This window comes from Micromonospora sp. NPDC049048 (assembly GCF_043197615.1).
Classification (GTDB): domain Bacteria; phylum Actinomycetota; class Actinomycetes; order Mycobacteriales; family Micromonosporaceae; genus Micromonospora.
The window spans coordinates 283,628-341,059 of record NZ_JBICTM010000009.1 but is presented as its reverse complement, the minus strand read 5'-3'; the positions used below and the strand labels follow the sequence as shown (position 1 = coordinate 341,059).

Genomic DNA, 57,432 nt, shown 5'->3' with positions numbered 1-57,432 from the left:
ACCGCTGTCCGACGGGCCCGGGGCGACACCTCACCGGTGCGCCCCGGCCCGCAGCCGCCGGTCAGGGGGTGCACCCGAATGCTGTCGCCGCCTCCGCCTCCGCGGCCCGGTCGCCCCACCCGGTGGGCCGGCCCCGGCCCGAGCGCGCCCCGGCCGCGATGAACCGCGTCCGGAACCTGCGCGTACGCCCGGACCTGCTCTACGTGGCGAGCGGCTGGAGCACCCTGGTCACCGACGTCCGTGGCCGGATCACCGGCGCCGACCCGCAGGGCTTCTTCGCCCGCAACACCCGGGTACTGAGCACGGAACGCCTCAGCGTGGACGGTCGCGAGCCGGTCGCGTTCAGCACGGCCAACGTGGCGGGGCACGCCCAGCTCTCGTACGCCGCCCTCGGCGAGGGTGAGACGCTGCCCTCCCGCGCGTCCTACCTGCTGGTGGAGCGCTTCGTCGGCGCGGGGCTGCGTACCCGGCTCACCGTGGTCAGCTACGCGGCCGTGCCGCTGGACCTGCGGCTGCGCATCCACCTCGCCGCCGACTTCGCCGACACCAGCGAGGCCGAGACCGGCCGCCGGGTGCAGTCCGGCACGGTCGACGCGAGCTGGGACGACCGGGAGCGGGAACTGCGGCTCACCTACCGCTGCGACGGCCTCGACCGGGCGGTGGCGATCGGCGTCCGCGCCGACCTGCCCGTCTCGTACGCCGACGGCACCCTGACGGTCGACGTCGCGGTGCCGCCCCGGGGATCCGGCCGGGTGGAACTGCTCGTCGAACCGGTCTTCGACGGGCAGCGCCTCGCCGCCCCGCCGCCCACCTTCACCGACCCGGACGACGCCGCCGCGCGCGCCCGCGGCACCCTGGCCCGCGAACTCACCCGGCTCGCCAGCAGCAACTTCGACGTCACCGCCGCCTGGCGGTGCGCGGTCGACGACCTGTCCGTGCTGCCGCTCGGGGAACCGGAGGGGCCGACGGCGCCGATGGCCGGCCTGCCGATCTACCAGGAGATCTTCGGCCGCGACACGATGACCGCCTCGTGGCAGGCGCTGCTCGCCGGCTCGACGATGCTGGCGGACAGCCTGCGGCTCAACGCCCACCATCTCGGGCGGCGCATCGACGACTGGCGGGACGAGGAACCCGGCAAGCCGCTGCACGAGGCCCGGCGGGGCCCTTTGTCCCTGCTCGGGCTCGACCCGTTCGCCGGCTACTACGGCGACTGGTCGACCGCGCCGGACTTCCTGGTCTTCCTCGGCCAGTACCTGGCCTGGACCGGGGACCGTGACACGGTGCGGGAGCTGCTGCCGACCGCGCGGCGCGTCCTGGGCTGGATCGACCGGTACGGCGACCTCGACCGGGACGGCTTCCTGGAGTACCACCGCCGGTCCCCGCGCGGCCTGAAGAACCAGGGGTGGAAGGACTCGGACACCGCCATCGTCGACGAGCACGGCGAGGTGGTGCCGAACCCCATCGCGACCAGCGAGTTGCAGGCGTACTGGTACGCCGCGTTGCGGCACGCCGCGGTGGTGTTCGCCACGGCCGGGCACCCCGCGTTCGGCGCCGCGCTGCTCCGCCGGGCCGCCGCCCTGCGGCGCCGCTTCCACCGCGCCTACTGGATGCCGGAGCGCAACTGCTACGCGCTGGCGCTCGGGCCGGACAAGCGGCAGGTACGCTCGGTCAACTCCAACGACGGCCACCTGCTGGCCACCGGGATCGTGCCCGCCCGCCTCGCGCCCCTGGTCGCCGACCGGCTGCTCGCCCCCGACATGTTCAGCGGCTGGGGCGTGCGCACCCTGTCCTCGGCGCACCCGGCCTACAACCCGTTCAGCTACCACCGGGGCAGCGTCTGGCCGGTCGAGGCGGGCACCATCGGCCTGGGGCTGGCCCGGTACGGCTGCTGGGAGCACCTGCACCGGCTCGCGGAGGGGATGTTCTCGGCGGCGGCGCTCTTCACCGAACACCGCCTGCCCGAGGTGCTCAGCGGACTGCCCCGCGACGGAGCCCACCCGCATCCGGGCGTCTACCCCGACTCCTGTTCCCCGCAGGCCTGGTCCGCCAGCGCGGTCGTCGCGCTGATCCAGGCGCTGCTGGCCCTGCGCCCGGCCGCGCCGCTGCGGACGATCTTCGTCGACCCGCACCTGCCGGAGTGGCTGCCGGATCTCGTGCTGGAGGGCGTACGGGTCGGCGGTCGCACGGTCGACCTGACCGTACGACGCGGGCGCGGCGGGCGCACGTCGCTGCGCGCCCGCGGCGACCGGATCGCGGTGATCCGTCGGCCCACTCTCCAGGCCTCGGCGATCCGGCACCGGTCCTGACCGGCCGCCGGAGCCGGGCCGGCCGGCGCAGCGCGGAAGGCGGCGGACCCGGCCGACGGGGCTAGGATCCTGTCGTGGCCGATCAGGGGCTGATCCAGGACGACGAACGGTTGCGCCGCATCGAGGCCGTGACCGACGCGACGCTGTCCCGCCTCGACGCGGCCGACCTCTTCGACGAGCTCCTCGACCGCGTCCGGGACCTGCTCGACGTCGACACGGCGGCCATCCTCCTGCTGGACACGCACGCGCAGCAGCTCGTGGCCACCGCGGCCAAGGGGCTGGAGGAGGAGGTCCGGCAGGGCTTCCGCGTCGCCGTGGGACGCGGGTTCGCCGGCCGGATCGCCCTGACCCGGCAGCCGGTGATCGTCGAGGACGTCACCTCCGGGGTCGTGGTCAACCCGGTCCTGCTGGCGATGGGGCTGCGGTCGCTGCTCGGCGTGCCCATGTTCGCCCGGGGCGAGCTGATCGGCGTGCTGCACGTCGGCACGCTGGGCCAACGCCGGTTCACCGCCGACGACGTACGGCTGTTGGAGCTGGTCGCCGACCGGGCCAGCCTGGCCAACCTCGCCCGGTCCAACAACCTCGACCAGAACGCCGCCCTCGCCCTGCAACGCAGCCTGCTGCCCACCCAGCTGCCCCACGTGCCGGGCCTCGACATGGCCGCCCGGTACGTGCCCGGGCACGTCGCCGGCATCGGCGGCGACTGGTACGACGTGTTCGTCCTGCCCTCGGGTTGGCTCGGCCTGGTCATCGGCGACGTGTCGGGCCACGGCCTGCAGTCGGCGGTGATCATGGGTCGCGTCCGCAGCGCGCTGCGCGCGTACGCGCTGGTGTGCGACGACCCCGCGGAGGCGTTGACGCTCCTCGACCGCAAGGTCAGCCACTTCGAGGCCGGCAACCTCACCACCGCGCTCTACGCCATGATCTCCCCGGACCGGACCCGCATCCGGCTCTCCTCCGCCGGGCACCTGCGCCCCGTGCTCGCCGTGCCGGGCCGGCGGGGCGCACCCGTCGAGGTGCACGCCGATCCCCCGCTCGGCACGGGTCGCCGGCCGCCGCCCCGGCAGAGCGCGGAGGCAGACCTCCCGCCGGGCGCCGTGCTGGTCTGCTTCAGCGACGGCCTGGTGGAACGCCGCCACGAGGTCATCGACGTCGGCCTCGAACAGCTCGCCGGCGTGGTACGGACGGCACCGGCCGAGGAGGTCTGCGCCACGGTCATGCGCACCCTCGGCGCCGAGCAGCCGACCGACGACATAGCCGTGCTGGTCGTCCACCGCCTCCCGACGCCGACCTGATCCGCTCGCCGACCGTCGCCGGCGCCGGTCGGCTGGCCCCGGCCCGTTTGACGGGCGACGATCGCGGAAAGAGTGGCGGGCATGAAGTGGGCAAGCCGTGCCGTACCCGCCGCCGTCGCCGCCGTCGCGGCCCTCGCCGCGCGTGACCTGATCCAGCGCGACCACGCGTTGCTGCGTACCTTCCCGGTCCTCGGCCGGGCCCGGTACCTGCTCGAGTCCATCGGGCCGGAGCTGCGCCAGTACATCGTCGCGGGCAACAACGAGGAGCGGCCGTTCACCCGTGACCAGCGCCGCTGGGTGTACGCCTCGGCGAAGCAGCAGAACAACTACTTCGGCTTCGGCACCGACAACGACATCGAGTTCACGCCCGGATATCCGATCGTCAAGCACCGCACCTTCGGTCGGGCCGTCCCGCCGTCGGCGCCCGGCGCCGGGCACGACGTGCGGCTGCCGTGCGCGAAGGTGCTCGGCGCCGCCCGGGGGCGCGCCCGCGCCTTCCGGCCCGAGTCGGTGGTGAACATCTCCGCGATGAGCTTCGGGTCGCTGTCCGGCAACGCCGTGGAGGCGCTCAACCGGGGCGCGGCCCTGGCCGGCTGCCTGCACAACACCGGCGAGGGCGGGCTGTCGCCGTACCACCGCAAGGGTGGTGACCTGGTCTTCCAGATCGGCACCGCGTACTTCGGCTGCCGCGACGAACACGGCCGGTTCAGCCTGGAGCGGCTCAAGGACCTCGTCGCCGGGGCGCCGGTACGGGCGCTGGAGATCAAACTCAGCCAGGGCGCGAAGCCCAGCCTCGGGGGCCTGCTACCGGCGGCCAAGGTCTCCGCCGAGATCGCCGCGACCCGGGGCATCCCGCAGGGCCGCGACTGCGTCAGCCCGTCCCGGCACGCCGAGTTCTCCGACTGCGACAGCCTGCTCGACTGGGTGGAGCTGCTCGCCGCCGAGACCGGCCTGCCGGTCGGCATCAAGTCCGCGGTCGGCGACCTCGGCTTCTGGGAGGAGCTGACCACCCTGATGCGCGACACCGGGCGCGGGGTCGACTTCGTCACCGTCGACGGCGGCGAGGGCGGCACCGGAGCCGCGCCGCTGATCTTCACGGACTCCGTGTCCCTGCCGTTCCAGCAGGGCTTCGCCCGGGTCTACAAGGTGTTCGCCGAGCGCGACCTGCACGAGCAGGTGGTCTTCGTCGGCGCCGGCAAGCTCGGCCTGCCCGACAACGCGGTGGTGGCGTTCGCGCTCGGCTGCGACATGGTCAACGTCGGCCGGGAGGCGATGCTGGCGATCGGCTGCATCCAGGCCCAGAAGTGCCACACCGACACCTGCCCCACCGGCGTCGCCACCCAGAACCCGTGGCTCGCCCGGGGCGTGGACCCGGGCTCGAAGTCGGTCCGGGCGGCCAACTACATCCGGACGCTGCGCCGGGACCTCGTCAAGGTCGCCGAGGCGTGCGGCGTCGAGCACCCCGGCCTCATCGACACCGACGCGATCGAGATCCTCGACGGCCGCACCGCCTCCCACCCCCTGCACGAGGTGTACGGCTACCGCCCCGAGTGGGGCCTGCCGTCGGCCGCCGACCGGGCGGAGATCGTCCGGCTCATGACGGCGGAGGCCCCGCAGGGCGGCACCGCCCCGCCCTCGGCGACCGCGACGTCCTGAGCCGGCCCCGCGCGACGCCACAAAGGTGGGTGCGCGGTGGAGGTCTAGCGGTGCGCGTCGGCGCTGCCGCGCAACAGCCGCAGCTTGGCGCGTACGCCGTCGGCGTCGGGGTGTCCGAGGTCCAGCAGGATCTCCAGCGCCGCCCGCCAGGCCGTACGGGCGGCGGTGGCCGCACCGCCGGCGAGGTGGCTGTCGCCCAGGTGGACGAGCACCTCGGCCTCGTGGTGCCGATCGCCGGTCTCCCGCAGCAGGTCGACGGCCGCCTGGTAGCAGTCCGCGGCCCGGGCGAAGCACCCGAGGTGGTGGTGGGCGTAGCCGAGGCTGTCCAGGGTGGCCGCCTCGCTGTACCGGTCGCCGAGTTCGCGCAGCAGCGTGAGGGCCTCACCGCAGCAGATCAGGGTGCCCTGGCAGTCGCCGAGCAGCCCCCGGTACCAGCCGACGGCGTTGAGGCTGTCCGCCTGCCCGGCCCGGTGGTCGGCGGCCTGGAAGAGTTCCAGGGCGCGCTCGGAGTTGCGCAGCGCGTCGGTGAGCCGTCCCGCTCCCTCATCCATCCAGCTCAGCCCGCGGTAGGTGTGGGCCTGGCCCACCGGATCGCGGAGGTCGGCGTACACCCTGAGGGCGCCTCGGAGGTGACGTTCCGCCTGGCCGTGGTCGCCGAGTCGGGTGAACGCCCGGCCCAGGTAGCGGTGCACGTACGCCTCCTGCCGTGACCCGTCGGGCAGGCGACGGGCAGCTTGCAGGGCGGCGCGCTGGGTCGCGACAAGGTCGTGCCAGTGGCCCTGCCGGTCGAAGAACGTCACCAGCACCCACGCCAACGACCAGGTACGGGCGTGCGCCCCGGCCGCCACGGCTTGGCGGAGGGCGGCGAGTATCGCGGGCCGCTCCGCCTCGAACCAGGCGAGTGCGCCAGCGGAGTCGGCGGGGGCGTCGATCGTCACCCCCGGTCGGCAGGGGTCGAGGGCGACGTTGTCCCGGTGCGGATCCAGCACCTGGTCCATGGCGTGGGCGCTGTGCAGGTAGTGGTCGAGCGTCCGGTGCACCGCCGCGGCGCGTTCGGCGCCCGGCTCCTCGGCGTGCGCCTGCTCGCAGGCGTAGACGCGCAGCAGGTCGTGCAGGGCGTACCGGCCCGGGGAGTGTTCGGCGAGCATGTGCGCGCGGGTCAGGTCGGCCAGCAGGGTCCGCGCCCGCGGTGCCGGGACGGCCGCGAGGCTGGCTGCGGCGGACGCGGTGACGTCTGGACCGGGGTGCACCCCGAGCAGCCGGAAGAGCCGGGCCGCCGCCGGCGGGAGCGCCCGGTACGACCAGGAGAAGACGGCCCGGACACGGCTCGCCGGATCACCCGTGTCGAGGACGTCCAGCCGGTGGTCGGCCTGCTCGAGTTCGTCGGCGATGACCCCGAGCGCGAAGCCGGTCTCGTCGGCGCGGGCGGCGGCGACGGCCAGGGCGAGCGGCAGCCGCGCGCAGGCCGTGACGAGCCGCTCGACGGCTTCGGGCTCGGCCGCGATCCGCTCCGGCCCGAGTCGTCGGGTGAGCAACCGGGCGGCGTCCGTCGCGGACAGCAGCTCGACGGTGAGGGGATGGGCGCCGTCGGTGGCGACCAGGCCGGTGAGCTGTCTGCGGCTGGTGACCACGACCATGGCGGTCGAGGTGCCGGGCAACAGGGGCCGTACGTGGTCGGCGTCGCGGGCGTTGTCCAGCACGACCAGGACCCGTTTCTGCGCCAGCAGGGTGCGGTAGAGGGCGGCCTGCGCGTGCAGGTCCGGCGGGATCCGGTCGGGCGGTACGCCGAGGGCGTCGAGGAATCCACGGACCGCCTCGGCGGGGCCCAGCAATCCGCCCGGGGCGAATCCCCGCAGGTTCACGAAGAGCTGGCCGTCGGGGAACCGGTCGGCCACGCGGTGCGCCCACCGTACGGCCAGCGTGGTCTTGCCGACCCCCGCGGTGCCGGAGACGGCGACGACGACACCGGACGTCACCTGGCGCCCGGCCGTGTGCAGGATCCGGTCGAGCTGGTCGATCTCGTCGCCCCGGCCGCTGAAGCCGCGCACGTCGGCCGGCAGTTGGGCGGGCACCGCCCGGTCGCGTGGTTCGGCCGGGAGCGTCGTCTGATCGGGCTCGCCGGGCGGGGCCGCCTGATCGGGGTCGGTCTGCGGGCCGGCCTGGTCGAGGTCGCCGTGCAGGGCCGCCTGGTGCAACTGCCGCAGCTCCGGCCCGGGATCGACGCCGAACTGCTCGGCCAGCCGCTGCCGCAGCGTCGCGTAGCAGTCGAACACCTCGGACAGGCGGCCGGCCCGCGCGAGTGCCCGCATCAGCACCGCCGCCAGCGGCTCGGCGACCGGATAGTCGTCCAGCAGGGCCCGCACCCGGCTGATCATCCGGGCATGGTGGCCCAACCTGAGGGCGGTCCGCGCCCAGTCCACCGCGGCGTCCAGCCGTTCCAGACCCCAACCGTCGCGCATCCGTGCCGGCCACTCGCCGGAGAGGTCCGCCAGGGCCGGGCCCCGCCACAGCTCCAGGGCCTCCCCCAGCAGCGCGGCCCGCTCGGCGTCCGGGCGGCGCCGGGCCGCGCCGACCAGTGCGCGGAACCGCAACAGGTCCACCTGCTGGAGATCGGCCCGCAACACGTAGCCGTTGCCGCGGTGCACCAGGGTCACGGGCGGCTGTTTCTCCTCGGCGGCGTGGGCCGCCTGGAGCAGGCGCCGGATCATGGCGATGTGGGCGTGGATCGCCGCACGCGGTTGGGCGGGCGGCCGTTCGCCCCAGATCCGCTCGATCAGGGTCTCGGTCAACACCGGACGGCCCGCGTCGAGCGCCAGGGCGGCGAGGGCGACACGTCGCTGCGGTGGCCCGATGTCCAGCCCGTGCGTGCCGGCCCAGACCTCCACCGGCCCGAGCAGCCGAATGTCCATCAACGCCCCCGTCGACAACGCATTCACCGGGCTCTATGACAACACAGGCCGCGCCAAGAACGCACCAAGCCCGGCACCAAGGACCCGGCCACATCATCGAGTGGTCAGCAGCCAGCACCGACGCGGACCAGAGCTGGAGCCACCGGACGGGCGTACCGCACCCGGACGGGAACGGTGGCGTCGATGCCAGTCCGAAAGGGAGTGTTTCATGCCACAAAGGACCGAAGGTCCGGCACGACGGGCCGTGCGAGTCGGTTCCTCGCTCGCCGTGCTCGCTTCCGCCGCCGTGCTCGGCACCACGCTCACGGCCACGCCCGCCAGCGCCGACCCCTGCCCCAGCGGCGCGCTGTGCGCGTACACCCAGTACGACTGGGGCGGCGCGCCCGGCACGGTCTACGGCGACAACACCAACCTGTTGCAGTACACGAAGTTCGCCAACGCCGCCTCGCTCTACAACAACGGCGGCTCCTGCAACGTCACCGTCTACTACAACACCGGGTACCGCGCGCCGTCCTACAACCTGAACCGGGGTACCGGCTGGCGGCGGCTGGGCAGCAACCTGTACCACCACGTCGGCTCGAACAGGTGGTGCCTCTACTGAGCGCCCTGAGATGAATCCGCAGCGATGGGCGCGGGTGGTCCTGCTTCCCGTCCTGCTGGGGGTGGTCGGGTGCGGTAGCGCACCCGGCCACACCACCGCCCCGGTGGAACTCCCCCGGCCCCTGGACGGTGTCACGTACTTCACCAGCGCCGAAAGCTCAGCCCTGCACGACGCGCACGAGCAACTCGTCACCCGGTGCATGCGGGACAGGGGGTTCGCGTACCAGCAGGTCCCGCTCTCGCCGGCGACGCGACTGCGCGACCTCAATCCCTACGGGCTGCTCAGCAGGCACCAGGCCAGGACGGACGGATACCGGATCACCAGTTCCCTGGCCGAGGAGGCGAAGGCCGCGACGCGGCCGGCTCCGGGGTCGACGTCGTCGCCGGCGTGGAATGCGGCGCTGCTCGGCACCGACTCCCACCGGGTGACCGTCCAACTCCCGGAAGACCACGAGATGTTCTACAACAGCGACGGGTGCACCCATCAGGCCACCGCCACGCTGTACGGCGCCGACTGGCAACGGTTGTACGACACGTTCCAGGTGCTGGCCAACCGGGTGGTCGAGACGGTGAACCAGGATGCGGAGTTCGTGCACGCCCAGTCCGCCTGGTCGGCATGCATGACACGGGCGGGGCAACCGTCCCGGACGTTCGACGAGGCGCGCGGCCGGATCGACGCCGCCTTCAAGAGGGCAGCCGAGGACCGCGCCGACCTGATGCCGGTCGTCAGGCAGGAACTCGCCACGGCCACGGCCGACGCCGCCTGCCAGGACGAGACCGGCATGGTCGAGGTCGTCCGCGCGGCACAGGGCCGCGCGGAGGCCACGGTCCTGGACACGCCCCGACAGGAGCAACTCGGTGAACTCCGACGGCTGCGGGCGGACGCGCTGCGACGCGTCACGACGCCGCCCGGAGCGACCCCGCGCTGAGGCCGGCGGGCGCAACCGGACCTGCCGAGGTGACCTCGACGAACGGCGACCCGTCGAGGTCACCTCGGCGGTACGACGGGAGCGGTCCTCGGCGGCGGCACGAGTGACAACCACCGCCCGGACCGCTGCCGCCGAGACGCGGACGCGGCGCAGGCGGCCGGCGCGACCACGCCGATAATGGCGCGCACCGGGGAGGCCGCCGCACCTATCGTGGCGCCGTGCTGATCAGACGCGAGACCCCTGCCGACGTCGACGCGATCCGGGCGGTGCACCTGGCCGCCTTCGCCGATCCGGCGAAGCCGGACAGCGTACCTGTCGAGGCGGGGTTGGTGGACGCCCTGCGGACGGACGGCGGGTGGCTGCCGGCCCTCAGCCTCGTCGCGGCCGACGAGGCCGGGCGGGTGGTCGGGCACGTCGTGTGCACCCGGGGCCACGTCGCCGGCGAGCCGGTCGCGCTGGGGTTGGGCCCGCTCGGCGTGCTGCCGGCCTGGCAGCGGCGCGGGGTCGGCTCCGCGCTGATGCACGCGGTGCTCGGTGCCGCCGACGCGCGCGACGAGGCCCTGGTGGTGCTGCTCGGGCATCCCGACTACTACCCGCGCTTCGGGTTCCGCCCCGCGGTCGACCTCGGCGTCACGCCGCCGCAGCCGTGGGGGCCGCAATACTTCATGGCCCGCCCGCTGAGCGCGTGGCGGTCCTCGATCCGCGGCGGGTTCCGCTACGCCCGCCCCTTTGACGAGCTGTAAACCGCCGCGCCCGTCGGTCGCACGGCCACGGGTGCCTCCGGGGACGCTCGCCCGGCTGTGTTCGGGCAGGTCAGTGCCGCAGTCGCGGGTCTGCGTGCGAACATGTGTTCGTGTCGCGCGAGGCCAGCATCCTGCACGCCGACCTGGACGCGTTCTACGCGTCGGTCGAGCAGCGCGACGATCCGCGCCTGCGCGGCCGACCGGTGATCGTCGGCGGCGGCGTGGTCCTCGCGTGCAGCTACGAGGCGAAGGCCCGGGGCGTACGCAGCGCGATGGGTGGCCGGCAGGCCCGGCGACTCTGCCCCGAGGCGATCGTCGTGCCGCCGAGGATGGCGGCCTACACGGCGGCGAGCCGCGCGGTGTTCGAGATCTTCCGGCGGACCACCCCGATCGTCGAGGGGCTCTCCATCGACGAGGCGTTCCTCGACGTGGGCGGCCTGCGGCGGCTGGTCGGTCCGCCCGCCGACATCGCCGCCCGGCTGCGCCGTGAGGTACGCGGACGGGTCGGCCTGCCGATCACCGTGGGCGTGGCCCGCACGAAGTTCCTCGCCAAGGTCGCCAGTGGCGTCGCCAAGCCCGACGGCCTGCTGGTCGTCCCGCCGGACGGTGAACTGGCGTTCCTGCACCCGCTGCCCGTGGAGCGGCTGTGGGGTGTCGGGCCGGTGACCTCGGCGAAGCTGCGCGAGCGGGGGGTGCGTACCGTCGGGCAGGTCGCCCGCCTCGGCGAGGCGACGCTGGTCTCGCTGCTCGGCGCGGGCGCCGGCCGGCACCTGCACGCCCTGGCGCACAACCGCGATCCCCGGCCCGTGCAGGTCGGCCGCCGGCGCGGGTCGATGGGAGCGCAGCACGCCCTCGCCCCCGTTCCGCACTCCTCCGCCGAGTTGGAGGCGATCCTCGCCGGCCTGGTCGATCGGGTGACCCGGCGAATGCGGGCCGCGACGCGGGCCGGCCGGACGGTGACGCTGCGCCTGCGCTTCGGCGACTACACTCGCGCGACCCGCTCGCACACGGTGACCAAGGCGACCGCCGACACGGCCCCGCTACTCGGTGCGGCGCGGGCGCTGCTGCGGGCCGCACTGCCCGAGATCGAACGGCGGGGCGTGACCCTGCTCGGCGTGTCGGTCGGGAACCTCGACGACTCCCCCGTCCAGCCGCCACTGCCGTTCGAACGCGATCCGGGGGCGGACCTGGACGCGGCCGTGGACGCGGTGCGCGACCGGTTCGGGTCGGCGGCGCTCACCCGGGCGGTGCTGCTCGGGCGGGAGCCGGGCCTGGAGATGCCCATGCTGCCGGACTGAGCCGCCGTGCCGTGACCGCAGGCGTGCCGAGCCGTGGGCATCCGCCGGTCACCCACCGTCGGGCGGCGGTGACCGGCGGGGTCGCCGGGGGTCAGCTCCCCGGCGGTACGGCGGTGCCCTTGCGGTAGTTGCGGCCGTTGCCGTCGGGGCGGTAGTTGTTCTCGACGTTGCCCGCCGAGTCCACCGAGAACCAGTGGATCCGCGTCCCCGCCGGGACGGTCAGTGTCTCCCCGCCCTCCCGGATGCCCGCCGAGCCGTACAGCGTCGACGCGTACGTGGGGGCGGCGCGGTCGAGGGTGTAGAAGACGGCGGCCGGTTCGCTGGTGGAGAAGGTCACATCCACCATGCCCGGCGTCGCGCTCGGCGCGACCGTCAGCGTGCTGCGCGGCCGGGTCCGGTCCTTGGCGAAGTCCCGGGCCACCCGCATCAGCTCGACCAGGCCGTTGGCGAACTCCAGCGCCTCCTCGTGCGCCTCGTCCCACTCCGGCTGGAACGAGGTGCCGACCTCGAAGTTCCAGGCGTAGATGCCGTACTTGTACCAGAGCATGTCGCCGGAGTTGCCGGCCGCCGAGTAGAGCACGTCGGAGATCGGGCCGGTACGCGCCGGGGTGACCGCCATGTTGCGGTGCCGCTTGATGGCGGCCAGGATCCGCGACGAGGCGCCCCAGAAGGCCGACTCCTCGGCGAGCGTCGGGCGGGGCGCGGAGACCCGGTCGGGCAGCGCGTACGCGCCCGGCGACCACATGAAGTAGTTGCCCGAGGAGTGCAGGTTCATCGAGAACCGGATGTTGGGGCGGGCGGCCAGCCAGTCGAGGTTGCGGTTCTCCGGCTCGGAGAGCTCGCTCGGGCCGGCGTACGTGCCGCTGGTGCAGCTCGCCGACGCCCCCGAGTAGCCGTCGAAGAGGCTGTACTCGGTGTAATTGCGGTTGTTGTCCACGCCCCAGGAGTTGCGGGCCAGGAAGTCGGCCGCTCCGGTCGTCGGGCAATGGTTGGTCATGTTCTTGCGCTGGGAGTTGAAGTCGTAGAACGAGTAGTGGCCGCCGTCGGGGTTGACCGAGGGGGCGATCCAGATGTCGAGGTTGTCCAGCAGCTGCCGGGTCTGCCCGTCGTGTGCGTAGTTGCGCAGCAGCCGCTCGGCGGTCTCGACGGTGACCAGCGGGGGTACCCACTCGCGAGCATGTTCCTGGGCGTAGGCGAGCACGCCGAGCTTCGAGCCGTCCCGGTGCTTGCCGATCCGGATGGCGTACACCGGATGCGGGTCGCGCGAGACGCTCGCCGGCGCGCTCAGGCCGTCGCTGAGCGGGGTCCACGCGGCCGGCGCGACCACGCCAGTGCCCGGGCTGCCGCGATAGGTGTACGCCCGCACGAGCGTCCCGGCCCCGGCGTTGAGCGCCGCGACGACCTGGGCGGCGGTGCTGCTCACCGCGCCGTCGCCGTCGGTGCCCAAGGTGACCCGTACGGCCGGGCCGGTGACGGTCACCGACAGCGGCACGTCCGCGGCGCCCGGGTCGGCGAGCTCCACGGAGATGCCGTTGCCGCCCTCGTGCCCCCAGGTCAGGGAGTCCACCGCGACGCGGCTGTCGGTGGCGGTGCCCAGCACGGCCTGCGCGTGCCGCCGGTAGCCGTTGGTCCTGTACGGCAGCTCGACGATCTCGGCCAGCCGGGGGAACTCGGCCGCCAGCTGGTGGATCCGCGCGTACAGCTCGGTGGGCGTCAGGTAGCTGGTGACGAAGTCCTTCTGGTAGCCGGGCCCCTCGGGGCCGTCGCCGGGCGTCGGCAGCCACTCCCGCACCTGCGCGACGGCCACGTCGCCGGTCGGGCTGGTGATCCGGATCCGGTCGGGCCGGCTGGTCACCGTCGCGGCACCCCGGTGGTAGAGGTAGACCCCGGCGTCGACGAAGCGCGAGATCGTCTGCGTACCGCCGGAGCCGATCTCGGTGCCCGGCCCGCTGTCCCGCTCGACGGTGAGCGCGTCGGGGGCCGTCTGGCCCTGCGCCCACTTCGCCTCGACGGAGAGGATCTGGCTCGTACCGGAGGTGTAGTAGTCCGCCCGGATGATCCTGACGTCGGACGCGGCGGACGCGGTCGGGCCGGCCGTCGCGGCGGCGAACTGGCGGTTCTGTGCGACGTGCCCGGCGATGGTCGCCTCGCGTTCCGCCATCCGGGCCCGGGCGTCGGCGGGACGGTGCAACACCTTGCCGAGGGTGAAGCCGGCCCTGGTCAGCGCCGTCGCCTCGGTGGCGGTGACGACCGCGTGCGCGACGACGCCGTCCTCGGTGCGGGTGACGTGGTGGTCGAGGTCGACGCCGGTGGCGACGAGGGCGTCCAGTTGGGTGGTGCCGGCGAGCAGCACCTCGACGACGTCGGCCTCCTCGTCGGCGACCCGGACCAGCTCGACCGGGGGCGCGGCGGCGGGCACGACGGCCGAGGCCGGGCTGACCAGCAGCACCGCGGCCGTGACGGCGGCCAACGCGGCCGGGACGGGTAGGCGGCGTCGCCACCGGGGAGCCAGGAGATCACGCATGTGTCCGCCCTTCTGGTCTCGGCAGGGCGGCCGGAACGGGATGGCCGAGGCGCCGCCCGGGTGCGGCTCCGCCCGTCGGTCGCGCGCCACGACGCCATCCTCAACGCCCGGAAACTGGCATGTCAATCCCTGTCGATGTGCCGCGCGTGCTGCCGGCCGAGCCGCGGGCCCGCGCGCGGCGAAGCGGTGAGTAGGCGTGCTCAGGGCCGGCCCGGGGGCCACCCACATACTTACCCGAGCAGCTTGGACAAGATCGCCGGAAGAAGGCACAGGCATGACGACGCAGCACCGACCGACCTTTCCGCTCATCGCGCTCATCCTGGTCCTGTGCACCCCGGTGGCCGCCTGGTGGCTCATCGGTGACCTGACCGGCGACGAGGCCCGGCGACTCGCCGCCGAGGGCGTCGAGTTGGACTACGCGATCCGTCCGGTCAGCCTCGGTACGGCGGGAGACCGTATCGTCGGCGTCCTGGCGTGCGTCGGCGTCGTCCTCGCCCTCGCCTGGCTGCTCCGGGCCACCGCGCGCCGCCGCCTCGACCGCCGGTGGTGGTGGGTGCTGACGCCGCTCGTCGTGGCCGGCGTCCTGCTCGGCCTCGCCTGGCGGGTGCTGACCGCTGGCGGCATCGGCGCCAACATCGGAGCGGGGCTCATGCTCATCGCGGGCGGGCCCGCGCTGGCGATCCTGCTGATCGTCGCCGCGGTCGCGGCGGTACGGATGCGCCGCCGCCCGCACGCCCCCGAGTGACGACCGTACGGCGTTCGCGGGCTCACCGGGCGCCGTCCCCGCGCGCGGTCGGCGTCGGATCGGCTGCGGCGAGCATCCTGGCCGTCGTGTCGGCGAGGCACCTCGCGGCAGCCGGGTCGAGAGTGCTCAGGTCGAGCGGCACCGGCCTGCCACGGTCCACGGCGGTCAGGGGCACCCCGGGGGGCGAGTCGACGAACCCGTGGACCGGTGCGACGGCCCGTTCGACGGGCCGGGCCGCGACCGCGGCGAGCGCCCTGAGGACCGTACGGGTCAACGGGTTCATCTGCTCCATCGCGGACGTCCCGCTGCGGGTGAACCCGGGATGGTAGAGGACGTAGGGAACGCGCTCGCCGAACCGTTCCGCCATCGCGACGCCCAGCAGGTCGTTCGCGCGGCCGGCCTGGAGTTGCGCGGCGATGGTGCGGTAGCGGCGCCGCAGCTGAAGGTCGTCCCAGTGGATCTGCCCGGAACTGAGCCCGACCCCGGCGATGTTGACGATCACCGGGTGCGCGGCGGCGGACAGGGCGGGCATGAGCCCGTGGCCCAGGAGGTGGCGGCTGAGGTAGTAGAGGGCGAAGGTCGACTCAAAGCCGTCGCTCGTCTCGACCCGCCGCGTCAGCTGGCGGTTCGCCGCGAGCACCAGGGCATCGACCGTCTCGTACCTGGCCGTGACGTGCTCGATCACTGCCCGGTTGCCCGCGATCGTGCTCAGGTCGGCGGCCAGGAACTCGATCCGGCCGCCCAGCCCCGAATCCCTGGCGGAGGCCAACAGTCGCTCGCCCTTGGCCGGGTTGCTGCCGACGGCGAGAACTCGGTCGCCGCGTGCCGCTCGGCCGAGGACGAGCGAACGTCCCATGCCGTCGCTGCCGCCGGTGACGACAACGGTCCGATCCGTCTGGTCGGGATCCGTGTCGCCCTGCTGCCCGTTGACCATCAATTCTCCTAGTTACTCTTGGTAAGTACCTCCATCATCAGTAAGTGGTCAGGATCGTGGAAGAAGGCAGTTTGCTGTCAGCAACGAACACCGGTGTGCCCGCCCCGCTCGACACCGTCCTGCCGAGCCCGGTCCCCGCCGACGAGCACGAGCAGTGCCCGGTGACCGACGTCCTGCGTCGGGTCGGCGACAAGTGGACGGTGCTGGTCGTGGTGCTGCTCGGTCAACGACCACATCGGTTCAACGAACTCCACCGAGGCATCGAAGGCATCAGCCAACGCATGCTGACCCGCACGTTGCGCGGACTGGAGGTGGACGGGCTGGTCCACCGGGAGGTCTTCGCGACGATACCGCCCAGCGTGGAGTACAGCCTCACACCTCTCGGCAGGTCGCTGCTGAAGCCGCTCTCGGCCCTCGCCGAGTGGGCGATCGCGAATCAACCCAGCATCGCGGCCAGCAGGCGCGCCAACGACGTCCCGCCCCGCGCCACCTAGCTGCCCCCGGCGCTCAGACGAGACGCTGAACGCGTACGGCGGGCCGCTCGTTCCTCAGGTGGCCCTCCTTGTGCTGACGGACCTGCTCGTCCCAGACCTCCTGGTCGTAGTCGGGATCGGGCGGGATCCACCTGTGCGAGCCGTCGCTGTAGTGGAACTTCTCGTCCCCACGGCGCAGGATGCTCACCGCGCCCACCCGAGGAAACGCCGGTGCAGGTGTTCGGCAGGCAGATCGCCCAGATCATGCATGGCACGCACCAACTGGGCATCCAGGTGGAACGCCAGCGCAACCGGGGAGTCGGCAAACTCCATCCGCAACTCACGCCGTCGCGTCAGGCAGGACCAATCCGAAGCGCACCCACCGCACTCCCAGTCCGGCGGCACCGGCCAGTGCGGCGTCGTCGGACCGAGCTGCGCGGGCGTGCCGCCACCAACCACGCCCGCCGTCCGCTCGCCCATCCCGCTCACCAGGTCTGGTACGGGCCCGAGGGAACCGGCCAAGCCAACGGAACGCTCCCGACCCCAGTCGGTCACTGCTGTTCCTCTCGCGGCCAGTGCCCCCGGTTGATCGGAACCCTGTGCAGTGCCCGGCACGGCAGCTCTCCCCCACATCGACACACGCGCCGCCATCGTCGCCACGACCACACCGGCCGATGCCTGCGGGCGAGAGTCATCGCTACGGCGGCCAGGTACTCGTCGTAAGCGACATGTCGCCACCGTCTTCCCTCGCCACTACGCGCAGGCTGCGGGCTGGGTCGCAAGGCCGTCTCCCTCCGTCGGGCAGCGCGACATGGCCGGACTCGGAGAATCGGGACCGGCTCGAACACGTTCGGTAGCTACGACGCTACGATCCCGACAGCGGCCCCCTGAACCCACTCGCAGTACGCGTGAGCAGGCCAAGCGGCCCGCACCGGCAGTGAGTGGAGACGGAACATCGACCACCGGTCAAGGTAGGGATGTCGGATGGCAGGTCGGGGACGGGCCACGCCCCAGCGCGGCGGGGTGACGGGGTACCTGATCAAGGTGATCCGAGAGTCCATTCCGATGACGCAGGAACAGCTGGCCACCGAGTTGGCCGTCGACCCGGCGACCGTGCAGAGTTGGGAGTCGGGACGGCGCCCTTTCAGCGCCATCGCGCTCGGACAGGCCGTCATGACGCTTAGGAAGCTGCGTAGGCTCGGCGCGGACGGAAGCCTGCTCGCCGCCGTCAACGACGCGGCCGAAGCCGACCTCATCCTCGCCGCGGTGCTCGACGACAGGGTGGAGCGGATGGCTGTCGCCGAGCAGCCTCTCGGCTGGTCGGTACTCAACCAGCGCCTGACCGACCTCATCCTGTGGGCGGCAATCGGCCAGACACCCACATTTCTCAGCGGGCACCGCACCACCCACCGTAGGCGCGGGCCCGTTGCCCCGGGTCCCCTGCTGACTGTTGCTCAACAGCGGCTCTTCTTCGCGAACCTGCACGTGCTCGCCGACCGCGCCGGCAACGGACGCGACCCGGCCGTCCTCCTGCACCGGCAAGCCTGTTTCCTCGCCGGAGCAGACCCGACCGGTGCTGCCGCCGCCTGGCTCACCGAGGGCAGTTACCGAAGGGCCAGTCGAGCGATGTCCTTCCGCACCTGGTCGCCGCTGTGGCCTGACGTCCGCTCGATTGCCACCTCCCTTGCGAACCAGGGCGACTCCGAACCACTGCGGGACTTCATCGCCCGGGCCCACCCGGACGACACCTGCGAGCGCTCCGCCCTCAACTACTCGGCATACTGGGTGGGCGAGATCCCGCATCGGCAAGGCGACGACTCCTTCATGCCGATGTCCCTGACCGATTGGAGAGGATCCCGCCTGCTCCGTCACCTGGTCCGCCGCCTCGACGCCGACCATCCATGCGTCGACCTCAACATCCACAATCTCTGGGCACTGCTCACCGCCCGACGCGGCCTCGCCCTCGACAACCCTGAGACCGGGCGTGCTCTCGTGGAACGCAGCACCCTGCTCCTCGACAGCGACCGGGTCTCCCCGCAGTCCCGGCGGGACCTGACGTCTATCGTCTACAGCCTGCGTACCGACGGACTCAGCGGCACAGGGATGGGCAGATGAGAGACGACCAGGATGCCGCCGGCGCGATGAGCTTCATCTTCGAAGCTGGCGTACTCAAGCGCGCCGCCCGCACCGGCTGGTGGTTCGCCGGCGTGAAACAGCCCGAGTCCATCGCCGAGCATTCCTTCCGCACCGCGCTCATCGGCATGATGCTCGCCGCGATGGAGGGCGCCGACCCCGCCCGGGTGTCGATGCTCTGCGTCCTGCACGACACTCAGGAGACGCGCGTCACCGACATCCCGCACATCGCCAAGCGGTACCTGACGGCCGTACCCAACACCACCGTCACCGCCGACCAGGTCGCCGCCTGCCCGCCGGTCGTCGCCGACACCATCGCGGCCGCCGTCGCCGAGTACGAGGCCGGCGAAACCCTGGAATCCGTCGTCGCCCGCGACGCCGACAAGCTCGAATGTCTCGTTCAAGCCGTCGAATATCGCCACCAGGGCGTCGGCGACGTCCAACGCTGGATCGACAGTTCCCGCGCGGCGTTGAAGACAGGATCCGCCCACCGCCTCGCCGACGCCGCTCTGGCCGGACAACCGCTCGCCTGGCTGAGCCCTCCCAGGCAGCCCGAGTAGGGCAGCTCGTCCGGCGGGAACCGCGGGATCGCGCGGGTGGCACCGGCGGTTGGACGATGCGGATGTGTCTTAGCTCACCCGGCTGCGGGCGTGTCGGCGCCCACTTGCGCAGCATGGGAGGGGTGCCGAGGTTTCACCTGCATGGAAACTGGAGAAGGTGAAGATCGCACCTGCGCTCAAGGGGGATCAACTCGTGTCCGACACCACCGACCGGTCCGACCGTCAGGCCGACCGTCCCGCTGAGGTGACCGACCCGCTGCTGTGGAAGCTCGCCCTGGACGTGGCCGACGCCCACGAGCCGGACGGCGACGGCGGGTGCCGTAACCTGCTCTGCGCGGGCCAGGCCTGGCCCTGCCCGGCGTGGAACAACGCCCAGCGCGCCCTGCACATGGCCCGGGCCGACTCGGGGCAGTCCGCGCCGCGCGCCGTGGCCCCGGCCGGCGGCCAGAGCCGCTCCGACCTGGCCTCCGGCAGGACGGCGCAGCGCACCCAGCCGCACCCGAGGACCGCGTCGGCGGCCTGAGGTCTGCCCCGCGCAAGACGGATGACCGGCTCCGCCGCACCGGCGGGGCATTCCTGCACGCCGCTTCGCTCCGGTCAGGCGTGACGGGCGAAGATCTCCCCGACGGCTGCCATCTCGTCGCCCTCGTCGGCGTCGATGAACCGCCCGTCCGGGAGGAAGTGCCAGACGGTCGACTGCCCGGCGTTGTCGCGCCAGGCGAAGCGCTGCGCGCCGTCGACCGTCGTCGGCGCGTCGAAGGTCAGCTCGCTGACGCCACGGCGCGTCGGCGCACCTCGGGCAGCGCGGTGGCGCGCAACGCGTGCCAGGTCCCGTCCATCGGCAGCCATGCTTGCCACCGCGCGAGCGTGCGCCCGCGAGCGTCGTACGCCCGCCCGCCCGCCCGCCGGCGGCGTCCGTCGCGGCCCGGCGGTGTCCGGCCGGAGGTCCGGTGTCCGGGAATCGGCCGGACAGCGGGGCGTGTCCGCAGCCTGGTCCACACAGGCGTACGCGCGGGGACAGCCCCGTCCGGCCAGAGGAGAGCCATGCTGAGAAAGAGATGGGCGGTAGTAGCCCTCGCCGCCGTGGTCGTCGGTACCGCGGCGCCTCCGGCGGGGCCGGCGGCTGCCGCGACGGCCCGGGACCGGCCCGCCAGTGCCGACGCGGCCCAGTCCGGCCACCGGCCCACGAGCATGACGGCCCAGGTGACCGGCGCCGTCGCCGACGCCACCTCCACGGTCGGCACCAACGCCATCTTCGGTCCCGACACACGGGTGCCGGTCACCCCGACCACCACGTTTCCCGCCAGCGCCACCGTCCGGTTGACGTTCGCGGGAGGCCAGTGCACCGGCTTCATGATCAGCGAGCGTACGGTCGCCACCGCCGGCCACTGCGTGCACTCCGGCGGCACGCTCGGCTCCTGGCGTACGAACGTCGTCGCGTACCCGGGTCACGACGGCACGACGGCACCCTTCGGCTCGTGCGCGGCGGTCCGGCTCTTCGCCCCCTCGGGCTGGACCGGTTCGATCTACGCCCCCACCCCCGCCGACCCGACCTACAACTACGGGGCGGTGCAGCTCAACTGCACGATCGGCGCGCGGACCGGCTGGCTCGGCCTCGGCTACCCGACCCAACCCGCGACCGGGTCCTGCACGACGACCCAGGGATACCCGGTCGACCGGCCCGGACAGTGGGCCAGCAAGGACTTCATCCGCGCCGAGGCCCTGAACCACTTCTACGTGCGGCATCCCTTCGTCGGCGGGCAGGACGGAAGCCCCGTCTTCTACACCCCCGACCCGGACGACTGGTGCCCGACACGGCCGCCGCTGGTGATCCCGTGCCCGTGCCCGCCGCCACCGCCCTGCGTCTGCCCGAACCCGGCGGTGCTGGGGATCCTCGCCAGTGGCCCGTACGGCACGGGACCCGGGGCCACCAACAACGTCGTCACCCGGATCACGACGCCCGTCATCAACAACTTCATGCAATGGCGTTGACCCTCTCCCACCGGGCGCTCCCGGGGCGGATGCCGGCAGGCCCTCGCCCCGGGAGCGCGCCGGTCAGCGGGACCGTACGGGCGCGGCGCCCAGCTTCTCCCGGACCTGCTCGGCGTCGAGGTGGCCGAGCTGCTCCAGGATCTCCAGCGCGTCGCTCCACGCGCGGTACGCGCGCTGGGGCGCACCGGCCGCGCGGTGGCTGTCGCCGAGATGGGTGAGCGTCGTCGCCTCGTAGTAGCGCTCCGCCGCCTCCCGCCACAGCGCGAGCGCGTTGTCGTAGCAGCGGATCGCCTCCCCCTGCTGCTCCAGCCGGTAGTACACGTAGCCGAGACTGTCCCAGGTGTGCGCCTGCCAGTACCGGTTGCCGACCTGCTGTTGCAGGACGAGCGCCCGCGTACAGTGCTCAAGCGCCTGCGGGTAGTTACCGAGCTGGCTGTGGTACCAGCCGATGTTGTTCAGCGCGTTCGCCGTCCCGTTGGTGTTCCCCGCCGCCGTGAACAGGTCGAGTGCCCGCTGCGCGTGGTGCAGGGCCTGCTCGTACCGGCCGAGACGCTCGGCCAGGATGCCGAGGTTGAGGTGGGCCCGAGCGCTGCCGATCGCGTCGCCGAGTTCGGTGTAGAGCCCGAGAGAGCGGCGCAGGTGGGCGTCAGCCTGGTCGTAGTCCTCCAGCCGCAGGCAGGCCACGGCCCGGTTGCGGTGGGCGCGGGCCTCGCCGTCCCGGTCGGCCATCCGCGACGCGGCGAGCAGCGCCCGCTCCTGCACGACCAGCTGCTCCTGCCAGGCCCCGAGCCGATCGAGGTACGTGTTGACGGTCCAGGCGAGCTGCCAGGCGTGCGTGTCGAACCCGGTGTCCGTGGCGAGGCCGACGACGGCCAGGAGCACCCGGTGCTCCGTGGTGAGCCAGCGCCACGCCGCCGCCCGGTCGGTGAGCGGGGTGACCGCCGTGCCCGGCCGGGCGGGGGCGGGGCTGATCGGGTCCCGCTGGTCGTACAGGAGCAGGTCCGCGGCGTGCGCGGCGTGCAGGTAGCAGTCGAGGAGCCGCCCGAGCGCCTCCCGGCGTACGTGCCCGGGCTCGTGCGCGGTGACCAGCTCGGCCGCGTAGGCGCGCAGGAGATCGTGCAGCACGTACCTTCCCGGGGTCGGCTCGCTGACCAGGTTCGCGCGGACGAGCGTCGCCACGCTCCGAGCCGCCTGCGCCACGGGCACGCCGGCGAGGCTCGCGAGCGCCGGCACGGAGACGTCCGGCCCGGGGTGCAGGCCGAGCAGCCGGAACGCCCGTGCCGAGGTCGCGTCCAGGTTGCGGTACGACCACGAGAAGACCGTACGGATGTCGGTGGCCGCGTCGCCGTAGCTGAACCGGTCGAGACTCCCCGGCTCGGTCAGCTCGTCCGCGAGCCGGCCGAGGTCGAGGCCCGGCTGGGCGGCGGCCCGTGCCGCCACGATGGCGAGCGCGAGCGGCAGGCCCGCCGCCGCGCCGACGATCCGGTCCGCCGCGGCCGGCTCCTTCTCCACCCGGTCCGCGCCGAGTCGCCCGGACAGCAGCTCGTACGCCTCCGTCCGCGGCAGCGGGTCGAGCAGCAGCGGGCGTGCCCCTTCGATGGTCACCAGCCCCGGCAGGTGTCCACGGCTGGTGACCAGCACCAGGCATCCCGGCGAGCCGGGCAGCAGCGGGCGGACCTGGTCGGCGTCGCCGGCGTTGTCGAGCAGGACGAGCACGTGCCTGCCCGTGAGCAGGCTACGGAACAGTGCGGCGCGGGCGTCCAGTCCCGTGGGGACGCGTTGCGCCGGCACCCCGAGCGCCTCCAGGAACTCGCGGAGCACCTGTGCCGGGCTCGCCGCCTGCCCGGTCGCGTCGTACCCGCGGAGGTTGACGTAGAGCTGCCCGTCGGGGAAGCGCTCGGCGACCCGGTGCGCCCAGCCGACCGCCAGGGTCGTCTTGCCGACCCCGGCCGTGCCGCTGATCAGGCAGATCGTCGTCGTGCCCGGCGTACCGTGCCGGTGCGGCAGGAGGTCGGCCAGTGCGGCGAGCGCCGTCCGGCGCCCCACGAAGTGGGGTACGGCCGCCGGCAGTTGCCGAGGTGTCACATGGTCGAGGGCGTCCGTCCGTCGCTCGTACGGTGCCGGCGGCTCGGCGCCGCTGGCCGGTTCGGTGCGGTCGCCGGAGCGGCGGGCGAGCTGGGTGCGGGCGGCGCTGCGCAGCCGGTCCTCCGCGCGGGCGGCGTCGGCGGTCCTGAGCAGTCGCCAGTGTGCCGCGTCCCAGTGGCTCATCTGCGCCAGTTCGGCCGGCGGTCGGACCCCGGCCCGGTCGGCGTGCGCGAGACAGGCGTTGACGAAGGCGACGACGAAAGGCCACTCGGGAAGCGACTTGGCGTTGAGCTTGTCGCTCAACGTCGAGCGCGCCAGCGGCTGCCGCAGCGACGCCGAGACGGCGACCAGCGTGTTCAACGACGGGGCCCCGCAGAGCTGCCGGAGACGCCTGAGTTCGCCGACGAACCCGGCCAGCGCCTCCTGCGCCTCCCGGCCCGGTTCGCTCATCCGTCTGCACCTCTCCGCGCCGGACGAGCCTACCAATCCATGGAAGGTTCCCGATGTCCTGCGCGCGCCGCGACGGCTGCCGGGTGGGGCCTGCTCCAAGCCGCCCGTGGACAGGTCGCCCGGGGCCGGGTGGCCGGCCCCGGGCGGGGGCCGGCCACCGGGTGGGTCAGCGCCAGGTGTCGGTGCGGGTCTGGGTGCCGCCCGCCGGGGTGGTGAAGGTCCGGTTGTCGCCGGACTCCCAGATGACGGAGCCGTCGGGGTTCTTCTTCAGGTACTTGTACTCGACGGCGGTGTTCGGCGGCAGGCTGACGGTGGCCCGCCAGACCGGGTAGTCGGCCGGGGAGAGCGCGACGGCGTTCGCCGGGTTCCAGCCGCCGAGGGCGGGCAGGTTGCCGACGACGTACACGTTCTGGCCGAAGGAGGTGGTGGCCGTGGCGTGGAAGGCGGTGGCGACCGGACCGGCGGTGTCGCCGCGGAAGGTCTCGGTGACGGTGTGGCTGCCGCCCGCCGGGGTGGTCAGGCTCCGGTTCGCGCCGGATTCCCAGGTGACGGCCCCGGCGGCGGTCTTCTTGATGAACTTGTACTCCACGGTGGTGGACCGGGGCAGGTCGACCACGCCGCGGAACACCCCGCCGGTGGCGGGCAGCCGCACCGCGTTCGCCGGCGCCCAGTTGCCCAGCGCCGGGACGCTGCCGACCACGTAGACCTCCTGGCCGGCGGTCACGGTCGCGGTGACGGTGAACGTCGTGGCGACGGTGTCACCGACGGGGCCCGGCACGTAGGTGTCGGTCCGGGTGGTCGTCCCGCCGGCCGGGGTGGTGAAGGTACGGCTGGCGGCCTCCTGCTCGACCACCGTCGTTCCGCTCCTGACCAGGTACCGGTAGGAGACGGCGGTGGCGGCCGGCAGGTCCACCGTCGCGGCCCACGTGCCGGTGCCGGTACGCGTGAGCGGCACGGAGGCGCCCGGGTCGCCGTTGCCGAGCGCGGGGGTGTCACCCACGAGGTGCAGCGTCCGGTCGGCGGGCAGCGAGGCGGTGGCGGTGAACGTGGTGGCGACCTTGGCGGCGGGGCCGCCGCGGGCGTTGGCGTGGATGGCGACCGCGCCGTTGGCGGGGATCGTGACGGTGGCCCGGCCACCGGTCACGGTGACCGTGGCGCCGGTGCAGCCGGCGGCGGTGGCGGCGCCGGAGATCACGTCGCAGTACGCGCCGTCGGCGAGGCCGGTGACGAACTGGGCGGTGGCGGCGGAGGCGGAGTCGTTGATGCCGATCCAGCCGCGGTCACCCCGGTGGAAGCCGATCACGTTGCTGTTGACGACCGTGAAGTCCGAGACCGTCTTGACGTTGCGGGCGGTGTTGGCCCAGCCGACCATGCCCTTGATGCCGATGGACCGGGTGAGGCAGGTCCAGGCGGCGCCGCAGACCGTGTCGGTCACGTGGCCGGTGCCGGTGGCCGGCGGCGACTGGTTGCGGTTCGACCAGGTGAAGCTGTCGTAGACCGAGGGCTTGCCGTGCGGGTACGCCAACGCGAAGTAGTTGGCCAGGGTGTAGTCGCTGCCGTTCTTGTAGGACAGCACCACCCCGTCGCGCTCCAGGTCGTGGTTGGTGACCATGGCGAAGACGTTGGCGCTGGGCGCGTCGAGGTTCCAGCTCGCGACGTTGGCGAGGTTCGCGATCGAGCCCTGGAAGCTGGAGCGCAGCCCCTTGGCGTACGCGAAGTCGAGCACGTCGCCGTTGCCGATGAACGCCCGCGCCTTGAGCGCGTCGTTGGAGGCGCCGTCGAAGATCTCCTGGGCGACGTACGGGCGCTTGTTCTCCGCGACGGTGTTGTTCAGCTTGCCGAGGATGGCCGCGAAGTCGTCCTTCTTGACGTGCTTGACCGCGTCGACGCGGAACCCGTCGACGCCCAGGCCGATGAGGTCGTTGAGGTACGCGGCGATCTTGTTGCGGACCTGCTCCTTCTCGGTGTACAGGTCCGACAGGGACAGCAGCTCGCAGCTGGTCACCTGGGACTCGTTGTTCCAGTCGGTGATGCCGCCGGAGGTCGGGCAGTTGTCGCCGGGGTGGTGGAAGTCGCCGTAGCCGTAGGGCACGGCCGGGTAGTCGTAGCCGGTGAAGGTCGTGCCGGCGTAGCCGACGGTGCCGGCGGGGTTGTTGACGCCGGCCATGTGGTTGACGACCGCGTCGACGTAGACGCGCACGCCGGCGGCGTGGCACGCGGTGACCATGGCGGCGAACTGCTGCCGGTTGCCGAAGCGGCTGTCCAGCTTGTAGGACACCGGCTGGTACACCTCGTACCAGGGGTGCACCCCGTCGGCGCTGTTGGGCAGGCTCACCGACTCCTGCGGCGGCGCGACCTGGACCGCGCCGTAGCCCGCGGGGCCGAGGTGGTCGGTGCAGGCCGCGGCGACCGAGTTCCAGTTCCACTCCCACAGGTTGGCCGTCACCTCGCTGTCGTTGAGCGCGGCGGCGGCCTGGGCGGGTGCGGCGGCGGTCGCCACGACCGGGGTGGCGCCGGACGCGACGACGGCGACGGCGAGGAACAGGCGGGAGATGCGGGCGCGCAGGGGCGGTTTCGATCGGGCCATGACAGAAAGACCTACTTCCGGGGACGAAGAGGCACTGACGGGAGGGGACGGCCGTCCGGGTAGCAAAGACAATGCTCGATTGCCGGCAGCCTCTGCAATACCTTGCAGCAAACTTCTCGAAATTTCATGGCAACATTGCCGCTGATCACGGCTGAGTACGGCGACAAGCATCAAAAGCCGCGAAGCCGACAGCCCAACTGGAGCGTCGACGTCACAGCCTGCAAGTACTTGCAAGAGCCCGGACCGTTTCGGAGTGACCGGCCAGCACGGCGGGCCGTCGCAGTGCTCCGGCCCTCCTACAGGACGTTGCGGACCAGCAGGACCAGCCCGAAGATCACCCCGAACGCGACGACCACCGCCCTGAGCGGACCACCGGGGAGCCGGCGGAGCACCCGTGCCCCGACGAAGCCGCCGACGACGGTCGCCGGGGCCAGGAGTGCCACCCCCACCCAGTCGACGGTGCCGAAGAGGACGAAGAGCACGACGGCGGTGAACGAGATGACCGCCGAGAGCAGGTTCTTCATGGCGACCGTCCGGGTGAGCGCCTCACGCTGGAGCAACGCCAGGACGGCGATCAGGACGATGCCGAATCCGGCGCCGATGTAACCGCCGTAGAGGCCGCCCAGCCCGATGGACGCCTGCAACGTCGCCGGGTGCGGACGCCCCTGCCGCAGGGCGGAGCTGCGGACCAGCCTGTCCAGTCGGTCCTGCGCAGCGAGGATGGCGGACGCGGCAAGCACCAGGAACGGCACGAGCATGTCGAAGACCCGCGTGGGCGTGACCAGCAGCAGCACCGACCCGAGGACCCCGCCGAGGACCGCCGCGGGCAGGACGTTGCGGATGTCCGGGCCGGGCGGCAGGTCCCGGAAACCTCCCGCGACGCTCGCCACGTTGCCGGGAAAGACGGCGACGGTGCTGGTGAACTTCGCGCTGAGCGGCGGTATGCCGACCGCGATCAGCGCGGAGAAGCCGATCAGGGAACCGCCGCCCGCGACCGCGTTGAAGGCGCCCGTGGCGACACCGGCGGCGACGAGCAGCGTCGCCTGGATGGGATCCATCGGATCCCAGGCTAGTGGCGTTGCCCGGCCGCCGGGCGGGTGTCCCGCAGGCCGCCCGACGGCACCGGAGCCGCGGATGTCGGCCGGCGACCGGGCAGGTCGGCCGGGCGGCGGGGCGGCGGGACGGCCGGGCGGCACGGGCGGTCGGGCTGCGCAGCGGGCGAGGTTCACCCCTTCCGGGTGAGGTGACAGCGACGCTCCGGGGAAGAAGGTGGCCGGTGAGGAGGGATCGCGATGGCGGATGCCACCCAGGAGTTCTTCCACGATCTCGCACGCCGCGGCCACGACCGCCGCCTGCGGGCGGTCGACGAGGGCAGCGTGCGCTTCGACATCAGCCACGACGGCCGCACCGACCACTGGCTGGTCCTGATCGAGAAGGGCGACATCAGCGTCTGCGAGCAGGCGACCGGTGGTGAGGCGGTCGTCGAGGCGGACCGGGCGGTGTTCGACCGGATCGCCAGCGGCGAGGCGTACTTCCTGACCACCGTGCTGCGCGGCGAGGCGTCGGTGGCGGGCAGCCCGCGGATCTTCGCGACGGTCCGGAAGCTGTTCCCCCCGCCACCCACGTCCAAGCGGCCTCGACACGAGGACGGTGGGCATGGCTGACGACCAGGTGGGCATCCTCGACGGCACGACCTTCATCGTCTGCGACCGGGCCGGCGACGTCCTGCCGTCACCCGACACCCCGCTCGGCCTGTTCGCCCACGACACGCGCCTGCTGTCGAAGTGGGTGCTGACGATCGACGGGGAGCGGTTGAGCACCCTCGCCATCGACGACATCCACTACTTCGAGAACCGGTTCTACCTGGTCCCCGGCCGGCAGGACGTCTACGTCAACAGCACGCTGTCGGTGCGCCGGGTGCACACGCTCGACTCCGGCCTGCACGAGGACCTGAGCATCACCAACCACGACGGCCGGCCGGTCGACCTCACCGTCAGGGTCGAGGTGGACGCCGACTTCGCGGACATCTTCGAGGTCAAGGACGCGACGGCGCGGAAGAAGGGCCGGCACTACCGGCGCGTCGACGACGGCCGTCTCGTCCTCGGCTACGAGCGGGACCGCTTCCGGCGGGAGACGATCGTCTCGGCGACGACGCCGGCCGAGTGGGACGACGACGGCCTGACGATCAAGGTCCACCTCGAACCGTACGGCCACTGGCGGACCCGGCTGACCGCCGAGCCGGACCTGCCGATGCCGAGAGGGCTGGAACGGCTCGCCATCCCCGGGCGGGCGACGCGTCCCAGGGACAAGGAGCGCCGGCTGAAGCGGTGGCTGGCGGAGGCACCCCGGCTGGAAACCAGCTGGGAGCCCCTGCGCGGCGCGTACCGGCGCAGCCTCATCGACCTGGCCGCGCTGCGGTTCACCCCCTTCCTCGCCGAGGACAGGAGCGTGCCGGCCGCCGGGCTGCCCTGGTTCATGAGCCTGTTCGGCCGGGACAGCATCCTCACCAGCCTCCAGACGCTGCCGTTCGCGCCCGATCTCGCCGCCACCACGCTGAAGGTGCTCGCCCTGCGGCAGGGCAGCCGGGTCGACGACTTCCGGGAGGAGGAGCCCGGCCGGATCCTGCACGAGATGCGGTACGGGGAGATGAGCGTGTTCGAGGAGACGCCGCACACCCCCTACTTCGGCAGCGCCGACGCCACTCCCCTGTTCCTGGTGCTGCTTGACGAGTACGAACGCTGGACCGGCGACGTCGCGCTCGTCCGCTCGGTCGAACAGGAGGCGCGGGCGGCGATCGACTGGATCGACCACTACGCCGACCTGACGGGCAGCGGCTACATCTCCTATGAGCGGCGCAACACCCGCAACGGCCTGGAGAACCAGTGCTGGAAGGACTCGTGGGACGCCATCTCGTACCGCGACGGGCGGCTGCCCGGCTTTCCCAGGGCGACCTGCGAGTTGCAGGGATACGCGTACGACGCGAAGATGCGCACCGCCCGGCTCGCCCGGGCGATCTGGCACGACCCGGCGTACGCGGACCGGCTGGAACGGGAGGCGGCGGACCTCAAGTCGCGCTTCAACCGCGACTTCTGGGTCGCCGACGGGGGCTACATGGCCCTCGCGCTCGACGGTGACGGCCGCCAGGTCGACGCCCTGTCCTCCAACATCGGCCACCTGCTGTGGAGCGGCATCGTCGACGAGCCGAAGGCTCCCGCCCTGGTACGCCACCTGATGTCGCCCGCGCTGTTCAGCGGCTGGGGGGTGCGCACGCTGGCGGAGGGCTCCGGCCGCTACAACCCGATCGGCTACCACGTCGGGACGATCTGGCCGTTCGACAACTCGTTCATCGCCTGGGGGCTGCGCCGTTACGGGTACGCCGACGAGGCGGCCCGGATCGCCGCCGGGATCCTGGACGCGGCGGTCTTCTACGACGGCCGGCTGCCCGAGGCGTTCGCCGGCTACAGCCGCGACGAGACCAAGTACCCGGTCAACTACCCGACCGCGTGCAGCCCGCAGGCGTGGTCCGCCGGCGCCACCCCGCTGCTGCTGCGCACCATGCTCGGGCTGCACCCGGTCGGCGAAGACCTCGTGAACAGGCCCGCGTTGCCCGCTAATCTCGACTTCGTGGCGCTGCTGGACATTCCCGGGCGGTGGGGGCGCCTCGACGCGTACGGCCGGGGGCCGACCGGCGCGGGCGGGCGGGGCTACCAGCCGGCGCCGCAGCAACTCTCCGCCCCGTGACGGGAGTGACAATGCGAGGACTCGACCCGACCCGGACCGCCGTCGTCGGCGTCCACTGGCAGCACGAGATCGTCAGCCCCGGCGGGTTCTTCGGCCCCTACTTCGCCGAACAGGTCGCCCGGCACCGCGTCGCCTCGTACGCGGCGCAGGTGGCCGCCTCGGTACGCGCCGGCGGCGGCCTCGTCGTCTACACGCGGGTCGCCTACCGGCCCGGATACCCGGACCTGATCCCCAACACGCCCAGCCACGCCATGTACCCCGAACGGCAGGCCTTCCTCGACGGCGCGCCGAAGACCCGGATCATCGACGAGCTGGCGCCGCAGGCCGGCGACGTCGTCATCACCACCGTCCGGCTCGGCGCCTTCTTCGGCACCGAACTCGACACGGTGCTGCGCGCCAGGGGCGTGCAGACCCTCCTGTTCACCGGCGTCGCCACCAACTTCGCCGTCATGAACGCCGTGTTCGAGGCGGTCAACCACGGCTACCAGACGATGGTCGTCTCCGACGCGTGCACCGCCGCGACCGACGACATCCACCGGGTGAGCCTGGAGACGATGGGGCAGCTCGGCGAGGTGGTGACCACCGCCGAGGTCGCCGACCGCCTGGCCAGGTGAGCCGTCGGCGGGAGAGGCCGGACGCCGGACCCCGGGCCGGTGGCACCGGGCGCGTTGCCGACGGCGCACACCCTCGCCCGCGCGGACCGGGTCGACTCAGACGGCCACCATGCAGTTGTCGGAGCTGCTGTCGCGCCCCCGGGCGCTGACGATCCCGGCGGAGCCGTCGCCGTAGTAGCGGCAGAACAGGCCCGCCGGGCGCCCGCCGAACAACAGCGGCCCGATCACCGGGGCGACCTCGGCCTCGTGCGGTTCGTCGGCGCCGTCGGCGACCAGCGCGACGCGGCACGTACGCGGCGCCACGAAGTCCTGCACCACGCTGGTGCCGTCGGCGACGGCCTCGGTGACGGCCGACTCCCACGTCGCCTGGTCGACCTCGCCGCCGATGACCACCTGCTTGCCGCTCTCGCCCAGGCCCGCCTTGAGCACCAGCAGCTCCCGGTGCGCCAGCACGAACGCGAGCAGCTCGACCTCGCGGCCCTCGCGGGTGGTCCTGCGGTCCGAGAGGACGCGGGTCCACGGCACGTACCTGTCGACGAGGCTCCGCTCGGCCGCGCTCATCCACGGCCGGCCCTCCGACAGCAGGCCCACGGTCAGCTTGCTGTGCATGAAGGTCGACGTCTGGGTGCCCACGAGCAGGCAGCCGTTGTCCAGCGCGTCCTGCACATAGCTGGTGTCGAGGCCGGCGTCGAGCCAGTCCGGGATGGTGAAGTTGCGCAGGCCGACGGGGTAGCGCAGGTGCGGCGGGCAGTCCCACGCCTCGGGCAGCTCCTCCGGCTCGAAGAACCGCGCGGTGACGCCGTGGTTGTTGAGGTAGTCGGCCTCCAGCTGGAAGTAGCGGCTGCGGACGCCGAAGACCCGGGCGCTGCCGACGATGGCGACCCGCGGCGCCAGCCCCAGCTCGTCGCAGAGCGACCGGTACATCGCGGCACGCACGGCGAACGGGTCCGGCGAGGTGAACGGGGTCCGCCCCTCGGCGTCGGCGTGCAGCTTGCGCCACACCTCGAGGCGGGCGCGCGTCTCCACCACGCCGCCGAGCGCGCCGCTGACGTTGAACTCCAGGAACCGGGGCCCGTCCGGACCGATGACGACGTCCGGCCGTACGACGCTGTCCGGGTAGCGCTCCTCGACGAACTGGTCGCGCACCCAGAGCTGGTCCTCGCTCTGCGGCATGCGGTAGGCCGCCAGCCGGCCCTCGGTGGTCGGGGCCGTCTCCAGGGCGGTGCGCCGCAGCAGGCCGACCAGCGCGGCGGCCACCCGGAAGATCTCGGCGTAGGACGCCCGCGGGACGGCTATGGGCGCTGCGGGCAGCAGCCGCTGGTAGGGCCAGCCCGTGTCCCGCAGCTCGTGGCGGAGCATCCCGCGGATCGTCTCCGCCGACGCCGCCGGCGGGAGGCGATGGGAGCCGAACCACGGGTGCCCGGTCGATACCGCACTGCCGACACCTTCGCGCACGGTCATCTGACGCTCCCCGGAAATCGCACGTCGGGCCGGCCGCCGGGGCTGTTCGCCGTGGGCCGGATCTCCGAAACGATGATCGAAATAGACTAACATTCACGTCCGACGTGGACCTCGCCCGTCCATCCGCACGCGACACAGGAGAGCTGTCGATGACACTGCGTCATGTCCAGGGCAACGAGTACCGCGAGGAACACGGCGGGGACTACGAGGACTTCGAGCCCGGCATGGTGATCCGGCACTGGCCGGGCCGCACCATCTCGGAGACCGACAACACCTGGCTGACCCTGCTCACCATGAACCAGCACCCGCTGCACTTCGACGAGCACTACGGCGCCGGCAGCGAGTACGGGCGGGTGCTCGTCAACAGCGGGATCACCCTGTGCCTGATCGGGGGCATGACCGTGCAGGCACTGTCGGCGCGGGCGGTGGCCAACCTGGGCTGGGACCGGGTCCGCCTGCGGGAGCCGGTCTTCGTCGGCGACACGCTGTACGCCACCAGCCGGATCCTCGACAAGCGGCTGAGCCGGTCCCGGCCCGGGCAGGGCATCGTCACGGTGGAGACGACGGGCACGAAGTCCACCGGCGAGACGGTCATCGTCTTCGAGCGGTCCTTCATGGTCCGCTGCCGGGAGACCGCCTCCTGACCTACGCCACGGCCGCCGCCCCCTCGTGCAGCGCCACGGCGGCGGCCGTGTCCTCGATGGCCATCCCGACCGTACGCAGGACGGAGGTCCGTCCGCCGACGCGGACCCCGCCGGTGACCAGCGTGCCCAGGTCGTGCAGGTCGGCCACGCCGATCAGGCCGGCGGCCAGGGCGGCCCGCACCTCGCCGGCGCCCTCCAACGCCGCGGTCCGCTCCTCGACGATCGCCACGGCCCCGGCCAGCAGGGCGGGGTCGAGTTCGATCGCGTCCGGGTGGGTGCCACCGATCACGTTGACGTGCGCGCCGGGCGCCACCCAGTCCGCCTCGACCAGGGGCGTGTTGTCGCTGGTCGAGGTCGCCGTGCAGATGACGGCCGCGTCGGCGACGGCGGCCTTCGCGCTGTCGCAGACGCTCGCGTGCACCGGGTGGGACACCGTGTCCCGGACCCAGTCGGCGAACTGCTCGGCCCGGTCCCTGGTGCGGGAGAACACCCGTACGCTGCGGATCCGGCGCACCGCCGCCACCGCGCGCACCAGGGCCCGCGCCTGCACCCCCGCGCCGATGACCGCGAGGTCCTCGGCGTCCTCGGCGGCACACCAGCGGGTCGCCAGGGCGGCGACCGCGCCGGTGCGCACGGCGGTCAGCTCGGCGCCGTCCAGCAGGGCCGTGATCTGCCCCGTGGTCAGGTCGGTGAGCGCGACGACCCCGTGGATCAACGGCAGGCCGCGACCGGGATTGTCGGGGGTCAGCGTGGTGATCTTCACGCTGCCGACCCCGCGCCGCTCCCAGACCGCGGGGCTGACCAGCAGGACCCGCTGCGGACCGTGCTCGATGACGGTACGCGCCGGGGAGTCGGTCCGGCCGGCGGCGAGGTCCGCGAACATCTCGCCGAGGGTGTCGATCACCCGCACCAGCTGAGGGGTACCCCCCATCTGCGCGGCGTCGACCGTCACGGGCCCGGTCATCCGGCAGCTCCGCCGGTGCTGAACCGGGCCGCCCAGGCGTCCTCGCGCGCCACGGTGTCGCGGGCCATCCGGGCGAACGGCGGGCCGACCATGTTGCCGTCCAGCACGGCGATCCCGCCGCTGGCCGCGCGTACGGCCTCGGTCACCCTGCGCGCCAGGAGCAGGTCGTCGGCCTGCGGGCGCAGCACCCGGTTGATCTCGTCGAGCTCGCCCGGGTGCACCGTCGCCTTGCCGTGGAAGCCCAGCGCCCGCACCCGGGCGGTCTCCTCGGCCAGGACGGCCGGTTCGGCGAGCCGGAAGTTGGCGGTGTCGATGCAGGCGGTGCCGTACCGCGCGCACGCCAGCGCCATCGCCTGCCGGGCGGCGAGCATCGCCTCCCAGCTGATCTCGACCCCGAGCGTGGCGGCCAAATCGGCCGAGCCGAGGACCAGCCCGTCGCTGGCCCCGGCGATCGCGTCGGTCTCCGCGACCGCCTCCACGGTCTCCACCGTCACGTAGATCTCCGGGTGCGCGTCCGCGCTGGCCAGGATCTGACGCAGCAGGGCCACCTCGGCCGCCGAGGTCACCATCGTCATCATGACGATGCCGGGCCGTACCGGGCACTCCACGAGAGCCACCAGGTCCTGCACCGCCGCGACGCTACCCAGTTGGTTGATGCGCACCGCGACGTTCTCCGGCCGTGGCGCCTTCTCCAGGGCGGCCCGGCACACGACGCGCGCGGCCGCCTTCTCGGCCGCCGGCACCGAGTCCTCCAGGTCGATCAGGTGCACGTCCGCGTCGTACGACCACGCCTTGACCACCCGGTCCAGCGACAGCGCCGGCGTGTAGAGGATGCTGCGCGGGATCGCCCGCGCGCCGCCGCTCACCGGAGCACCTGCTCGGGCAGCGCCGCCGCCGGGCGGGCGCCTGCCTCCACGAGCACGGAGCACAGCCTGGTGATCTGCTCCTCGGTCTGGCCCGCGCGCAGCATGACCCGCAGGCCGGCGGCCCCACGGGCGATGATCGGGAAGAACACGGGCGAGGTGTAGAACCCGGCCTTGAAGACCCGCTGGGCCGCCTCGACGACCGTCTCGTCGCTCATCGGCACCACCCGGATCGGGTACGTGCTGCCGGACTGCTCGGTGGCCAGCAGCGAGTCGAACAGCGCGATGTTGGCCCGCAGCCGCCCCTGCAACCGGGTGAGTTCCTCCGTACGGTGGATCTCCGCCGAGGCGAGCGCGGCGCCCACGGCGGCGGCGTTCATCTTCTGCGAGTAGCCCAGGGGGCCCGCGAAGCGTTCGACGATCCGCCGCGTCTCCTTGGGGAAGCCGTCGAGCAGGATCGCCGTGCCGCCCGCCCCGAAGCCCTTGCTCAGGGTCGCGACGGTGATCGTCCGGTCGTCCCGCACGGGGCAGTGCGAGCGGACGTAGCCGATGCCCCGCTCGCCGTACGCGGACAGCGAGTGCGAGTCGTCGTAGAAGACCAGCATGTTGTACTTGTCCTGCAACACGGCCAGCTCCTCGACGGGCGCGTAGCCGCCGAGGCTGTCCGAGCCGTCCACGACGTAGCAGACACGCTCGTAGGTGCGGCACATGTCCTCGAGGTAGTCGAGGTCGTGGTGGCGGCAGGTGACGACCTCGGTCTCGTCGGCGCAGCTCGGCTTGGCGTTGGCCATCGACACGTGGGCGTTCTTGTCGAAGACCATCAGCGGGCGGGTGCCGTTGCCGAGGTGGCCCGAGGCGATCAGCGGCAGCAGGCCGGTGCTGGCCGCCGCCGTGGAGATCGCGCTGATCACCATCGCGTCGAACAGCTCGCCCAGCGACTCCTCAAGCTCCAGCAGCACCGACGTCTGCACGCGGGTACGCGGGATGCAGTGGTCCAGCACGCCGAAGCGGCGCAGCGCGGCGACCGCCCCGTCGATCACCTTCGGATGGGTGTCCAGGTCCAGGTAGGAGCAGACGGTGAAGTTGACGAACTCGTGGCCGTCCGCCATCCGGAAGACGCCGTCGGAGAGGTCGCCGACGATGCCGGCGACCCCGTGCTCCTCGGACATGTTCCAGAAGGCGTTCCCCACGCCGATGAGCTTGTCGTTGTTGCGGTAGCGGTGGGTGGGGGTGATGGTCTTGCGCTCGCTCATCAGGAGTTCACCTCGGTGGGCTTGTAGCTGTAGACACCCTTGACCCTCCGGTACGCGTACGTGTAGAGCGCGACGCCGAGCGCGTGCGGCCTGCGGAGGATCTTCTTCGACTTCAGCCAAAAATTGACGTTGATGTTCATCTCGTCCAGCGACTCGGCCTGGTGCCACCAGCCGAGCGGCAGGTAGAGCATGTGGCCCGGTTCGAGGACGAAGTCGCGGCGCTGGGCGAGCTTCGGCGCCACCCTCGGGAAGCGCGCCAGGTCGACGTTGTCCAGGTCGAACACCTTGGACTTGTCCCCGAACCCGCGCAGCACCGAGCGCGGGTAGTACTCGCGGGAGCCGGGCGGGGCGATGATGAAGCGCTTGCGGCCCTCCAGCGCGACGTTGAAGTTCTCGAACTCGTCGAAGTGGTTCTTGGTGAACACCCCACGGTGGCTGATCCACAGGTTCGCCGCGTACAGCGAGTCGCCGTAGCCGAAGAACTTGTCCGCCTCGAAGCCGATGACGGCGTTCACGTCCGCCGGGCTGTTGCGGATGTTCGACACCACCCGGTGCCACGTGCCCGGAGTGTTCAGGTGGCGCTCGTCGGCGAAGAAGTCGCGGAGCTTGATGTCGCGGGTCTCCCAGCGCCCTGGGTGGTTCTTGTCGCCCGGCTCGGTGAACAGGGTGACGGTCATGTCGGCCAGCCGGCTCGCCACCCCCTCCCGGCCGAGCCCCCGCACGTCGTCCGGCAACGCGATCACCACGGGCACGTCGGCCTTGAACAGGCCGCCGGGGCCGACGGCCATGAACTCGTCGAACGTCATGCGGGCCACGGGTACGGCCGCCGAAACGTTCGCCCTGGACACTGCGTCCGAAACTCCCATGTCGCCCTTCCTCACTGCTGAGGGCCGCGTCACGCGGCCGGTCACGTGGTGGCCCTGCGGCTGCTCAACTCCGCCACCACGTCCACGATCAGGTCCTCCTGGCCGGCGATGGCCTGCCGCCTACCGAGTTCGAAGAACACGTCACGCGCGTCCACACCGGCGCGGCCGGACAGCTCGACCACCTGGTGCTTGAACCCCGAGAACACCCCGGCCAGGCCACTCACGATGGACATCGAGGCGGTGACCGGCGGCGCGGGCATCAGTTCGCGCTCCGCGAGGTCGGCGGCGTCGAGGAGCGCGTACAGGTCGATGCCGGTCGCGAACCCGCTGCGCTCCAGGACGGGGACGAGCACCTCGAGCTGGGTGTTGCCCGCCCCGGCGCCGAACCCCCGCGCGCAACCGTCGATGATTCCGGCGCCGGCCTCCGCCGCGGCCACCGAGTTGGCGACGGCCATGCCGAGGTTGTCGTGGCCGTGGAAGATCACCGGCGTGTCGACCGCCGCGGCGATGGCACCGATCCGCGCGGTGACGTCGGCGGGCAGGAAGTGGCCCGCCGAGTCCATGATCCCGACCGCCTGCGCGCCGTAGCCGACGGCCTGCGCCGCGTGCTCGGCCAGCTGGGCGGGCGACGCCATGTGGCTCATCATCAGCACGCAGTGCGCCTCGGCGCCCGCCTCGCGCAGCACCTCCAGATGACGCTCGGCCAGGGAGGTCTCGGTGGCGTGCACCCCGATGCGGACGACGTCGGCGCCGTGGCCGATGGCCCGCCGCAGGTCGTCGGAGGTGCCCCAGCCGGGCAGCATGAACACGCCCATCCGGCTGTGCCGCAGCGCTTCGCGGACCGTCGACAGCATCTCGTCGTCGCTCACCGCGGCCTGGCCGACCTGCATGGACGACGCGCCGAGACCGTTGCCGTGCCCGACCTCCACCACCGGGATCCGCGCCGCGTCCGCCGCCTCCGCGTAGCGACGCAGGGCCACGGCCCCGAGCTGGTGGCGGACCGCGTGCTGGCCGTCGCGCAGGGTCGGGTCGTGGACCACGACGTTCTTCATCGGACCGCCTCCGCCCCGGCGGTCCGGCCCAGCCGGGCCGCATGCTGCTCGGCGACCAGGATGGCGGCCGAGTTGATGATGTCGAGATTGCCGGCGTACCGGGGCAGCACGTCGCTGTGCGCGGTGACCTGGAGGGCGACCGTGACGCGGTCGTCGACCACCGTGCAGGCGGTCACCGTGTAGCCGGGGGCGAACGAGCGCACCTGCTCGGCCGCCTCGTCGACCGCCGCGCGCACCGCGGCGGGGTCGGCGCCCGGGATCCGCGCGTGCACGGCCGTCCGGAAGGTCGCCGGCGGCACCGCCGGGCTGATGTTGAGGATCGCCTTGACCTCGGGTACGCCCGAGAACGTCGTGATGGCATGGCGGGTGGTCGCCACGTACTCGTCGAGGTTCAACCGCGTGCCGCGGCCGGCCACGTCGCTGGCCACCGTCGAGACGACCTCGAGGTAGCGCACGGGAAAACGGGCCGCGAGGGCGTGGGCGACCGGGATCGACGCCTGGCCGCCGCAGCTGATCAGGTTGACGTTGCGTCCGGTCGTCGCCGCCACGCCGGTCACGGTCGGCACCACCATCTGCCCGGCCCTGCTGGGCGTCAGGTCGACCACCAGCGTGCCGAGCGGTTCCAGCAACGACCAGTGGTGCAGGTGCGACGCCGCGTTGGTGGCGTCGAAGACGACGTCGAACGCGTCGCCGGCCGCCAGCACGGCGTCGATCCCGGCGGCGGAGACGGGACAGCCGAGTCGCTCGGCGTGGCGCAGTCCCGCCGAGGCCGGGTTGCGTCCGGCCACCAGGCGGCAGTCCAGCAGGGGGGATCGGTGGATCTTGCTGATCAGGTCCTGGCCGATCGCCCCGGTGCCGATGACGGCGACGGTGGCGGGCTCGACGGTGGGGGCGGCGTCGGTCACGTCGGCGGGGAGGGTCACGACGTGCCCCCAGGGCGCCGGAGCCGGTCGGCCGGCAGCCGGACGGAGGACCGCCGGGCGCGGGTCGCGGGGCTCGCGGCGTCCGGGTCGTGGGTTCTCATGTGCGTCCTCCTCACCATTCGGATTGCGCGGTGGTTGCGGCGAAGGTCGTGCCGGCGCCACGGGCGTACCGGGCCGGTGGGCCGGGTGCCGCCGGCCGGCCCGTGCCGGCCCGGACGCCGCAGGGCATTGCGACGCCCGTCGCGGCGCGGGCCACCCCCGGGGCGCCACAGCGGGCGGGTGCCGGGAGACGGGTACGCCGGGCGGGTGCCGGGACATGTCGGGACAGGTCGTGACGGGGAGTCGGTCGGCGTATTCCGGTCGACCGGAAATGCCGGGGCGTCGAGCAACAATCGGACATATAGCGTGATCTCAGAAGTCTCGACGTGATAACCGAAGAAGCTCCCGTCTACATGCGCGACAACCAATGCGGCCATTGCGCCCACGTCGCCGTGCCGCCCAGCCGGCATCGAAGCTATCAGATGGCCCCGCCAGGTGGACCTGGCTGTTGCGTCACTCTCACGACAGTCCACCCTGGAGTGCGAATCGTCACAGAACTCCACGGTGGCCGGGACGGATCGCCCACGGGTCACCGCGATCGGGGCGCCTCCGGGCAGTTCGTACGGCTCCCACCTGGCGCTTCACCGCGCGGCCCGCGCCGCTCTCCGGCGGGTCCCGGATCCGCCGGCCGCACCGGTGGCACTGGCCATCGACGCCCTCGCCACCATTTGCGACTATCTTCGTCAGCCCACCGCGCTGGCAATTCTGGACGGTCCGGTCATTTGTCGGCGGCGGTGGGCCGGCAGATCGAAAGAGGACGAAATGAGTCGTCGTCGGCCGTGTTCGACCGGCGACGGATGAGCCGCACCCCTGCCGGTTTGCCTCACAGCGGAACCGGACGCGCCACCCGCCCCGAGAGGACACGACATGACGACCACCCGGCCGCCCGCAGTGAGCAGGTCGCCACTGGGCCGCGCGTACGCCGAGCACCTGGCCCGCCGCGCGGACACGGACGACCCGGCCGCCGCCGCCCGGGACGCGAGCACCCTCGAGCCGTACCGGGACCGGTTCATGAGCGGCCCCGCCTTCCTCGACGACGCCGAGAGCCGCGCCCTCGCCCGGGACCTGCGCACGGTCTACGACCTGCTGCGCGCCCTGCCGGAACGGGTGTTCGACGGGGACCTCACCGCGCTGGCGGCAGCCGTCGGCATGGATCCCCTACAGACGGCGCTGATCACGCGCGGCGCCCGCGTCGGGTCGCTCGTGCCGCTGGGCCGCGCCGACCTCTACCACGACGGCGCGGGGTTCCGCCTGCTCGAATTCAACGTCACCAGCGCGCTCGGCGGCTTCGAGACCGCCGACATCAACCGGGCGATGCTGGCGTACCCGCCGCTGCGTGAGTTCGCCGACCGGCACCGGCTGCGGTACCGCGACACGCTCGACTGCATCGTGCGGACGATGTACGCGGAGTGCGCCGCGATGATCCCGACGGACCGGCCACCCGTCGTCGCCGTGGTGGACACGATCGACAACTACCCGATCGTGGGGTCCCGGCTCGAGGTCCTCGCCGAGATGCTGACCGACCACGGCATCGAGGCGATCGGCTGCCACCTCGGCCAGTTCACGTACCCGCAGGGCCGGCCGACCGTGGCGGGCCGACCCGTCGACGTCGTCCTGCGGTACTTCCTGCCGGAGGACCTGGCCGACCCCGCCGTGACGCCCCAGGTCGAGCCGCTGCTGGCCGCCGTCGAGCAGGGCAAGGTCGGCCTGTTCAGCCGCCTCGACGCCGAGCTGTACGGCAACAAGGGCACCCTGGCCATGCTCTCCGACGACCGGCACCGGGGCCTGTTCGACGCCGACGAGCTGGCCTGCATCAACCGGCTCCTGCCGTGGACCCGGCACGTACGCCCGCGCGGCACCGATCCCGGGGGCACCGAGGTCGACCTGCTCGCCTACGCCCGCGCCCGGCGGGAGGAGCTGGTCCTCAAGCCGACGCTGCTGCACGGCGGCAACGGCGTCCTCGCCGGCTGGACGGTGAGCGGCGACGAGTGGCAGGCCCGGCTCGACGCGGCGGTCGACGGCCCGTACGTGCTGCAGGAGCGCGTCCAGCCGGCCGCCGAGCCGTTTCCCGACGGTGCCGGCGGCGTGACGGACCTCTACCTGAACTGGGGGGTCTACCTGGCTGACCGCGACCTCGTCGACGAGGACGGATACGCCGGCTGCCTCGTACGCGGCAGCACCGACCCGGGGGTCGGGGTGGTCAGCATGGCCGGCGGCGCGAGGATCGGCTGCGCCTTCCACGGCGGCTGAGGCGGGTCACCGACCGAAAGGCCGGCACGTGCGGCGTCGAGCGCCCGCACGTGCCGGCCGGCAGGCCGTGAGCGGGCTCAGGCGCCCGTGCCGGAGCGCACCCGCGCGATCCAGGCCTCGACGTCGTCGGCGGTACGCGGCATGGCCGAGGACAGGTTCTCGTGACCGTCCTCGGTGACCAGCACGTTGTCCTCGATACGGACGCCGATGCCGCGGAACTCCGCCGGCGCCAGCAGGTCGTCGGCCTTGAAGTAGAGGCCGGGCTCGACCGTGAGGATCATCCCGGGCTTGAGCTCGCCGTCCATGTAGTCCTGACGCAGCAGCATCTGGCAGTCGTGCACGTCCATGCCGAGGTGGTGGGACGTGCCGTGGACCATCCACCGCCGGTGCCAGCCGCCGCTCTCACGGTCCAGGGTCTGTTCGAGGGTGACGCCCTCCGGCAGCAGCCCCCACTCGTGGAGCCGCCGGGCGATGACCACGTTCGCGGCGGCGTGGATGTCGCTGAACTTGTTGCCCGGCTTCACCGCCGCCAGGCCGGCCTCCTGGGCCTCGAGGACCGCCTCGTAGATCTTGCGCTGGACGTCGGTGAAGCGGCCGCTCACCGGGAGGGTGCGGGTGATGTCGGCGGTGTAGAGGGAGTCGACCTCGACACCGGCGTCGACCAGGATCAGGTCGCCCTCGCGGACCGGCCCGGTGTTCTTCGTCCAGTGGATGGTGTTGGCGTGGTCGCCGGAGGCGCAGATGGTCTCGTAACCGATCCCGTTGCCGTCGTGGCGGGCGTACAGGCCGAAGAGGCCCTCGACCCACCGCTCGCCGCGCTCCTTGCCGACGGCCTCGGGCAGCCCGGCGATGATCGCCTCGAAGCCCCGGTGGGTGGCGGCGATCGCCTTGCGCATCTCGCCCACCTCCCACTCGTCCTTGCACAGTCGCATCCCCGAGAGGTGGCGGGCCAACTCCTCGTCGGCCTCGTGCTGCTGGGTGACCGACGCGGGGGTCTCCGCCTGGGCGCGGGTCTCGTCGACGAGCCGGGCGAGCCCGCCATCGGCCCCCCGTACGACGCGCACCACCGTCGCGCCGGCGTCCTTGGCCAGGACGTCCGGCAGCGAGTCGATGTGCCGGGTGGAGACGCCCAGCCGCTGCTCGATCTCGTGCATCGTGGGGCGGGGCCCGACCCAGAACTCACCGAACCGGGAGTCGGCGAAGAACTCTTCGCTGTCGCGCGGGGCGAGCGGCCGGAAGAACAGGATCGCCTCGTGGCCGTCGGGCTTCGGGTCCAGCACCAGGACGCTGTCGGGCTCGGTGTCGAACCCGAGACCGGTCAGCCAGGCGAAGGCCGTGTGCGGGCGGAAGGTGTAATCCGTGTCGTTGCTGCGCACCTTGAGGCCACCGGCCGGGATGATGAGGCGCTCTCCCGGGAACCGCCGTGACAAGGCCGCGCGCCGACGGGCCGCGTGGTCGGCGACCTCCGCGCGCGGGACAGGTGCCGCGTCCGGGCTGGCCCAACCAGAGGCGATGAACGCGCGGAACGCGTCGCTCGTCGGGGTGTTGCGGTGGCTGGCTTTCACCTGCTCGTCGCTTGTCATGGTCGATATCCTGCCACGCGCCGCGGAGCCTCGGCAAAGCTGCCGAGGCCCCGACGCTCTCCCCTGCCGGCGCGGGCGCGGCGGACGGCCCGGGCGCCGGGCGGCCTAGCTGTCGACGTAGACGAGATCCATCACGTCGGTGCGCCCCGACCAGCGCAGTTCGAGGCGCCAGCAGCCCGGCTGCGGCATGTCGATGATCGAGGGACCCGGGCCGCCGTCCACCTCCCGGGTCACCCGGGTCCCGGTGCCGTCCAGGGTGGCGGTGATCCGCAGGGGACCCCGGGTGGCCGCGGCGGGCGACGTCGGGGCGGGGCGGGCGACCCAGAGGATCTTGTTGTTCGTCCCGACCTTCCTGGAGTGCGCGAGCGGGTGCCCGAACAGCACCGCCACGATCTCGCCGCCGAAGCCGAAGACGTGCGGCATCCGGGTGCTCCCACTGAACCCGGCGTCCGCCCAGTCGGGCAGCGGCCCCGTCTCGACCCGGGAGCCGCAGCCGGCGGGGACACCCGCCGCGCTCGCCGACGCCGTCCCGGCCGGGGCGCCGACCTGCCGGGGCGGCGGCGCCGTCGTCGTCGCACACCCCGCCAACAGGAGCACCGTCCCCAGCAAAACCCTGCGCCCTGAACCCATGTCACGCCTCCCGACGACTTCGCAAAGAAACCACTGTCGAGACACCGGCCGGCTGCCCGGGGTTCCCGACCGGACCCGCCGGGGTGCAGCGCGACGACTGGCGGTGCGCGCCCGGCGCGGTGGGCACCGCCTCAGCGCAGTGACCGGGCGATCTCGATCGCCTCGGGCCGGGTCAGGTCGCCCTCGATCCGGTAGCTCACGCCGCCCATCTGCCAGATCAGGGTCGACGCGGCGAGCCGCGCGGTCTCCACCCGGACGGCGCCGGCGCGGTCCACGTAGGCCACCTCGTGCGGGGCCTCGACCCAGACGCCGAATTCGCCGTCCACCTGGACCCAGCTGACTCCCGTCGCGCTGGTCCCCTTGTGGAAGGCGAGGTCGAGACGGCCGTCGAAGGCGTCGATGCGCAGTGCTCCCCCGCGATAGAGCAGAGTCGCCACCCGGTGGGCGCCCGTAGCGTCCGGGTCGGCGACGAACACCTGCTCGGGCGGGCCCAGCTTCGCCGGCACGCGGATCGGGAAGCGCACCTTCCGCTGCGCCTCGCTCACGGCAGCGGGCCGCTGCGACGGCAACGGCGACGGGGTACCGGTGGGCGACACCGGCGCGGGCGTGGTGACGATCGCGATCCCGGCGAAGCGCAGCAGCCCGGCTGCGGCGTCGGCGAGGGCGGCCCGGCCCGGTGGCAGCACCGCGACGACCACGGCGGTGAGCGCCGCGGCGAGGAAGAGACGCCACCGGCGGCGCCGCGGCGCGGGTGCGGCGAGCCGGGCGCGTACGCGGGCGGTCACGTCGGGCGGGTCGGGCGTGCGCAGCCACGCGGAGAGTTCGCGCAGTTCGCGTTCGAGGTCATCCATGGCGCACCTCCGCGACGTCGAGCAGGCCGCGCAGCTTCGCCAGGGCGCGGGAGGTCCGCGACTTCACCGTGCCGCGCTTCCAGCCCAGCACGGCCACGGTCTCGTCCTCACTGAGGTCGAGGAAGAACCGGCACACGATCACCTCGCGGTCGCGCACCGGCAGCAGCCGCAGGGCCCGCACCAGGGCGGTACGGCGTTCCCCGGCGAGGACGGTCTCGACGGCGATGTCCGCGCCGGCCTCCGTACGCGGGTCCGCCACGGCGGCACGCAGGGCGAGTCCGTCGCGTCGGCTGCGCGAGCGGTGCAGGTTGCGGGTCTCGTTGGCCACGATCGCCAGCAGCCAGGACCGGAACGAGGACTCTCCCCGGTAGCGGGAGATCTTGCGATGGCCCTTCACGAACGCCTCCTGCATGACGTCCTCCGCGTCCGGACCCGCGCCGAGCAGCACCGCCGTCCGGTACGCGGACGCGGTGTGCCGGGCGACCAGGACCTCGTACGCCGTCAGGTCGCCCGCCCGGACGCGGGTGACCAACTCTTCGTCGTTCAGGGGTACCTCCGGTGGGGACGCATTCATGACACCGCCCGCGCCCCGCGGGTTCCGGTGCCGCCGAGGGCAATTCCGCATCCGGTCGGCATCCTCCCGCGACCCGGCCGGATCGCGCCGGTACAGGTCGGCGGTGCCAGCGGAGTCGGCCACGACGGAACGGTCGGCGGCCCTCGCACGCCTGTAGCAAACCTTCTTGACGATTCATCGATGTGTAGCTAAGTTTCAGCCATCCGGACTGAGAGGTCGTCGTCGATGAAGGCCCGACTCGCAACCGTGACCGTCCTGGTGGCCACCCTGTCGGCCACCCTCGCCCCGCCATCCGTCCCGGCCGCCGCCGAGCCCCCGCGCCCGCCAGCCGGTGAACACGGCTGGGTCACCTCCACGCTGCGGCACATGAGCCTGGCCCAGAAGGTCGGCCAGCTCTTCGCCACCTACGTCTACGGCAACGACGCCACCGGCCCCTCGGCCGCCGACCGCGCCGCCAACCGCGCGGCCTTCGGGGTCGAGACGCCGGCAGAGGTCGTCGACCAGTTCCACCTCGGTGGCGTCTGCTACTTCTCGTGGTCGCACAATCTCGACAGCCCGCGCCAGATCGCCACCCTGTCCAACGGGTTGCAGCGGGCCGCCGTCGGCGACGGTGCGAAGGGGCGGGTTCCCCTGCTCATCTCCACCGACCAGGAGCAGGGCGTGGTGCTGCGGATGCCCGCCCCCGCCGCGCAGTTCCCCGGGTCGATGGCCCTGGGCGCCGGGCGGTCGCCCCGGGCCGCGCGCGAGGCCGCGGAGATCACCGGGCGCGAACTGCGCGCGGTCGGCATCCACCAGCCGTACGCGCCGATCGCCGACGTCAACGTCGACCCCGGCAATCCGGTGATCGGCGTACGGTCCTTCGGCGCCGACCCGACCCTGGTGGCCGACCTGACCGCCGCCCAGGTCGCCGGCTTCCAGGACGCCGCCGGCGTGACCGCCGTCGCGAAGCACTTCCCCGGCCACGGCGACACGGCCACCGACAGCCACACCGACCTGCCGGTCATCGACCACAGCCGGCAGGAGTGGGACCGCATCGACGCCCCGCCGTTCCGAAAGGCGATCAGCGCCGGCGTCGAGTCGATCATGACGGCGCACATCGTGGTACCCGCGCTCGACCCCTCCGGCGACCCGGCCACGCTGTCGCCGACGATCCTCACCGGCGTGCTGCGCGGCGAGTTCGGCTTCCAAGGCGTCATCGTCACCGACGCGCTGAACATGGCCGGCGTGCGACGCAGGTACGGCGACGAGCGGGTGCCCGTGCTGGCGCTCAAGGCCGGCGCCGACCAGCTGCTGATGCCGCCCGACCTGCGGCTGGCCCGCGACGCGGTGCTGCGGGCCGTCGCCACCGGCGAGCTGACCGAGCGGCGCATCGACGAGTCGGTCCGGCGCATCCTCGCCATGAAGTACCGGCAGGGGCTGGCCGGGTCGCCGCTGGTCGACGTCGAGCAGGCCGTACGCACGGTCGGCGCGCCCGCGCACCTCGCCGCCGTGGCCCGGGTCACCGACCCGACGCTCACCGCGGTCCGCAACGACGCGGGCCTGCTGCCACTGGCCCCCGGGCAACGGTCGGTGCTGGTCACCGGCTGGGACAGCGCCGCCTTCGCCCCGGTCAGGACCGTCGCCGAGGGATTCGCCGCCCGCGGCGCCCGGGCCACCCCCCGGCCCGCGACCCTGCCGTCGGACCAGACCATCGCCGCGACGGCGGCGCTGGCCGCCGAGCACGATCTCACCGTCGTGCTGACCAACAAGGCGTGGGACACGACCGTCACCGATCCACGCGGCACCCAGCAGCGTCTCGTCGCCGCGCTGCTCGCCACCGGCAGGCCCGTGGTGGTGGTCGCGGTACGCGATCCCTACGACGTCGCGTACCTGCCGGGCGTGAGCACCTACCTGGCGACCTACTCGTACACGCGGGCGGCGATGAACGCCCTCGTCCGTGCGCTGCACGGCGAGCTGTCCCCCCGTGGACGGCTGCCCGTCACGATCCCCACGGCCGACGGCTCGGGCACCGTGCTTCACCCCTACGGCCACGGCACGAGCTGGTAGGAGGCAACCCACGATGTCGTCGCTGTGCCCACCCACGCTCCGCCCGCTGGCGCTCGGCCTGGCCGTGGCCGTCCTGGGCGCGACCCTTCCGGCCACGGGAGCCGGGGCCGCGCCGCCCCCGGCCGATCCGGCGCCGCCGGTCGTCACCCCCGCCGACATCCACTTCCGGCACGACACGTTGCGCCCCGGGCACGCCCGCGAGGTCGGCCTGCTGCCCGAACACGTGGACCGCATGCCCGCCGACCTGGCGGCGTACCTCGAACCGACACCGGACCACCCCGGGTATCCCGCGTACGCCGGCGCCGTGGTCCTGGCCGCGAAGGACGGCGTGGTCGTCCAGCACGCCGCCGTGGGCTCCGCGGTCAAGTACGCCGCCGTCGGGCCGCCGCCCGGGCTGGTGGGGGTCGAACTCCCCGCCGACGAGCAGATCCCGGCGCGCCCCGACACCATCTTCGACCTGGCGTCGGTGTCGAAGCTGTTCACCGCCGTCGTGACCATGCAGCAGGTCGAGCGGGGGCGGGTGGACCTCGACGCGCCGGTCGCCCGGTACGTTCCGGAGTTCGCGGCCGGCGGCAAGGAGGCGGTCACCGTACGGATGCTGCTCACCCACACCTCGGGGCTGCCCGCGTTCACGCCCCTGTGGAGCCGGTACCCGACGCCGGCGCAGCGGTTCGCCGCCGCGCTCGCCACGCCGCTCACCCCCGGGGTCGAGCCCGGTACCCGCTACGTCTACTCCGACCTCGGGCTGATCGCGCTGGGCGTGCTGGTCGAGCGGGTGGCCGACCGGCCGCTGGACACGCTCGTCGCGGAGGGCGTCACCACGCCGCTGGGCATGGCCGACACCGGCTACAACCCGGGACCGCAGCGACGGTCCCGGATCGCCGCGACCGAGTACCAGCCGTACGCCGGGCGGGGCATGGTCCACGGCGAGGTGCACGACGAGAACGCGTGGTCGCTCGGCGGCGTGGCCGGGCACGCGGGGGTGTTCTCCACCGCCGCGGACCTGGCCGTGCTCTGCCAGGCGCTGCTCAACGGCGGCGAGTACCGCGGGCGACGGGTCCTGCGCCCCGAGACGGTGCGCGCGATGCTGGTCAACCACAACGCCCCGCTGGAGCAGGCCTACCCCGAGAGCGATCGCGGGCTGGGCTTCGAACTGGACAAGCACTGGTACATGGCCGGGCTCTCCTCCCCGGTGGCGTTCGGGCACACCGGCTTCACGGGGACGTCGATCGTGGTCGACCCGCTCTCCCACTCGTTCGTCATCCTGCTCAGCAACCGGGTGCATCCCGACCGTGGCTGGGGCAGCAACAACGTCGCCCGCCGCGCCGTCGCGCGCGACCTCGCCGAGGCGATGCCGGTACGGCCCCGCTCCCGCGAGGCCTGGCGCGCCGACCCGCGCGACAGCGCGGCGCTCACTCTCACCGCCCCGCTGCGCCACGCGGCCCACGGCGGCACGGCCACCTTCCTGCTCTGGTACGACACCGAGCCCCGCTACGACAGCGCCCGGTTCGAGGTCTCCACCGACGGGGGTGCGACCTGGGCCACGGCACGGATGCTGCTGCGCCACGCCGACCGGCGCTGGACCAGCGACGGCACGGTCACCGGCTACGGCGGCCGGGTCTGGTGGCAGGCCTCGGTCGAGTTGCCCGACGGCGCCACCCACCTGCGCTTCAGCAGCACCACCGACGCCTCCAGCCGGGGCCGGGGCGTCTACGTCGACCGGATCGTGGCGTGGGACCGGCACGGCTCGCTCTTCCAGGGCGAGGGCGCCGACGCCACCCGGCTCGTTCCCGTCGGCTGGTCGCCCGCCCGTGCCTGACATCTCGACGTGCTCCGGTCCCGGTCCGGTGGCCGGCCCGGGCGACCGCCCGGCGGCGACCCGGAGCCGGGCCGCCGGGGCCACCCACCGGCAGAGCCACGGCGGGCCGCGCTGCTGGTCGGCCGCGGGTTCGGGGGCGCGGGTCGCGGCGGTGGATCCGGACGCCCCGCGACCCGGATCACCGGCGGGCGTTCAGGTGTGACGGCGCACCAGGTCTGACGCGCGGCGGCGGACCGCGCAGGCCCCGCATCGTCGGCCGTCGACCCGCGACGGTCGGAAGAGGACACATCCGGGTGGACGGGGCCAGTCAGCCCGAACGGTCACACCCCGACCGGCCCCACCGAACGCAAGCAATTCATGGTCGACAACGTGTCACTGATCTTAACCGGAGCGAGACGAGCCACCACTAGGGTCAGGGCGCCGATCGATGGGCGTCGTGACGGAACTCGTCTCCCGGGTGGGTGGGAACAGGAAGGGGTGGGAATGAGGGGGGTGGCTCCCTTGGCCATCGGCATCGCCTCCTCGCCGGCCGCACGCAGGCAGCTCGCAGGGCTGCTCGGCGGCACCGAGGCGTTTCTGATCGTCTCGAGCGTCGATCAGGCGCGCACGTTCCTCGGGGTGGCGGGGACACCCCACGCCGCGCCGCCGGCCGCGCCCGCGCTCGGCGCGACGGCGGAATCCGTGGAGCGCGCCGTGACACCGCCGCCGACCGGCCTGCGCGTCGACTCGGACCGGCGGGTGCTGCGCTGGCGGGACCGCGAGGTCGCGTTGACCCGGCTCGAGCACGACTTCCTGCGGTGCCTCGTCGGCGCCCCGGGGCAGGTGTGGACCTACGAACGGCTGCACCTCGAGGTCTGGGGCAACGTGCATCTCGGGCGCGGCTCCGACATGCACTCGGTGGTCCGCCGGGTACGGCACAAGCTGGCCCGGCTGGACGCCTCGGCGACGATCCACGCGGTCCGCGGGGTCGGCTTCCGCCTCGCCCCGATCTGAGCACCGCCTCCCGAGCACCGCGACGTCAGCACCGCGACCTGAGCACCGCTTCCCGAGCACCGTTTCCCCGAGCGCCGTTTCCTGAGCGCCGCTTCCCGAGCAGCGCGCCCGCGGGGCCCGGACGCGGTCCGGCCCGCCTGGTCGTGGACCAGGCGGGCCGGAGCTGTCAGCTGACGGGTGTCAGCAGCGGACGGGGGACAACGCGAAGTCCTCCACCGTGGGGGTGGCGGTGTTGATCTTCGTCTGGCGGGTCTGGGGCTTCCAGTTGTCCTTGGCGACGATCATCGTCAAGGGGTTGTTCCGCCGGTCCATCCAGTAGGCGTACTTGCCCTCGGCGTCCGTGGCGAACGTCCAGGACATCGCCCACGAGTCGACCTGGACGATGGCACCGGCGATCGGCGAGCTGGCACCCTGGCAGCTCGTCCCGGTGACCGTACCCATCAGCTTGCCCCAGGTCGTCGGCTGCAGCACGTTCAGCGTGACCGCGACCGGCTCGACCGTGTACGGGGTGTTCTCCTTGATGGCGACCGAGGCGGTGTAGGTGCCGGGCTGGTCCACGTTCGCCGACATGGCGACGTTGACCGTGACGGCCTCGCCCGGCGCCAGGGTGGCCGACGTCTTGTCGATCGTCATCCAGCTGACGTCGGCGCTGCTGGCGGCGCACTCCTCGAAGCCGGGCAGCGCCTCGCTGTCCCGCGTCGCGGTGAAGCCGCTGGAGGAGCCGCCGACCTTGTAGAAGCCGCACGCCGCGCCGCCACGGTAGCGGGCGGTGTTGGCGTTCGGCAGGCTCGACCACGAGGCCGTGGCCGGGTCGTAGGCGAAGCCGACGTTGGTGATGGCACCGCCCTGCGAGCCGCCGACGACCAGGAACTTGCCGTTGGCCACGGCGAACGAGCTGCCCCAGTTGTCGGCCGGCGCGTCGGCGATGGCCGTCCAGCTGTTGGCACCCGGGTCGTAGGCGTAGCTCGCCTTCTGCGACGCGGAGCCGTCGTTGCCTCCGGTGCAGTAGACGATGCCGTCGATCCCGCCACAGGAGAGGAAGGCCACCGACTTCGGGTAGTCGGCCAGGGTCTCCCAGCTGTCGTTGGCCGGGTCGTAGCGCACGACGTCGTTCGACATCGGCGTGCAGGACGACGTCGTGCAGCCGCCGACGGCGTACAGCTTGCCGCCCGCGACCGCCTGGCCCGCCGCCGAGCGCGGCGCCGGGTTGTCGGCCTTCTCCGTCCAGGTGTTGGCCGCCGGGTCGTACGACCAGGTGGTGCCGTCCGGGCCGGCCGCCGCCCAACCGCCAGTCGCGATGATCTTGCCGTCCACGACGCCCACCGTCATGGCGGTACGCGCACCGGGCAGATCGGCGATCGCCGTCCAGGTCTGGGCGACCGGGTCGTAGGCGTAGTTCTTCGCCGAGGACGCCGAGCCGGTGCCACCCGCGATGGAGTACACCTTGCCGCCCAGGTTGACCACCCGGTTGTCCATCACCACGGCCGGGTAGTTGGCGATGTCGGTCCACGGCGCGGCCTGCGGCCCGACCGCGGGCGACGCCGCCGTCGTCGACATGCCGGAGCTCTTCGCCGCGAACGAGGTCGGGACCTCGAGCCGCTGCACCGGCGCGCCCTGGGAGCCGAGCACCTCCTGCTTGCTCAGCCGGGACCCGTCGGCCCGCAGCAGCTCGAACCCGCCGGCCCGCTCACTGAACTCGACGGAGACCGGGGCCCCGCCGGTGTTGGTCACCGTGAACGACTTGGTGACCTTGCCGCTGGGCATCCGGGCCGAGCCGGTCACCTGGGCCGGCTTGACCGACAGGCGGCCGGCGGCCAGCTGGAAGTTCGCCGCGGTCGCCCAGTCGGCCTGGACGTCGACCGACTTGCTCTGGCTGACGTAGCTGCCGGCCCGGGCGGTGAACGGGTGGGTGTCCGTCAGCGTCGAGAACAGCCAGTAGAAGCCGTCCGCCAGCTCGGTGTCGTCCGGGGTCGCCACGGTGGTGGCCTTCTCCGACGGGCGGTCGTCGCTGGTGACGGTGGCGCCGTTGACGTAGCCGCTGTTGTTCTTGTCGCGGACGTGGCCCAGCACCAGGCCGCCGTCGATCGGCTGGCAGGTGAGCTGGCTGCCGATCAGGACGTTGTCGACCGACCACCACCACTCGTACGAGGCGTCGTAGTAGTGGAACCGGACCCGCGCCTGGGCCTGGCCCGCGGCCTGCGGGATGGCGATCTCGGTCACCTTCGGGCCACGGACGTCGGCCGCCTGCCGGAGCACGTTGGTCCACGTGGTCCCGCCGTCGAGGCTGAGGTCGACGTCGGCACGGTCGCTGCCCAGCCAGTTGTAGTCCTGGTTGAACCGGATGACCGGTGCCGTGACGCCGGTCAGGTCGACGACCGGGCTGACGAGCGAGGTGTCCTGCTTACCACCGGAGCCGTACTCGTCGCTGTCGATGATCGCGAAGTTGCCGGTGCCGCCGGTCAGGTTGCCCCGGCCGCCCTCGTCCGTGAACTTCCAGACCTGGCCGCTCGCGGCGTGGTCCACCACGGACCAACCGTCCGGCACGGTGTTGCCGTCGAAGGTCTCGTACTCGCCGTCCGAGCCGAAGCGGTAGCCGGGCGCGGTCGTGCAGGCGTTGGTCTGCACCGGCACCGCCACGTTGGCCGTGGCGTTGCCCGTGCCGACGACGACCTGCTTGGTCACCGTCTGGTAGCCCGGGTACTGCGGCTCGACCTTCAGGCTGTAGGTGCTGCCGGCCGGCAGCTTGAGGCTGTAGCGGCCGTTCGCGGGCGTGGTGTAGTCGGACACGCCCGACTGACCCTCCACGGTGACCTTCGCGTAGAGCGGCCAGCCGTGCCCGGAGCCGTCGGTGACGGTTCCGCTGACGGTGACGCTCGGCACCGCCGTCAGCGCCACGTCGACCGTCGTGGTCGCGTTGCGGGCGACCGCCGCCGGCGTGGTCTTCGCCTGGTAGCCGAACGCCGCCACGGCGACCTGGTAGTCGCCGACCGGGAGCAGCGACGAGTAGGTCCCGTCCGCGCCGGTGGTCAGCTCGCGGTCGGCCCCGCCGGTCAGGCTCACCGTGGCACCGGCGATCGGGGCGCCGGTGGCCGCGTCGGTGACCTTGCCGGCCAGCGTGCCGGTGTCGCCGATCGGGGCGCTGCTGAGCAGCGCGAGCGCGTCGAGCCGGCCCTCGCCGAACACGTTGTTGTCGTCGGCGGTGCCGCCGCACTGGGCGTCGGCCTTGTCGATCGCCGAGTTGTCCAGCAGCGCGCGGGTGGCGGTGACGTCACCGACGAGCGCCGGCGCGGCCGACCACAGCAGCGCGATCGCCCCCGCGAGGTGCGGGGCGGCCATCGAGGTGCCGTTGTAGCTGGCGTAACTGCTGCCCGGAATGCTCGACCGGACGTTCACGCCGGGCGCCGCGATGTTGGGCTTGATCTCGCCGTTCTGGCCGGCGCCGCGCGCCGAGAAGCTGGCGATGTTGTTGTTGACGTCGTAGGCGCCCGCGGAGTAGTTGCTGACCAGGCTGCCCGGGGAGCCGCTGGTCTGGCACGCCGATCCGCTGTTGCCGTTCGACCAGACGCCGAAGATGCCGGACGCGGTCCAGGCCAGCGTCACGTCCTCCATGAACGGGTCGTTGGAGGGCAGCGTGGTTCCCCACGAGTTGTTGATGATGTTCGGCCGCTTGCTGGCGTCCGGGTTCTGGCCGTTGAGGTCCGTCGGCTCGAGCATCCACTGGCCGGAGGTGACCAGCGCGGCGTCGCTGGGGCAGCAGCCGTTCGCCGCGATCCACTTCACCTCGGGGGCCACGCCGATCTGGTTCGCACCGTCGGCGCCGGCCATCGTGCCCATCGTGTGCGTGCCGTGCCCGTTGGTGTCACAGGGCGCGGCGCAGGAGCCGGTGGCACGGAACCAGTTGTAGTTGTGGTCGAACGTGCCGTCGCCGTTGTTGCCCCGGTAGGAGTTCACCAGCGCGGGGTGGTTGAACTGGACCCCGGTGTCGATGTTCGCCACGGTGATGCCGGCGCCCTTGACGCCGTACTGGGACCAGACGTCGTCGGCGTTGATGTTCGCGATGCCCCACTCGAGGGCGTTCACCGTCTTCTCGTCGGTGCCCTTGGTGACCTCGGGCACCTCGTAGGCGACCGGGGCGTACAGGCCCTCGACCTCGGCGTGCGCGGCGAAGCTCTGCGCCATCGTCAGGGAACCGCCGCTGACCTTGATCGCGTTGGTCGCCCAGAAGGTCTCGTACTTCGTTCCGGAGCCATCGAGCTCGGCCCGGATCTTGGACTGGCTGTCGGCGGCGGTCTTCTTCAGCGCCTCGGCGACGGCGGTGCCGCGCTTGTCCCAGTCCTTGATCGCGGCGGCCTTGCTCAGGTCCGCCCGGTCCTTGAAGCGGATCCAGAAGTCGCCCTCGGTCTTGCCCTGGAGCGCGCTCGTGAGCTCCGGCCGGATCTTGTCGGACGGGGCGGCCTGTGCGCCTGCCCCGGTCGCGGCCAGACCCGTCGCGGCGAGGACGATCGCCGCGCCGGCGCTGACCAGAGATCTGGCTAAGCGCCTCGTGGGTGGACGTGTGAACATCGGTGGTGCCTCCTCCAGAACGACCCAGAGTGAAACGAGCCATGGTGGAGGGTGCAGGGACCCGGGTCCGTTTGGATGATCCGGATCCGACCCCTACATGCCCCCCAGGCACCGCGCGGGTCGCGCCGGCTGCCCGTCTGGACACTATGATCGACAAGAATGGACGATCAAGAACTTGCCGTAAGCAATTTGTCACTAGCTGTCGGCCGGCTAATGGGGAGCTTGCCAACATCTGTCAGGACCATGACGAAGATGGGCAGAGGCTGCCCATAGTTTCCGGGTGGGTGCTGTGGGGGCACGTGACGAGAGCACGGCGCCGGACGGTCCAGGTCCGGCCGAAGAACCGTTTCCGCTGGTGATCGCGGTGACGCCGTCGCCGGCCGAGCGAATACGACTGGCGGAACGGCTGGAGGGCGTCGCGCCACTGCTGCTGGTCGCCGACCTCGACGAGCTGCGCAGGCTGATCGCGGCCCCGCCACCGCCTGCCCCGGAGCCGGACGCGCGGACGTCCGCCGGCACGCCGGTCGCCGACGACGACGCACTGTTGATCGACTCCGCCCGTTCGACAGCCCGCAGCCGGGGCCGCGAGGTCGCTCTGACGCGACTCGAACACGACCTGCTCGCCTGCCTGACCACCGAGCCGATCCGGGCGTGGAGCTACGCCGAGCTGCACCGCTCGGTCTGGCGGGACGAGGGGCGCGAACGCAGGGCCGACGTGCAGTCCCTGGTCAAGCGGCTGCGCCGCAAGCTGCACGAACTCGGCACCGGGGTGGCCATCGACGCGGTACGCGGCGTCGGGTTCCGGCTGACCGACCACCAGCGGCCGAGGGTCGGCGGATCAGGATGACTGCCTGAATTGGGCAGCCCGACCGCGCGTGACCGGTGGGCCGAACCGGACCGGGACGCCCGGGGAGTACAGCACGCTGACCGGTGCCCCGTCGGGCGCCGGCAGCCCGGCGGCCGCCACCAGTTCGTCGTCCAGGTGCACCAGTTCCGCCCGGTGCAGCGGCCAGCGGGGATGCCAGTTCGGCAGGTGCAGCGTCCGCCCGTACGCCCGGGTGTGCAGCCCCCATCGGGCGGTGACGAAGTGTTCCAGCGGGGTGGGGTCGGCGATCGGCTCCCCCACCCGCACCACCATCCGGCTGGTCGCGCCGGCCGGGCCGGGCCAACGACGCCGGCACCGGTAGGTGTAACGGTCGCCGTCGCGCTCCAGCCGCATCCTCGACCACATGTAGGGCAGGCGCAGGGTCGCCCGGGCCACCAGCACCGCGGCCAGCCGCGACGCGTCGAGCGAGCGGAACACCACGGCGCGCCGGCCGGTGTCGTCGACCGAGTAGAGCCGGACGTTGGTCTCCCAGAAGCTGCCGAAGTACGGCACCCCCGGGCCCCGACCGAAACCCAGCCCGACCATCCGGAAGCCGATCAGGCCGACGTAGCTGACCCCGTCGAGGGTGTCGGGCCGGGTTCCCGGGGGCAGCAGCGGGGCGACGACCGCCGGCTCCACCGCCCAGTGCAGGAACGTCAGGTCGTCCCAGCGCTGCCGCAGGATCGACCGTGGGAACGCCTGCTCGGGTGCGGCCTCGACCGGCTCGGTGTCCACGTACCCATCATGCCCGGTGCCGGCACGACGCCACGCGCCCGGCTGGTCGGCGGCGCTAGCCCGGCGCCACGTCCAGCCGCGGGCGATGGCCGGCGGGCTCCCCGCCGTCGCGCTCCTTCGGGATCACGGGGCCGGGTGTGCGCCAGGAACGCCACAGCTCGCTGTAGCCACCCCCGGCCGCCAGCAACTGCTCGTGCGTGCCGTGCTCGACGACGCGCCCGTGCGCCATGACGACGATGCGGTCGGCGGTGGCCGCCTGGCTGAGCCGGTGGGCGACGATCAGGGTGGTACGGCCCTCGGTGGCGGCCGTGGCGGCGCGGTCGAGGTCGCGCGCGCCCGAGCTGCCGGCCTCCGCGGTGGCCTCGTCGAGCACCGCGACGGTCGGGCCGGCGAGGACCAGGCGCGCCAGGGCGAGCTGCTGGGCCTGGGCGGCGGTGAGGTGCCGCCCGCCCTCCCCCACGCACGTGTCCAGCCCGTCGGGCAGCGTACGGAGCCAGTCGGTGACGCCGACGAGGTCGAGCGCGGCGCCCACCTCGGCGTCGGTGGCGTCCGGGTTGGCCAGGCGCAGGTCGTCGCCGAGCGTTCCGGCGAAGACGTGCACCTCCTGGCTGATCAGCGCGATCTCGCGGCGGACGTGGTGCTCGTCCAGTTCCGTCAGCGGTACGCCGCGCAGGCGGACCGCGCCCCGGGTGGGCGCGATGATTCCGGCGGCGATGCCGGCGAGCGTGCTCTTGCCCGCTCCGCTCGCGCCCACGAGAGCCACGCGCTCGCCGGGTGCCAGGCGCAGCGTGACGTCCCGCAGCACGACGGGGCCGTCCTCGTAGCAGTGCCGGTCGACGACCACCTCCAGCGCCGCGGGTTCGGGGCCGCCCGGGCCCACCGACCGCCGGGGCCGAACGGGCCCGGAGCCGTCGGGCGAGGCGGCGTCGGGCGACGCGACGCCCACAGCGGCGGCATCCGGCGAGGCGGCGTCGGGCGACGTGACGCCCACAGTGGCGGCGTCCGGCGAGGCGGCGTCGGGCAGCGAGGTGACGCCGACGAGCCGGGCGAGGCTGGCGCCGGCCTGGAGCACGCTGTCCGACTGGAGCAGCAGTAGGCCGATCGGGTTGAACAGGCGGTGGAAGTAGAGCGCGGCGGTGGTCGCCGCTCCCACGGTGGCCAGGTCGTCGCGTACCAGCAGGAAGCCGGCGAGCAGCACGGCGGCGAGCCCCACGAACTCCGACCGGTTGAGCCGCAGCCCGAACCGCGTGTGGAGGTTGAAGATCTCCAACGACAGGTCGCGGGCCGCGGCGGAACGGTCGGCGATCCCACCGACGTGCGCGTCCTCCAGCCGGTAGGCGCGCACGGTCGCCGCGCCGCGCAACGCCCCCGCCATGACCTGTGTCCGCTCGCCCGTCGCCACCCGTTCGCGCGCGTAGTACGGCACCGATCGCCCGAGGTACCAGCGCAGCGCCAACGCGTAGGCGGGGGCGGCCGCCAGCCCGGCCAGGCCGAGGTGCCAGTCCAGGGCGAAGAGCCCCACCGCGGTCAGCACGACGGACAGCAGCGCGCCGAGGAAGGCCGGGCCGCTGGTGGCGATCACGTTCGTCACCACGGCCACGTCGTCGCCGGCCCGGGCCACCAGGTCCCCGGTGCCGGCCCGCTCCAACGTGGCCGACGGCAGGTGCAGGGCCCGGTCGAGGACCCGTTCGCGCAGTCGCGCCAGCACGGTCTCGCCGAGGCGTGCGGTGAGCGCGGCGCCGATCGCGGTGAGGACGCCGGCGAGCACGGCGGCGCCCGCGATCACGCCCGCCCAGGCCACGATCCGTGGCGTGTCGGTGCCGG

45 protein-coding genes (1 of these 45 running past the window's edge) are annotated in these 57,432 nt (G+C 72.8%); 22 read left to right on the top strand and 23 right to left on the bottom strand.

From position 1 onward, the window contains the following. Positions 1–158: 158 nt before the first annotated feature. From ACGFIG_RS26720 to ACGFIG_RS26710, 3 genes are all read left to right on the top strand, one after another. A complete protein-coding gene (locus ACGFIG_RS26720) occupies positions 159–2,306 on the top strand; it encodes a glycogen debranching N-terminal domain-containing protein (RefSeq protein ID WP_393007379.1) in 2,148 nt (715 codons plus the stop codon). 74 nt (positions 2,307–2,380) lie between these two features. Further along, positions 2,381–3,601, top strand: a complete 1,221-nt coding sequence (locus ACGFIG_RS26715) for a PP2C family protein-serine/threonine phosphatase (RefSeq protein ID WP_393007377.1) — start codon at positions 2,381–2,383, stop codon at positions 3,599–3,601. 81 nt (positions 3,602–3,682) lie between these two features. Next, positions 3,683–5,257 carry an FMN-binding glutamate synthase family protein gene (locus ACGFIG_RS26710; RefSeq protein WP_393007375.1) on the top strand — a complete coding sequence of 525 codons (1,575 nt, stop codon included), beginning with the start codon at positions 3,683–3,685 and terminating at the stop codon, positions 5,255–5,257. Positions 5,258–5,301: 44 nt separating this feature from the next. Here ACGFIG_RS26710 and ACGFIG_RS26705 read toward each other — a convergent pair whose 3' ends face one another. Then, the gene (locus ACGFIG_RS26705; protein WP_393007373.1) at positions 5,302–8,166 is read right to left on the bottom strand and encodes a BTAD domain-containing putative transcriptional regulator; all 2,865 of its coding nucleotides are present in this window, start codon (positions 8,164–8,166) and stop codon (positions 5,302–5,304) included. Positions 8,167–8,410: 244 nt separating this feature from the next. Between ACGFIG_RS26705 and ACGFIG_RS26700 the strand changes: the two genes are divergently transcribed. From ACGFIG_RS26700 to dinB, 4 genes are all read left to right on the top strand, one after another. After that, on the top strand, positions 8,411–8,767 hold the full coding sequence (locus ACGFIG_RS26700) for a peptidase inhibitor family I36 protein (RefSeq protein WP_393007371.1): 357 nt from the start codon (positions 8,411–8,413) through the stop codon (positions 8,765–8,767). 10 nt (positions 8,768–8,777) lie between these two features. Further along, positions 8,778–9,695 carry a hypothetical protein gene (locus tag ACGFIG_RS26695; protein ID WP_393007369.1) on the top strand — a complete coding sequence of 306 codons (918 nt, stop codon included), beginning with the start codon at positions 8,778–8,780 and terminating at the stop codon, positions 9,693–9,695. A 218-nt stretch (positions 9,696–9,913) separates the two neighbouring features. Beyond that, the gene (locus ACGFIG_RS26690) at positions 9,914–10,438 is read left to right on the top strand and encodes a GNAT family N-acetyltransferase (RefSeq protein WP_393007367.1); all 525 of its coding nucleotides are present in this window, start codon (positions 9,914–9,916) and stop codon (positions 10,436–10,438) included. A 110-nt stretch (positions 10,439–10,548) separates the two neighbouring features. Continuing rightward, positions 10,549–11,736: a DNA polymerase IV gene (gene dinB / locus ACGFIG_RS26685; protein WP_393007365.1), complete on the top strand. Its 1,188-nt coding sequence runs from the start codon at positions 10,549–10,551 to the stop codon at positions 11,734–11,736. A 91-nt stretch (positions 11,737–11,827) separates the two neighbouring features. Here dinB and ACGFIG_RS26680 read toward each other — a convergent pair whose 3' ends face one another. Continuing rightward, positions 11,828–14,260, bottom strand: a complete 2,433-nt coding sequence (locus ACGFIG_RS26680; protein ID WP_393007363.1) for a M14 family metallopeptidase — start codon at positions 14,258–14,260, stop codon at positions 11,828–11,830. A 274-nt stretch (positions 14,261–14,534) separates the two neighbouring features. On the opposite strand from ACGFIG_RS26680, the gene ACGFIG_RS26675 reads away from it, so the two are divergent. Then, the gene (locus tag ACGFIG_RS26675; RefSeq protein ID WP_393007361.1) at positions 14,535–15,005 is read left to right on the top strand and encodes a hypothetical protein; all 471 of its coding nucleotides are present in this window, start codon (positions 14,535–14,537) and stop codon (positions 15,003–15,005) included. Between the two features lie 22 nt (positions 15,006–15,027). On the opposite strand, the gene ACGFIG_RS26670 is transcribed toward ACGFIG_RS26675, so the two are convergent. Next, the gene (locus tag ACGFIG_RS26670) at positions 15,028–15,939 is read right to left on the bottom strand and encodes an SDR family NAD(P)-dependent oxidoreductase (RefSeq protein ID WP_393007359.1); all 912 of its coding nucleotides are present in this window, start codon (positions 15,937–15,939) and stop codon (positions 15,028–15,030) included. 71 nt (positions 15,940–16,010) lie between these two features. Between ACGFIG_RS26670 and ACGFIG_RS26665 the strand changes: the two genes are divergently transcribed. Further along, positions 16,011–16,433, top strand: coding sequence for a winged helix-turn-helix transcriptional regulator (locus ACGFIG_RS26665; RefSeq protein WP_393007357.1), 423 nt, complete (start codon positions 16,011–16,013; stop codon positions 16,431–16,433). 13 nt (positions 16,434–16,446) lie between these two features. Here ACGFIG_RS26665 and ACGFIG_RS26660 read toward each other — a convergent pair whose 3' ends face one another. Both ACGFIG_RS26660 and ACGFIG_RS26655 read right to left on the bottom strand, forming a co-directional pair. Beyond that, on the bottom strand, positions 16,447–16,620 hold the full coding sequence (locus ACGFIG_RS26660; protein ID WP_393007355.1) for a hypothetical protein: 174 nt from the start codon (positions 16,618–16,620) through the stop codon (positions 16,447–16,449). Further along, positions 16,617–16,892 carry a hypothetical protein gene (locus ACGFIG_RS26655; RefSeq protein ID WP_393007353.1) on the bottom strand — a complete coding sequence of 92 codons (276 nt, stop codon included), beginning with the start codon at positions 16,890–16,892 and terminating at the stop codon, positions 16,617–16,619. The genes ACGFIG_RS26660 and ACGFIG_RS26655 overlap by 4 nt, the downstream gene beginning before the upstream one ends. Positions 16,893–17,396: 504 nt before the next feature. On the opposite strand from ACGFIG_RS26655, the gene ACGFIG_RS26650 reads away from it, so the two are divergent. From ACGFIG_RS26650 to ACGFIG_RS26640, 3 genes are all read left to right on the top strand, one after another. Then, positions 17,397–18,527: a helix-turn-helix domain-containing protein gene (locus tag ACGFIG_RS26650; RefSeq protein WP_393007351.1), complete on the top strand. Its 1,131-nt coding sequence runs from the start codon at positions 17,397–17,399 to the stop codon at positions 18,525–18,527. Next, a complete protein-coding gene (locus ACGFIG_RS26645; RefSeq protein WP_393007349.1) occupies positions 18,524–19,105 on the top strand; it encodes an HD family hydrolase in 582 nt (193 codons plus the stop codon). Before ACGFIG_RS26650 ends, ACGFIG_RS26645 begins: the two co-directional genes overlap by 4 nt. Before the next feature lie 193 nt (positions 19,106–19,298). Next, on the top strand, positions 19,299–19,628 hold the full coding sequence (locus ACGFIG_RS26640) for a hypothetical protein (protein ID WP_393007426.1): 330 nt from the start codon (positions 19,299–19,301) through the stop codon (positions 19,626–19,628). 74 nt (positions 19,629–19,702) lie between these two features. Here the strand turns inward: ACGFIG_RS26640 and ACGFIG_RS26635 are convergent, their stop codons facing one another. Further along, positions 19,703–19,954, bottom strand: a complete 252-nt coding sequence (locus ACGFIG_RS26635; protein WP_393007347.1) for a hypothetical protein — start codon at positions 19,952–19,954, stop codon at positions 19,703–19,705. 195 nt (positions 19,955–20,149) lie between these two features. Between ACGFIG_RS26635 and ACGFIG_RS26630 the strand changes: the two genes are divergently transcribed. Next, positions 20,150–21,097, top strand: a complete 948-nt coding sequence (locus tag ACGFIG_RS26630) for a trypsin-like serine peptidase (RefSeq protein ID WP_393007345.1) — start codon at positions 20,150–20,152, stop codon at positions 21,095–21,097. A 63-nt stretch (positions 21,098–21,160) separates the two neighbouring features. On the opposite strand, the gene ACGFIG_RS26625 is transcribed toward ACGFIG_RS26630, so the two are convergent. The 3 genes from ACGFIG_RS26625 to ACGFIG_RS26615 all read right to left on the bottom strand — a co-directional run bounded on the left by ACGFIG_RS26625 (position 21,161) and on the right by ACGFIG_RS26615 (position 27,277). Continuing rightward, positions 21,161–23,632, bottom strand: coding sequence for an ATP-binding protein (locus tag ACGFIG_RS26625; RefSeq protein WP_393007343.1), 2,472 nt, complete (start codon positions 23,630–23,632; stop codon positions 21,161–21,163). Between the two features lie 166 nt (positions 23,633–23,798). Then, positions 23,799–26,219 carry a carbohydrate-binding module family 20 domain-containing protein gene (locus tag ACGFIG_RS26620; protein WP_393007341.1) on the bottom strand — a complete coding sequence of 807 codons (2,421 nt, stop codon included), beginning with the start codon at positions 26,217–26,219 and terminating at the stop codon, positions 23,799–23,801. A 296-nt stretch (positions 26,220–26,515) separates the two neighbouring features. Beyond that, positions 26,516–27,277, bottom strand: a complete 762-nt coding sequence (locus ACGFIG_RS26615) for a sulfite exporter TauE/SafE family protein (protein ID WP_393007339.1) — start codon at positions 27,275–27,277, stop codon at positions 26,516–26,518. 234 nt (positions 27,278–27,511) lie between these two features. Here ACGFIG_RS26615 and ACGFIG_RS26610 point away from each other — a divergent pair, with 234 nt between their 5' ends. From ACGFIG_RS26610 to ACGFIG_RS26600, 3 genes are read left to right on the top strand one after another with little or no spacing between them, the layout of a single operon-like run. Then, on the top strand, positions 27,512–27,883 hold the full coding sequence (locus ACGFIG_RS26610) for a hypothetical protein (protein ID WP_393007337.1): 372 nt from the start codon (positions 27,512–27,514) through the stop codon (positions 27,881–27,883). Continuing rightward, positions 27,876–29,960 carry a glycogen debranching N-terminal domain-containing protein gene (locus ACGFIG_RS26605; protein WP_393007335.1) on the top strand — a complete coding sequence of 695 codons (2,085 nt, stop codon included), beginning with the start codon at positions 27,876–27,878 and terminating at the stop codon, positions 29,958–29,960. The genes ACGFIG_RS26610 and ACGFIG_RS26605 overlap by 8 nt, the downstream gene beginning before the upstream one ends. Positions 29,961–29,971: 11 nt before the next feature. Next, positions 29,972–30,574 (top strand): cysteine hydrolase family protein, encoded by a 603-nt coding sequence (locus ACGFIG_RS26600; RefSeq protein WP_393007333.1) that lies wholly within the window; start codon positions 29,972–29,974, stop codon positions 30,572–30,574. Between the two features lie 96 nt (positions 30,575–30,670). Here the strand turns inward: ACGFIG_RS26600 and ACGFIG_RS26595 are convergent, their stop codons facing one another. Continuing rightward, entirely contained in the window at positions 30,671–32,035 is a 1,365-nt protein-coding gene (locus ACGFIG_RS26595; RefSeq protein WP_393007331.1) for a hypothetical protein, read from the bottom strand. Positions 32,036–32,184: 149 nt separating this feature from the next. On the opposite strand from ACGFIG_RS26595, the gene ACGFIG_RS26590 reads away from it, so the two are divergent. Next, positions 32,185–32,679, top strand: a complete 495-nt coding sequence (locus tag ACGFIG_RS26590; protein ID WP_393007329.1) for a MaoC family dehydratase — start codon at positions 32,185–32,187, stop codon at positions 32,677–32,679. Position 32,680: 1 nt separating this feature from the next. On the opposite strand, the gene ACGFIG_RS26585 is transcribed toward ACGFIG_RS26590, so the two are convergent. The 6 genes from ACGFIG_RS26585 to ACGFIG_RS26560 form a co-directional block, all read right to left on the bottom strand. Continuing rightward, entirely contained in the window at positions 32,681–33,643 is a 963-nt protein-coding gene (locus tag ACGFIG_RS26585; RefSeq protein ID WP_393007327.1) for an ornithine cyclodeaminase family protein, read from the bottom strand. Then, positions 33,640–34,509, bottom strand: a complete 870-nt coding sequence (locus tag ACGFIG_RS26580) for an HpcH/HpaI aldolase/citrate lyase family protein (RefSeq protein WP_393007325.1) — start codon at positions 34,507–34,509, stop codon at positions 33,640–33,642. The genes ACGFIG_RS26585 and ACGFIG_RS26580 overlap by 4 nt, the downstream gene beginning before the upstream one ends. After that, positions 34,506–35,759: an aminotransferase class I/II-fold pyridoxal phosphate-dependent enzyme gene (locus ACGFIG_RS26575; RefSeq protein WP_393007324.1), complete on the bottom strand. Its 1,254-nt coding sequence runs from the start codon at positions 35,757–35,759 to the stop codon at positions 34,506–34,508. The genes ACGFIG_RS26580 and ACGFIG_RS26575 overlap by 4 nt, the downstream gene beginning before the upstream one ends. After that, the gene (locus ACGFIG_RS26570) at positions 35,759–36,565 is read right to left on the bottom strand and encodes a cupin-like domain-containing protein (RefSeq protein WP_393007322.1); all 807 of its coding nucleotides are present in this window, start codon (positions 36,563–36,565) and stop codon (positions 35,759–35,761) included. The genes ACGFIG_RS26575 and ACGFIG_RS26570 overlap by 1 nt, the downstream gene beginning before the upstream one ends. 101 nt (positions 36,566–36,666) lie before the next feature. Continuing rightward, on the bottom strand, positions 36,667–37,677 hold the full coding sequence (dmpG, locus tag ACGFIG_RS26565) for a 4-hydroxy-2-oxovalerate aldolase (RefSeq protein WP_393007320.1): 1,011 nt from the start codon (positions 37,675–37,677) through the stop codon (positions 36,667–36,669). After that, positions 37,674–38,600 carry an acetaldehyde dehydrogenase (acetylating) gene (locus ACGFIG_RS26560; RefSeq protein WP_393007318.1) on the bottom strand — a complete coding sequence of 309 codons (927 nt, stop codon included), beginning with the start codon at positions 38,598–38,600 and terminating at the stop codon, positions 37,674–37,676. Before ACGFIG_RS26560 ends, dmpG begins: the two co-directional genes overlap by 4 nt. Before the next feature lie 966 nt (positions 38,601–39,566). Here ACGFIG_RS26560 and ACGFIG_RS26555 point away from each other — a divergent pair. Next, positions 39,567–40,949, top strand: a complete 1,383-nt coding sequence (locus tag ACGFIG_RS26555) for a hypothetical protein (protein ID WP_393007316.1) — start codon at positions 39,567–39,569, stop codon at positions 40,947–40,949. A gap of 77 nt (positions 40,950–41,026) precedes the next feature. Here ACGFIG_RS26555 and ACGFIG_RS26550 read toward each other — a convergent pair whose 3' ends face one another. The 4 genes from ACGFIG_RS26550 to ACGFIG_RS26535 all read right to left on the bottom strand — a co-directional run bounded on the left by ACGFIG_RS26550 (position 41,027) and on the right by ACGFIG_RS26535 (position 44,587). Beyond that, positions 41,027–42,532: an aminopeptidase P family protein gene (locus ACGFIG_RS26550; RefSeq protein WP_393007314.1), complete on the bottom strand. Its 1,506-nt coding sequence runs from the start codon at positions 42,530–42,532 to the stop codon at positions 41,027–41,029. Positions 42,533–42,637: 105 nt separating this feature from the next. Further along, complete coding sequence (locus ACGFIG_RS26545; protein ID WP_393007312.1) at positions 42,638–43,129, bottom strand: hypothetical protein; 492 nt, start codon at positions 43,127–43,129, stop codon at positions 42,638–42,640. 164 nt (positions 43,130–43,293) lie between these two features. Next, positions 43,294–44,013, bottom strand: a complete 720-nt coding sequence (locus ACGFIG_RS26540; RefSeq protein WP_393007310.1) for a hypothetical protein — start codon at positions 44,011–44,013, stop codon at positions 43,294–43,296. Next, the gene (locus tag ACGFIG_RS26535) at positions 44,006–44,587 is read right to left on the bottom strand and encodes an RNA polymerase sigma factor (protein ID WP_393007308.1); all 582 of its coding nucleotides are present in this window, start codon (positions 44,585–44,587) and stop codon (positions 44,006–44,008) included. Before ACGFIG_RS26535 ends, ACGFIG_RS26540 begins: the two co-directional genes overlap by 8 nt. A 225-nt stretch (positions 44,588–44,812) precedes the next feature. On the opposite strand from ACGFIG_RS26535, the gene ACGFIG_RS26530 reads away from it, so the two are divergent. The 3 genes from ACGFIG_RS26530 (at position 44,813) to ACGFIG_RS26520 (ending at position 49,445) form a co-directional block, all read left to right on the top strand. Continuing rightward, the gene (locus ACGFIG_RS26530; protein ID WP_393007306.1) at positions 44,813–46,633 is read left to right on the top strand and encodes a glycoside hydrolase family 3 protein; all 1,821 of its coding nucleotides are present in this window, start codon (positions 44,813–44,815) and stop codon (positions 46,631–46,633) included. 13 nt (positions 46,634–46,646) lie between these two features. Continuing rightward, positions 46,647–48,452 (top strand): serine hydrolase, encoded by a 1,806-nt coding sequence (locus ACGFIG_RS26525; RefSeq protein ID WP_393007304.1) that lies wholly within the window; start codon positions 46,647–46,649, stop codon positions 48,450–48,452. A 483-nt stretch (positions 48,453–48,935) separates the two neighbouring features. Then, positions 48,936–49,445, top strand: a complete 510-nt coding sequence (locus tag ACGFIG_RS26520) for a winged helix-turn-helix domain-containing protein (RefSeq protein ID WP_393007302.1) — start codon at positions 48,936–48,938, stop codon at positions 49,443–49,445. A gap of 180 nt (positions 49,446–49,625) precedes the next feature. Here the strand turns inward: ACGFIG_RS26520 and ACGFIG_RS26515 are convergent, their stop codons facing one another. After that, entirely contained in the window at positions 49,626–54,008 is a 4,383-nt protein-coding gene (locus ACGFIG_RS26515; RefSeq protein ID WP_393007300.1) for a S8 family serine peptidase, read from the bottom strand. A 355-nt stretch (positions 54,009–54,363) separates the two neighbouring features. Here ACGFIG_RS26515 and ACGFIG_RS26510 point away from each other — a divergent pair, with 355 nt between their 5' ends. Further along, a complete protein-coding gene (locus ACGFIG_RS26510) occupies positions 54,364–54,855 on the top strand; it encodes a winged helix-turn-helix domain-containing protein (protein WP_393007298.1) in 492 nt (163 codons plus the stop codon). Here the strand turns inward: ACGFIG_RS26510 and ACGFIG_RS26505 are convergent. Both ACGFIG_RS26505 and ACGFIG_RS26500 read right to left on the bottom strand, forming a co-directional pair. Further along, entirely contained in the window at positions 54,847–55,608 is a 762-nt protein-coding gene (locus ACGFIG_RS26505; protein ID WP_393007297.1) for a YqjF family protein, read from the bottom strand. The genes ACGFIG_RS26510 and ACGFIG_RS26505 overlap by 9 nt on opposite strands. A 55-nt stretch (positions 55,609–55,663) precedes the next feature. After that, on the bottom strand, positions 55,664–57,432 hold the 3' portion of the coding sequence (locus tag ACGFIG_RS26500) for an ABC transporter ATP-binding protein (protein WP_393007295.1). The gene runs 205 nt beyond the window's last position; 1,769 of the gene's 1,974 nt are visible here — the last part of the coding sequence; its start codon lies beyond the right edge, outside the window; the stop codon is at positions 55,664–55,666.

What these genes read in the sequence shown, in the direction of transcription:
- ACGFIG_RS26720 (WP_393007379.1), top strand. Translation starts at nt 159, where the DNA reads ATGAACCGCGTCCGGAACCTGCGCGTACGCCCGGACCTGCTCTACGTG.
- ACGFIG_RS26710 (WP_393007375.1), top strand. Translation starts at nt 3,683, where the DNA reads ATGAAGTGGGCAAGCCGTGCCGTACCCGCCGCCGTCGCCGCCGTCGCG.
- ACGFIG_RS26705 (WP_393007373.1), bottom strand. Translation starts at nt 8,166, where the DNA reads ATGGACATTCGGCTGCTCGGGCCGGTGGAGGTCTGGGCCGGCACGCAC.
- ACGFIG_RS26695 (WP_393007369.1), top strand. Translation starts at nt 8,778, where the DNA reads ATGAATCCGCAGCGATGGGCGCGGGTGGTCCTGCTTCCCGTCCTGCTG.
- ACGFIG_RS26680 (WP_393007363.1), bottom strand. Translation starts at nt 14,260, where the DNA reads ATGCGTGATCTCCTGGCTCCCCGGTGGCGACGCCGCCTACCCGTCCCG.
- ACGFIG_RS26675 (WP_393007361.1), top strand. Translation starts at nt 14,535, where the DNA reads ATGACGACGCAGCACCGACCGACCTTTCCGCTCATCGCGCTCATCCTG.
- ACGFIG_RS26670 (WP_393007359.1), bottom strand. Translation starts at nt 15,939, where the DNA reads ATGGTCAACGGGCAGCAGGGCGACACGGATCCCGACCAGACGGATCGG.
- ACGFIG_RS26655 (WP_393007353.1), bottom strand. Translation starts at nt 16,892, where the DNA reads ATGGGCGAGCGGACGGCGGGCGTGGTTGGTGGCGGCACGCCCGCGCAG.
- ACGFIG_RS26650 (WP_393007351.1), top strand. Translation starts at nt 17,397, where the DNA reads ATGGCAGGTCGGGGACGGGCCACGCCCCAGCGCGGCGGGGTGACGGGG.
- ACGFIG_RS26645 (WP_393007349.1), top strand. Translation starts at nt 18,524, where the DNA reads ATGAGAGACGACCAGGATGCCGCCGGCGCGATGAGCTTCATCTTCGAA.
- ACGFIG_RS26635 (WP_393007347.1), bottom strand. Translation starts at nt 19,954, where the DNA reads ATGGCTGCCGATGGACGGGACCTGGCACGCGTTGCGCGCCACCGCGCT.
- ACGFIG_RS26630 (WP_393007345.1), top strand. Translation starts at nt 20,150, where the DNA reads ATGCTGAGAAAGAGATGGGCGGTAGTAGCCCTCGCCGCCGTGGTCGTC.
- ACGFIG_RS26625 (WP_393007343.1), bottom strand. Translation starts at nt 23,632, where the DNA reads ATGAGCGAACCGGGCCGGGAGGCGCAGGAGGCGCTGGCCGGGTTCGTC.
- ACGFIG_RS26620 (WP_393007341.1), bottom strand. Translation starts at nt 26,219, where the DNA reads ATGGCCCGATCGAAACCGCCCCTGCGCGCCCGCATCTCCCGCCTGTTC.
- ACGFIG_RS26615 (WP_393007339.1), bottom strand. Translation starts at nt 27,277, where the DNA reads ATGGATCCCATCCAGGCGACGCTGCTCGTCGCCGCCGGTGTCGCCACG.
- ACGFIG_RS26610 (WP_393007337.1), top strand. Translation starts at nt 27,512, where the DNA reads ATGGCGGATGCCACCCAGGAGTTCTTCCACGATCTCGCACGCCGCGGC.
- ACGFIG_RS26605 (WP_393007335.1), top strand. Translation starts at nt 27,876, where the DNA reads ATGGCTGACGACCAGGTGGGCATCCTCGACGGCACGACCTTCATCGTC.
- ACGFIG_RS26600 (WP_393007333.1), top strand. Translation starts at nt 29,972, where the DNA reads ATGCGAGGACTCGACCCGACCCGGACCGCCGTCGTCGGCGTCCACTGG.
- ACGFIG_RS26595 (WP_393007331.1), bottom strand. Translation starts at nt 32,035, where the DNA reads ATGACCGTGCGCGAAGGTGTCGGCAGTGCGGTATCGACCGGGCACCCG.
- ACGFIG_RS26590 (WP_393007329.1), top strand. Translation starts at nt 32,185, where the DNA reads ATGACACTGCGTCATGTCCAGGGCAACGAGTACCGCGAGGAACACGGC.
- ACGFIG_RS26585 (WP_393007327.1), bottom strand. Translation starts at nt 33,643, where the DNA reads ATGACCGGGCCCGTGACGGTCGACGCCGCGCAGATGGGGGGTACCCCT.
- ACGFIG_RS26575 (WP_393007324.1), bottom strand. Translation starts at nt 35,759, where the DNA reads ATGAGCGAGCGCAAGACCATCACCCCCACCCACCGCTACCGCAACAAC.
- ACGFIG_RS26570 (WP_393007322.1), bottom strand. Translation starts at nt 36,565, where the DNA reads ATGACGTTCGACGAGTTCATGGCCGTCGGCCCCGGCGGCCTGTTCAAG.
- dmpG (WP_393007320.1), bottom strand. Translation starts at nt 37,677, where the DNA reads ATGAAGAACGTCGTGGTCCACGACCCGACCCTGCGCGACGGCCAGCAC.
- ACGFIG_RS26555 (WP_393007316.1), top strand. Translation starts at nt 39,567, where the DNA reads ATGACGACCACCCGGCCGCCCGCAGTGAGCAGGTCGCCACTGGGCCGC.
- ACGFIG_RS26550 (WP_393007314.1), bottom strand. Translation starts at nt 42,532, where the DNA reads ATGACAAGCGACGAGCAGGTGAAAGCCAGCCACCGCAACACCCCGACG.
- ACGFIG_RS26540 (WP_393007310.1), bottom strand. Translation starts at nt 44,013, where the DNA reads ATGGATGACCTCGAACGCGAACTGCGCGAACTCTCCGCGTGGCTGCGC.
- ACGFIG_RS26535 (WP_393007308.1), bottom strand. Translation starts at nt 44,587, where the DNA reads ATGAATGCGTCCCCACCGGAGGTACCCCTGAACGACGAAGAGTTGGTC.
- ACGFIG_RS26530 (WP_393007306.1), top strand. Translation starts at nt 44,813, where the DNA reads ATGAAGGCCCGACTCGCAACCGTGACCGTCCTGGTGGCCACCCTGTCG.
- ACGFIG_RS26525 (WP_393007304.1), top strand. Translation starts at nt 46,647, where the DNA reads ATGTCGTCGCTGTGCCCACCCACGCTCCGCCCGCTGGCGCTCGGCCTG.
- ACGFIG_RS26520 (WP_393007302.1), top strand. Translation starts at nt 48,936, where the DNA reads ATGAGGGGGGTGGCTCCCTTGGCCATCGGCATCGCCTCCTCGCCGGCC.
- ACGFIG_RS26515 (WP_393007300.1), bottom strand. Translation starts at nt 54,008, where the DNA reads ATGTTCACACGTCCACCCACGAGGCGCTTAGCCAGATCTCTGGTCAGC.